The following is a 57,671-nucleotide window of genomic DNA, read 5'->3' on the forward strand; positions in this document are numbered from 1 at the left end:
GGCTCTCCTTTCTGTTAAATAATACGTTCTCGTTGCAATGAACTTTAATTTTTTACAACTCAAACTACCTTTGTTTACTTTCTCTCCAGATAATGTCCGTATATCAAAAAATCCGCTTTGCCGTCGTCCGAAAACGAAATAGCCTTTTCCCTGATATGAGACTTTATCGAATAACCGATAACCTTTTACCAGATATGTGGCTTGATTCTGTTTCCGTATTCCACCTTTCAGAATTGTCAATTTGTGAATCTGGCGGTTATGACAACGAACTTTTTTCTGATAGTAATACTCACCGCTTGGAAATGCATCCGGATTTCCGCTGATACACCTTGCGTCAACATAGTGCTCTTTTGGTAAGTTATGCTCAATTCGCGTATGTTTCGTGATATATCCGTATGTGTTATGCACTAAAGCAACAGGTTCGTACTGTTGCTTTAGTGCTTCGTAGAAAGCCCATCGCATAATTCCCATAAATGCAGCATCCTTAAATCGCATACCGCGTTTGACGGTCTTCGGTAGCTGTACGGCACCTTTATGATAACCAGTATGACAGATCTCACAAAAACACCTGCAGGTACCTATTTACGTAATCTAATGATTACACATTCTCTCCTAACGTAGTGCTCGAAACACTTAAGCTAGTCAATCAGGCTTTTACAAGCCCCCACTTCAAGCCGTTAGGTTAAGTGGTGGGTAATTGACCGTTCTCGTTTCCTCTCAACCATTTCATGCACCGGATTACGGATTTTTGCTTTCCTTATCCACCGTTTCATCCGGTTCTTCATTCACTTCGTCTTCGTTTGCCAGCAGGGCCGCGTCTTTTTTCCGTTTCCGGTGCTTCCGGAATACCGTGATGCCCACAACCGCCCCCACGATCACCACAGCCGCCAGAATGATTTTTCCGTACTTCTGCACCGGTCCCGGCTCTTCCTGGGGCATCTCATCCATGCCGCTCATGTCCATGTCATCCATGTCCGGAGCCGGTTCACTGACATAGAGGGTCAGCTCCTTCTCCACCTCCGACACCTCGCCGTTCTCATCCTCATAGGAAATGATGACCTTTACCTTGCCATCATCCGTGGTGGGAGCCGAACCGGTTACCATGCAGTCAACATTTCCGGTCTCTCCGGATTTGATATTTCCCACGTAGGTGTCCGTTGTCTGGATGGAATCTGCTTCAAACCGGGCCATAACGTTGTAAAGCGTTACCTTGCCGGTATTGTTGATGCCAAACATCACATTGGATTCCTCACCCACGCTAATAGAATCCGGCATCACCTCAAAGGTTCCGGTGTTCAGGCGAGGAATCTGCTTGACCGGAATGTCCACCGACATAGTGCCCTCCGCATTCTTAAACTCCGGGCTGTCATAATTTGCCTTTATGGTGAGTCCGTAGGAGCGCTGGTCTACTCCGGACCGGGAGATCATGCGGAAGCTTACCTGGGCAGACGCGCCCGCTCCCAGGGAATGGATCGCCACAGAGCTGGAACCGGATTCCGTGGTAAATACCGGACTGTCAGACACCTTTTCCGATTCCATGGTCAGCAGAATATCCGAAGCTGACACACTGCTGGACGCGTTCTTGACCGTCAGGAGCAGATTAAAGCTTTCTCCTGCCACGATCGTCTCCGGATCCGTGGTGTAGCCATCGACGATGAGACGGGCCTTGGTGCGGTCGTGCTCATTGAACTCTTCATAATCGTCCTTGGTCGGCTTGCTCACAATATGTACAAAGAAGGAAGTCTCATAGGTCTTTAACTCCTCGCCGGTCGAGCTGTCGGAGTAATAGATCTTCATCGTGATCGGATAATAGCCGGTATAGGATTCCTTGCGGATGGCAAAGCTGTAATCCAGCTGGACCGTCTCATCTACCGCGATTTTGTCAAACATCCTGTCGTAGTTGGCATCGTTGATCTCAAACGGGAACTTGGCGCTGTCCGCGTCGAGGACCATGCTGGCCTTCACGTTGTACACGGTAGCCGGACTGTTGTTACGCAGACCGATGGAAAAATTCATGACATTCGGGTAAACACCACGCGGTGCGTCCTGCCCCTCTCCCAGAACAAAATCGTAGGTCTTGTTGGTGTCATCGTCGTCGGTGGAGGTGGAGGTGGATTTGGTGATCCAGACGCGCAGGTCCTCATGGCCGATCCAGCCTCCGTCCTTATCCATAACTACTACAGGCACCTTATAATAACCCTCTGACAGATCCCGTCGTACCGTACCGGTCAGAGATACCTTCTTCTCTTTTCCGTCTGAAATGCTTCCGATTCCCTTTGGATGATCGGTATCGTTTAGCTTTCCGGTCACCTCAAACGGAAAGGAGTAACCATACTGGCGGTCCTCCTCGTCCTCATCCCAGATCTCGCCTCCGCTGGTATCGAATGCGATCTTTGCGTCTTTGATCTCGCTTCCGCTGGTATTCTTAATGGTAAAGCTTACCGTCAGGGATTTTCCTGTTTTTCCCCGCTGGATCTTGTCGGAGTATACGGATACCTCCGATGCGTAGGCCTGTACCGGCGCTGCGGCAGGTACCGCTCCCGCAAACAGCATGACTGCCAGCGCAAATGCCGCCAGCCGCTTCCATCTCATTTTTCTCATGACTCTTCTCCTCTATGCAAAGCATCCTGCATCTCCTGCACTGCTTCCTGTGTTTCTTTTTTCTTTTCCTCGATCTTTAAGATCTTTCCGTCCACGATGTGGAACTGCCGGTCCGCAAATCCGGCTATGTAATTATCATGGGTAACCATAACCAGAGTCTGCTGCTGTTCCCGGACAATACGCTGCATCAGCCTTAACACCTCCATGGTCGTCTTAGAATCCAGGTTTCCGGTCGGTTCATCCGCAAAGATGATCTTGGGATCCACGACCAGTGCTCTCGCAATGCCTACGCGCTGCTGCTGGCCACCGGACATGGCGTTTGCCATGTGCTTCATCTGCTTTTCCAGCCCCACCAGCTTCAGATATTCTTCCGCCCTCGCATTGCGGATTTTCTTCGGTATACCGCGAAACGACAACGGAAGCGCTACATTTTCCACTGCGTTTAACGTTTTCAGCAGGTTGTAGGACTGAAAAATAAACCCCACATTCTCCCGCCGAAACTGCACCAGCTGGTTCTCATCCATCCGCTCCATATGCTTTCCGGCTATGATGATCTCACCCTTTGTCGGCTTTTCCAGACCGGCCAGCATATTTAAGAGTGTGGACTTTCCTGAGCCGGACGGGCCGACTATGGCACAGAACTCACCCCTGTACATGGTAAAATCCACACCATTCAGCGCATAAACCTTGTTTGTGCCCACCTGATAGATTTTATATAGGTTCTTCACCCGGATGACGGGTGTTTTCTTTTCTTCCATAAAATATGCTTCTCCCTTTTGCAGATATTTCCTGGCTAAAACCGGCAAAGCAGCTTCCTGGCATTCCTGTCTGCTCATGCACATCATACCATGAACCTGTCATTTTTGATATCCGCTTTTTCTTAATCTTCCTTACGGATTCATTACATACTCAGGCAGGAAAAAACTATCCAAAAAACTGCAGGCGAAACCCGCCAATTTTTGGATAGTTTTTTCTAAAAAAGGGACTGGTAATCTAACATATTTTCCGCTATAATGTCCTAAGACCTGCGGTCGGGGATCCGTCCGCCAGAGAAAAAGCAAAGGAGATACGTTATGAGACATTTGTTGAATCCGTTGGATTTTTCCGTTGAAGAGACCAACGAGTTATTGACACTGGCATCCGATATCGAACACAACCTCAAAAAATATGCTCACGTTTGTGATGGCAAAAAACTGGCTACTCTTTTCTATGAACCAAGTACAAGAACCCGTCTTAGCTTTGAATCCGCTATGTTAAGCTTAGGTGGCAGCGTACTTGGTTTTTCTTCGGCCAATTCCAGCTCTGCAGCAAAAGGCGAGAGTGTTGCAGATACCATCCGCATGATTTCCTGCTACGCAGATATTGCTGCCATGCGTCATCCGAAAGAGGGTTCTGCACTGGTTGCTTCCATGCATTCCCAGATTCCGGTCATCAACGCAGGTGACGGCGGACATCAGCATCCGACCCAGACCCTGACCGATTTAATGACCATTCGTTCCTTAAAGGGCCGTCTGGACAACTTAACCATCGGTCTTTGCGGAGACTTAAAGTTCGGACGTACCGTTCATTCCCTGATCAACGCTATGGTCCGCTACCAGAATGTCCGTTTCGTACTCATTTCCCCGGACGAGTTAAAGGTTCCGGAATACATCCGTGATGATGTGCTCCGCGCAAAGGGCATTGAGTTTAAGGAAGTCAGCAACCTGGATGAAGCAATCCCGGAGCTTGATATTCTCTACATGACCCGTGTTCAGAAAGAGCGTTTCTTCAATGAGGAGGATTACATCCGCTTAAAAGACAGCTACATTCTGGACAAGGCAAAAATGGCACTGGCTAAGGACGATATGTACGTGCTGCATCCGCTCCCGCGTGTAAATGAGATCTCTACTGAGGTGGATGACGACCCGAGAGCAGCTTACTTCAAGCAGGCTCAGTACGGTGTATATGTTCGTATGGCTCTGATCATGACTTTACTGGAGGTGGAAAAACCATGTTAAATATCAGTGGATTACAGGAAGGCGTTGTTCTGGATCATATTCAGGCTGGCAAAAGCCTTGACATTTACTATCACCTTGGTCTTGACCGTCTCACCGACTGTCAGGTAGCCATCATCAAGAACGCGCGAAGCAACAAGATGGGCCGCAAGGACATCATCAAGGTTGAGGGCCCGATCGACAACATTGACCTGGATGTACTGGGCTACATTGACCACAACATCACCGTCAATGTCATCCGTGACAACAAGATCACCGAGAAGAAAGCCCTGAAGCTTCCGAAAAAGATCACCAACGTGATCCGCTGCAAGAATCCGCGCTGCATCACCTCCATTGAGCAGGAGCTGCCGCACATCTTCTATCTTGCAGATGAGAAGACTGAGACTTACCGCTGCATGTACTGCGAAGAGAAATACGGAAAGTCCAAATAACTTTATTTTCTGAATGTTAAAAGGAGTATGGCCTGAGAAATCCGGTCATACTCCTTTATTATTGTCTGATTTTACAGTTTTCTCAGAATGCTGCCCAATTCCTCCACAGTCTCAGCAATATGGCAGGCCCCGGCGTTTTCCAGTTCAGCGCGGCTTCCGTAGCCGTAGAGGACACCAACCGATTCCATGTGGTTCTGTGCTGCTCCGATCATGTCGTTTTCGCGGTCTCCGATCATGACGATCTCATCCGGATTGGTAAGTCCGCAGCTTTCCATGACATAGCGGATCACATCCCCCTTATGGATTCTGTTCTCTCCCATATCAGCTCCGCCGATCATCTCAAAATACTCTGCCAGCCCAAAATGCTCTATGATCTTCACAGAATACTGCTCCGGCTTTGATGTTGCCACATAAAGCTTATAGCCTTCTTTTTTCAGGCTTCCGAGAAGCTCCGGTATGCCCGGGTAAACGGCATTTTCAAACATCCCCTTAGTCTCAAAGTACTCACGGTAAATGCCCACGGATTTTCTGGCCTTTTCATGATCGAAGCCATAGTATTTCATAAAGCTGTCCACCAGGGGCGGACCTACAAACACATTCAGGCTGCTCTTATCCTGCACAGAAATACCATAGTGATTCAGCGCATATTCCACAGAATTGGTAATTCCTTCTGCCGAATCGGTGAGCGTTCCATCCAGATCAAAAAAGATATATTTTTTCATAGTTCCTCCTTTTCTTTTCCTGTCGTTCTAACAGTATAGCAGAAAAAAGGAAAAGCTGCCACAGGGACAGCTTTTCCAGATAAATTGCGATATGCAATTGTGTCGTGATTAGATCTGCGGACCAGCTGCAACCAGAGCCTTGCCTGCTGCGTTGCCTTCGTATTTTGCGAAGTTCTTGGTGAAACGCTGTGCCAGGTCTTTTGCCTTGGTCTCCCACTCAGCAGCATCTGCATAGGTATCTCTCGGATCGAGGATGCCGGTGTCTACGCCCGGAAGCTCAGTCGGGATCTCGAAGTTGAAGTACGGAAGCTGTTTGGTCGGTGCAGCGTTGATGGAACCGTTTAAGATCGCATCGATGATGCCGCGGGTATCCTTGATGGAGATACGCTTGCCGGTACCGTTCCAGCCAGTGTTAACAAGGTATGCTTTCGCGCCGCTCTTCTCCATCTTCTTAACGAGCTCTTCTGCGTACTTGGTCGGATGCAGCTCCAGGAATGCCTGGCCAAAGCAAGCGGAGAAGGTCGGTGTCGGCTCAGTAATACCGCGCTCGGTACCTGCTAACTTAGCAGTGAAACCGGACAGGAAGTAGTACTGGGTCTGCTCCGGAGTCAGAATGGATACTGGCGGAAGTACGCCGAATGCATCTGCGGACAGGAAGATCACGTTCTTAGCTGCCGGTGCTGCGGAGATCGGACGCACAATGTTCTTGATATGGTCGATCGGGTAAGATACACGGGTATTCTCGGTTACGCTCTTGTCTGCGAAATCAATCTTGCCTTCTGCGTCAAGGGTTACGTTCTCAAGCAGTGCGTTTCTCTTGATTGCGTTGTAGATATCCGGCTCGGAATCCTTGTCGAGGTTGATAACCTTTGCGTAGCAGCCGCCCTCGAAGTTGAATACGCCGTTGTCGTCCCAGCCATGCTCGTCATCACCGATGAGGAGACGCTTCGGGTCGGTAGAAAGAGTGGTCTTTCCGGTACCGGACAGACCGAAGAAGATAGCGGTATTCTCACCGTTTAAGTCAGTGTTGGCGGAGCAGTGCATGGAAGCGATGCCCTTTAACGGCAGGTAGTAGTTCATCATGGAGAACATACCCTTCTTCATCTCGCCGCCGTACCAGGTGTTAACGATAACCTGCTCACGGCTGGTGATGTTGAATACAACTGCGGTCTCAGAGTTTAAGCCCAGCTCTTTGTAGTTTTCCACTTTTGCCTTGGATGCGTTGTAAACAACGAAGTCCGGCTTGAAATCCTTCAGCTCTTCAGCGGTTGGCTTAATGAACATGTTGGTAACAAAGTGTGCCTGCCATGCTACCTCTACGATGAAACGGATAGCCATGCGGGTATCTTTGTTTGCGCCGCAGAATGCATCGACTACAAACAGTCTCTTGTTGGAGAGCTCTTTCTTGGCGATTTCCTTAACAGCTTCCCATGCCTCTTTGCTAGCCGGATGGTTGTCGTTTTTGTACTCGTCGGAGGTCCACCAAACGGTGTCCTTGGAGTTCTCGTCCATAACGATATATTTGTCTTTAGGTGAACGACCTGTATAGATACCAGTCATAACGTTGACAGCGCCAAGCTCGCTGACCTGTCCCTTCTCATATCCTTCCAGAGTCTCTTTAGTCTCTTCCTCAAATAACATCTCATAAGAAGGATTGTAAACCACCTCAGTGGTTCCGGTAATACCATACTGACTTAAATCGATATTTGCCATCTTCATTCAGCCTCTCTTTCACTTTACTCGATATCATTTTTACCGAAATTCGCGTTTATTATCTCATTGTGTGAAGAAAAAGTCAATATTTGGAATTAAAATTTCCATAACAAAATACGCATGCAGCCCATAAGTTTTGAATTATGTATACAGTGTTTTTTCAAATTTTCCCTTATGCACAAAAAGGAAATCCAGCCGGACTTCCTTTTCGTTTTTATGCTGTATAACGCTATTTACATGTTTATGTTTACTTATTTAAAGAACTCATGCTTTTCGTGCTGGAACAGGTAGGTCAGATGATGGTCGAACCAGCTTACATTGCCGGAACGGGACCGGATACGGTTCATAAAGAACAGCGCCCCCTGAGAATAATCCTCTCCGGAAAGGGCCCGGTTCACGGCTTCCACCGTCTTCTCCGATACGCTGCAGCTGTTTAAGCGCCCGTCGCTGACCGGGGAAAACTGAGAACGCTGATAAACCACATCCGTGATGGTAGACGGGAACTCTGCGTCCCGCACACGGTTTAAAATGACATTGGCTACCAGGATTCTTCCCTGCATGTCGCATCCGCCTGCCTCTGCTTCCACGATGCGTTTTAAAACCTCATAGTCCTGGTCGGAAAATGAGATGACTGAGAATGCGCGGACTGCTTCTGCGGCCGCATGACGGCGCTCCTCTTCCGCTTTTCTGGCAGCCTCTTCCTCTGCCTGTCTGCGGCGTTCTTCCTCGACACGCTCGATTTCCTGTGCGGTCTCTTCAATGACCGCCTTCTGTTCCTGACGTACAGCATTCTGTTCCTGTACTGTTCTTGCTATTGTATTGCCCACAAGGAGCTGGCCATTTTTCAAATTGTCAGGATCTGTAAGACGCAGTTGTACCTTTGCTTCCGTTAACAGTTGCGTTTCCCCAGATACTTCTTCCGCGGCCTCCTCCGGTGCTTCCGTTTCCGGAGTCTCTCCGTCTGAGGTCTCAGCGTATGCAGTCAGGGCATTGTGTCCGCCTGCCGCAAATCCGGCTGAGGAAAAAGTCATTACGGCTACCACGGCAGTTCCGGCCATGATCACAGCCGCACTGCGGTATAAGCGCTTGGTCATGTTCACCACCGGGGTGAATATGTTTTTTACCAGCTGGCACACCGCCTGGAGAAATGAGCAAAATGGATACATATTCTACTCCTTTCAATCAAGTGATTCCCTAAAAATGGTATATTTTTGACTCAAAGTGGGAGTTAAGTCCTGAAATCACTCGTTTCTTTGTGACAGGCGATATTATAGTGGGGGACAAGCAAAACTGTCAATAAGTTTTTCCCACTTTTGTCATATCTGCCATCCGGAATTTTCAGGAATTTTCCCTTTTCTATAGCTTTGCACAAAGATCCTGCTTATAAACCGGTGTTTTTTTGTTTCATATTTCTTTCAAAGTGTTAAGCAATTATTACATTTTTGTTAATTATACCGTCATAAAAAAAGAGTCGAACAACGTCGACTCTTTTTTATGTAAATCAATTTTAAATTATCCGGTGGTAAGGCTGGCATATTCTGCCTCCGTGTAGGCTTTTAAATCTTCCGGATTTAAGATCACCTGAGCGCCGCGAATGCCGGCACTGACGGCAATTTCATCAAATAAAACTGCTGTTTCTTCTATATAAGTAGGAAACTTTTTCTTCATACCAATAGGAGAACAGCCACCCCGGATATAGCCGGTGGTCGGAAGCAGCTCCTTCATGGGAAGCATCTCCACCTTCTTGTCTCCGACGGCTCTGGCAACCTTCTTTAAATCCAGTTCTTCCGCTACCGGAATGCAGCAGACCAGAAATCCCCGCTTTTCCCCTTTTAAGACCAGGGTTTTGAATACGCTGTCCGGATCTTCTCCGATCTGGTTTGCTACGTGGATACCGGATAGGTCGTTCTCATCCACTTCGTACTCCTGAACGCGGTATGCAATACCTGCCGCATCCAGAAGACGCATCACGTTTGTTTTGTCCTGTTTTTGCTGTTTCATAAGTTATTTCTCCGGAATTACGATTTTGCCGGCAACCGCGCAGGCTGCAGCAGTTTTTGGGGAGGCCAGATAAATTTCCACCTTTGAGGTTCCCATGCGGCCCAGGAAGTTGCGGTTGTTGGTAGCAACCACGCGCTCACCGTCGCTTAAGATGCCTCCGGTCCGTCCGCAGCAGAGTCCACAGCCCGGATGCGTTACGATTGCGCCTGCTTCCACGAGCGTCCTGATCGCGCCGCAGGCCGCTGCCTCCTGGTACACCTTACGGCTGGCCGGTGTGACAATGAGCTTCACATACGGAGCCACGCTCTTTCCCTTTAAAATTTCAGCGGCTGCCTGCAGATCCTCCAGACGGCCGTTGGTGCAGGAGCCGATGAAGACCTGGTCTATGACGGTGCCCTCCAGCTCGCTGACGCTGCGGATCTTGTCCACCTGGGACGGGCATGCCATAACCGGCACAAAGTCCTCTGCCTTATAATGAAGCTCCTTTAAGTAAACAGCGTCCGGATCACCTGCCAGGCTCTTCTGGAAATCATCCAGCTGAATCTCACAGTATTCCTCTGTTTTCTCATCCGGAGTAAACAGCGCGCACTTGGCTCCGGCCTCAATGGCCATGTTTGCCATCGTAGTACGGCTGGCAATACTCATGCTCTTTACGGCAGAGCCGGTAAACTCCAGGGCACGGTAGGTTGCGCCGTCTGCGCCAAGATCACCGATGAGGCGCAGGATCACATCTTTGGACATGACATTGGACGGAAGCTTGCCATCGATCACAACCTTGATCGTCTCCGGCACCTTGACCCAGAGAGTTCCGGTGCCCAGAATGGAAGCCATCTCGGTGTAGCCGATGCCGCTGGAGAATGCTCCCACACAGCCGTAGGTGGTAGTGTGGCTGTCCGTTCCGAACACTACATGCCCCGGCTTTACATAGCCTGCCTCCGTCATCAGCTGATGGCAGATGCCGTCACTTCTGTGAATATTTTTGATGCCATACTGCTCTACAAATGCGTCTCCCACGCGGAAATGGCGGGTGTCGTCCTGCTGGCTGGCCGGAACCAGATGGTCATAGATCAGAACAACCTTATCCGGATCCCAGACCTTGGCAAAGCCCATCTCGTGGAACTTGTCCACGATAAACGGAATCATGATGTCATCTAACATGACGCGGTCCACGTTCACTGTCACAATATCCCCCGGCTTTACCGCTTTACCGGTATTGTGTGATAAAATTTTTTCAATAATTGTCTGTCCCATACTATCCTCCTAATCCAGTCCGTTGCGCCTGCGCATGGCCTTGACCAGGCCGCCGGCCTCAATGATCTCCATCAGGTTCTCCGGCAGGGAAGCGATCGGGTATTTTTTACCGTTGTAGTCCACATCCTCATTCACGGTCACGGTGATCGTGTCACCCTCTTTTACTACATCGTGAAGCTCCGGCTGTTCCAGCAGAAGCAGACCGTTATTTAACGCGTTGCGGTAGAAAATGCGGGCAAAGGACTTGGCAATGATGCAGGGAATGCCCAGCGCCTTGATCACCTCCGGTGCCTGCTCTCTGGAAGATCCGCAGCCGAAGTTCTTTCCTGCTACAATGATGTCTCCCGGCTGGATCTGACCCGCAAGCTCCGGGCGAAGCGGGGAGAAGCCGTACTGTTTCATATCTTCAATCGTCTTTAAGGCCAGGTATTCTGTCGGGATGATGATGTCGGTGTCGATGTCATCGCCCAGGACCCAGACCTTTCCGGTATATTGTGCCATAGTGGTATCCTCTTATTTTCTCGATATAATATTATGTAGTGATTAATTCTTACAGCATATCAGCGGTACAGATCTCACCCTTTACGGCAGAAGCCGCTACGGTAGCCGCAGAACCAAGGTAAACCTTGGAGCTCGGATGTCCGGCACGTCCCTTGAAATTGCGGGTGCCGGTACTGATCAGAACCTCATTCTCGCCGATCACGCCCTGGCAGCTGCCCCAGCAGACACTGCAGTTCGGGTTCATGACAATGGCGCCGCTCTCCATAAAGATCTGGATCAGCCCCTCATCCAATGCCTGTAAATAAACCTCCCGGCTGGCCGGAACCACCAGGAAACGTACATGGTCGGAAATCTTCTTTCCTTTTACAATGGCTGCTCCGACACGCAGGTCGTCAATACGGCCATTGTTGCAGGAGCCCAGGAATGCCTCATCGATGCGGACACCGCAGACCTCTTTGGCCGGAACTACATCATCCACAAAATCCGGGCGTGCTGCTACCGGCCGGATTTTCGACAGGTCAAACGTATACTCTCTTGCGTAAACCGCATCCGCATCACTCCGGAATACAGCCTTCGGCTCACGTCCTCTTGCCTTTAAGTATTCCAGGGCAATCTCATCAGCCTCAAAGATGGCGGTCTTTGCACCGGCCTCTACAGCCAGGTTGCAGAGCACCATACGGTCATTGACACTTAAGGTCTTTGTGCCGTCTCCGGTGAACTCCATCACCTGGTAGTTCACGCCGTTGGCACCGATCTGACCGATGATGGTGAGCATTAAATCTCTCGGATATACACCCTCCGGCAGCTTGCCGGTCAGGTTGAATTTTACGGTCTCCGGAACTAACACCCAGGAGGTTCCGGTTACCATGCCGTAGAGCAGATCGGTACAGCCGACGCCGGTACCGAACGCGCCCAGCGCACCATAGGTGCAGGTGTGGCTGTCTGCTCCGAAGATCAGCTCACCCGGGCAGACATAATGCTCCATCATGATCTGATGGCATACACCCTTGCCCTCCCAGAAATCAATGTTGTTCTCTCTTGCGAAGTCGCGCATCTTCTTCTGGGATGCAGCAGTCTTCGGGCTGTCCGCCGGAACATTGTGATCCACGATAAAGACCATCTTCTTCGCATCTGCAATATGTGGATGTTTTAATTTGTTGTTGTACATATCGACGGTCAGGTGGGTGGTTCCGTCATTGCTCATCATGCGGTCTAAGGTTACGGTATGGATATCTCCTGCCTTTACCTCCGGCACACCGGCTGCAAGGGCTATGATTTTTTCAGCGATTGTCATTCCCATGATTATGCTTCCTCCTTGTTCAGTGATGCGATGAGTCCGCCCTGACTTAAGATCTGCTGCATATAAGCCGGAAGCTTTGTGCAGGAATAGGTGCTTCCGTTTGCCCTGGCAACACCCTCGGTGAGAGAAAGCTCCATCTCATCTCCAGTGTTCACCGCATCCGGGAGCTCCTTGCAGACGATAACCGGCAGACCAATGTTGATCGCATTGCGGTAAAAAATGCGGGCAAAGGATTTGGCAACAACAGCCTGAACCCCCAGTGCCTTTAATACACTTGGCGCCTGTTCTCTGGAAGATCCGCAGCCGAAGTTTTCTCCGCCTACTACATAATCACCCGGTTTTACTTTTTTCGGGAAATCCGGGTCCAAAGACTCAAATGTATGATCCTTCATCTCATCGATGGTAGGAAGTAACAGATACTGGGATGCGATGATCTGATCCGTATCCAGGTCATTGTGAAATTTGAATATTTTACCGACTGACATAATGTCCTCCTGATCGTTCGTATTGATTTTTGTCCGCGGCACCGGCCCTTCTGCCCTGCCGCATTCAGCCATTTTTTCTCACTTATTGCATTATAGCATCTGTATTGATATAATGACAATAGATAATACTCATATGTATCATAACACTTGGTTATAAAATTTTTCAATCTATTTGGGGGTTCACACACTGCATGGAACAGAATTTATCACAATACCGTATCTTCTACGCCGTAGCCAAGGCCGGGAATATTTCCCGTGCGGCAAAGGAGCTCTACATCAGCCAGCCGGCCATCAGCAAATCCATCAGCAAGCTTGAGGACAGCTTAAACACCGTACTTTTTACCCGAAACTCCCGCGGTGTGCAGCTTACCGATGAGGGACAGGTACTTTTCGAACATACACGGGATGCCTTCGAGGAGCTGGCCAAGGGCGAACAGGAATTAAAGCGCATCCGGGAATTCAATATGGGGCACATCCGCATTGGCGTCAGCAACACCCTGTGCCGGTTTATCATGGTCAAATATCTGAAGGGATTTATTGAGCAGTATCCTCACATCAAGATCACCATCGAAAGCCAGCCCACTACCCAGACGCTCTCTATGCTGGAGCAGCAGCGCATCGACATCGGACTGGTGGTAGAGCAGAAATCCTCAAGGAACATGAATTTTATCCCGGTCATGGATATCGAGGATATTTTTGTAGCAACACCGAGTTATCTGGAAAATTTAAGGCTTCGCGAGGGAGCTGGAACCGACGTATTCCAGAGCGGCAACCTGATGCTTCTGGATAAAAACAACATTACCCGCCACTACATCGATGACTACATGACATGTAACGAGATCATAGCCAACAATCTTCTGGAGGTCACCACCATGGACCTGCTCATCGAGTTTGCCCGCATTGGACTTGGCATTGGCTGTGTTATCAAAGAATTTGTAAAAGAAGATCTGGACTCCGGACGTCTGGTCCAGTTAAAGCTGGATACCCCCATCCACAAACGGAACGTCGGCTTTCTTTGGCAGAGCAGCCGCACCTCAAAAGCACTGGACACCTTTATCCGTTTCTGCAGAGAGCAGGACAGTAAGGTTCTGTAAAACAAAAAGGCAGAACTGCATGTAGTTCTGCCTTTTCACGCATAGAAAACGCGTATTGATTAGTTGTTGATGAGCTTGCCGCTCTCGTCGTTCCAGCTGTACAGCTTACGGATCTCTTCACCGACTTTCTCGGACGGATGCTCAGAAGCAAGCTTTCTCATAGCCTTGAAGTGAACCTGACGGCCTGCCGGGCTCATATCAAGCAGGAACTCTTTTGCGAAGGTACCATCCTGGATATCGGAAAGGATCTTCTTCATAGCCTTCTTGGTCTCAGCGGTAACGATCTTCGGACCGGTTACGTAATCGCCGTACTCAGCAGTGTTGGAGATAGAGTATCTCATTCCTGCGAAGCCAGACTGGTAGATCAGGTCAACGATCAGCTTCATCTCGTGGATACACTCGAAGTAAGCATTTCTCGGATCGTAGCCAGCCTCAACCAGGGTCTCAAAGCCAGCCTGCATCAGAGCGCATACGCCGCCGCAAAGAACAGCCTGCTCACCGAAGAGGTCAGTCTCAGTCTCGGTACGGAAGGTGGTCTCCAGAAGACCTGCTCTTGCGCCGCCGATAGCAAGGCCGTATGCCAGAGCTTTCTCCAGAGCCTTACCGGTATAATCCTGCTCTACAGCTACCAGACACGGAGTACCCTTGCCCTCCTGGTACTCGGAACGAACAGTGTGGCCCGGTGCCTTAGGAGCGATCATGGTAACATCTACGTTTGCCGGCGGTTTGATGCAGCCGAAATGAATGTTGAAGCCGTGAGCAAACATCAGCATGTTGCCCTCTTCCAGGTTCGGCTCGATATCTTTCTTGTACATATCAGCCTGCAGCTCATCGTTGATCAGGATCATGATGATATCTGCTTTTTTTGCAGCCTCTGCTGCGGTATATACTTTAAAGCCCTGTGCCTCAGCCTTTGCCCAGGACTTGCTGCCCTCGTACAGACCGATGATGACGTCACATCCGGACTCCTTTAAGTTTAATGCATGTGCATGTCCCTGGCTGCCGTAGCCAATGATAGCGATGGTCTTTCCATCCAGTAAGGACAGGTTACAGTCTTCCTGATAATAAATCTTTGCCATCTTCTTTTCCTCCTCAAGAATCTTTAGATTCATTTGTTTACGGAAGATACCGTACGTCATCGGAGCCGCGGGATAAGCCGGTCAGTCCGGTTCTTGCAAGTTCCAGGATTTCGTAGTCTTCCAGCAGATTGATCAGCGCGTCAAGCTTTGACTGGTCGCCGGTCAGCATGACAGTCAGGGAATCCTTGCCTACATCCACAATGGTTGCACGGAAAATGTCGGAAATGGCACTGACTGCCTGACGCTCATTCGCGTTGGCCCGTACCTTTACCATGATCAGCTCCCGGTAAACGGAGTGGCTCGGTTTTAATTCCTTGATGTCGCGGACATCCTCCAGTTTTCGAAGCTGCTTTTCGATCTGCTCTAAAATGTTCTGATCTCCAAAGGCAACTACGGTCATTCTGGAATACCGCTCATCTGCAGTGACACCAACGGTCAGACTCTCGATGTTGTAGCCACGGCGGCTGAATAAGCCGGCAACACGGCTTAGTACACCTGATGTGTTGTCTACTAACAATGATAACACGATTCTATCCATAAGTGTTCTCCCTTCTGTCACGTTCTCTTTATGATAACAATCCTGATACTATTTGTCAACTATATAAAAGGAATGTGTACTATTCCTTTCGGTTATAATTTATCGCTGTTCCATCCAGAGAACGGTCATATGTCCGTATTCTGCGGACAGTTTTAGAATTTCCGTACCATATCACGGGTGATCTCGGACAGGCTGTGTGCGCCGCACATAGCCATGGTATCCTTCAGCTGGCCGCCGATCCGGGTAATGAGCTCTGCCACGCCTTCCTCCGCGCCGCCGTAAACCGCAGTCACGAACGGACGGCAGATCAGTACACCGTCTGCGCCCAATGCCAGAGCCTTAAAGACATCGCTGCCGTTTCGGATACCGCCGTCCACCAGAATCTTCATGGAGCCGCCGCCTACAGCTTCTGCGATCTCAGGCAGCACCTCTGCGGTAGCCGGGCACTGATCCAGGACACGGCCGCCGTGGTTGGATACCACAATGGCTGCTGCCCCGGCCTTCTTCGCCTTTTGCGCACCCTTTACGGTCATCACGCCCTTTACAATAAACGGAACTCCTGCCGCACGGATGATTTCTGCCAGCTCCTCCACGTTTTTGCTGCCTGCAGGCGGGGTCAGGTTCTTTAAAAACGGAAGACCTGCCGCATCAATATCAATAGCCGCCGCAAAGGCTCCGGACTTTCTGACCAGCTTCATTTTCTCTGCTACCGTTTCCGCGTTCCACGGCTTTACCGTCGGTACCCCCAGACCCCGGGCCTTCTCAATGGCTGCCGTAGCAGCCAGCATCACCTGCGGGTTTGTACCGTCGCCGGTGAAGGCCGCAATTCCATTGTCCGCGCAGGCACGTACCAGAATGTCATTGTAGGCCGCGTCATCATACTTGTCCCCGTAATGCAGGTTCACAGCCCCCACCGGACCCGCAAAGAACGGATAGGCAAACTGTTTTCCGAAAAGCTCCAGACTGGTATCCACCGGGCGGTTCTCGCACAGCGTATCCATCTGCACCCGGATCTCGCGCCATTTTTCATAGTTGCGGATGGCAGTATCGCCCTCGCCCTTGGCGCCCGGACCCGGCATGGTATTTTTGCAGGCCCGGCCATTGCAGACCGGGCAGCCCTTACAGTACGGACCAAGACAGGTCCTTGCATTCTTTAAAATCTCTTCCTGCGTCATTCTATACCTCCTAAATATTATCCCAGTGTAACATCCAGGATCATCATAATGAGAAAACCAACCGCAAAGCCCATGGTTCCCATATCGGAATGCCCGCCCTGGGCCGATTCCGGGATCAGCTCCTCCACCACCACATAGATCATGGCCCCGGCCGCAAAGGCCAGCATATACGGCACAATGGGAACCAGGAACTTTGCGCACAGAATCGTGACCAGCGCTCCGACCGGCTCCACCACACCGGACAGCGTTCCCATAACAAAGGCTCTCCGTTTAGACTGTCCTTCACTATGCAGCGGCAGGGATATGATGGCTCCCTCCGGAAAATTCTGAATCGCAATACCGATGGTCAGGGCAAAGGCGCCGGCTGCGGTGATGGGCGCGCTTCCGGTCAGAAGACCCGCGAACACTACGCCCACTGCCATGCCCTCCGGCAGGTTGTGCAGCGTTACCGCAAATACCAGCATCGTCGTTTTCTTTAAATTGCTCTTTGGGCCCTCGGGCGTGTCGCTTCCCATATGAAGATGCGGGATCAGCTTATCTAACACCCAGAGAAACACTATGCCGATGGAAAAGCCGGCTGCGGCAGGCACAAACGCCAGCTTTCCGGCAGGCTCACACATCTCCATGGCCGGGATCAGAAGTGACCACACCGAAGCAGCCACCATAATGCCGGAGGCAAAACCCAGCAGCAGCTTCTGGATCACCGGTTTGATCTCATTTTTTACAAAAAACACACTTCCCGCTCCGATAGTAGTACCAAGAAACGGAATCAGAATCCCGAAAATAATATGAAACAGCTCCTCTCGCATGAGAGATCACCCTCTTTCCTTAGTAGTATCTTATTCCGCAACAGGCTACATGCGATACTCTGTGGAATCGGATTGCTGTTATTTATGTTATGCCGCAGATATCTGCTTCGGATCTCCCACAACCTTCTTAAATACCAGGAGGAACAGGATGATGGAAAATACCGGACCGGCAAAGTCAGAAACGGTTTCCGCAAAAAACACATTGGTCACGCCGGTCAGGAGCGGGATCAGCACCACCGACAAAAAATAAATAGATTTACGGAACAGCGATAGGGTAATGGCCACCTTCGCAATGCCCATTCCGGTAAATCCGTCCACTATCGTGTACTGTACTGCCAGCGGGATCACGCCCAGCGTGGACATCCGGATAGCCCAGGCGCTTAAGGCTACATATTCCTCGTTGCGGGTAAAGATCCGCACAAAAATCTCCGGAACACACTGGGCTGCCAGAAACATGACCGTATTGAACAAAAGTGCACATGTGACGATCCACCTCTCGGCCTTCCAGATGCGGTCCGGCCTTTTTGCTCCGTAATTGTAACCCAGGATCGTCTGGGTCCCCGAAGTAATGCCTCCGAGCGGCATCGTGATGATCAGCATAAAGCTCTGGACAATAGCCGCACAGGTCAGAATGGTATCGCCCTGCCCCGGGCCGCCAAGCCTCTGGATCACCATATTCTGGGAAATGATCAGCACATTATCCAGAGCAATGATGACAAAGGGAGAGAAGCCCACCCTGGCTACCTGCAGCATCAGCCTGGGATCATACCCATAAAAGGTAATGCGGATCGGCACCTTCTTTCCAAATAAGAAGCTCAGCACATAAAAGCAGGAACACATCTGCGACAGTACCGTGGCCAGAGCTGCGCCCCGCACATCAAGATGCAGGCCGAAAATAAAAATGGGATCCAGCACGATATTTGCCACTGCCCCGATCATAACGGCCTTCATGCCAACCTTTGCAAAGCCCTGGCAGATAATAAACTGGTTCATGCCCGTAGTCATCAGCGCAAAAAAGGTTCCGCACAGATAGATGGTCATATAGGACAGTGCATAGGGAAAGGTTGTCTCTCCGGCGCCAAACCACCAGAGCAGCTTTTCCCGCATGCCCAGTACGAAGACCGTGAGGACCAGGGCCATGACCGTCAGCATGAGAAAGCAGTTTGCAAGGATCTGCCTTGCTCCCTTTTCATTCTTCTGTCCCAGGCGAATACTCATAAGCGGCGCACCGCCTACCCCCACCAAAATAGCGAAGGACGAAACCAGCGTTACGATGGGACCGCAGATGCCGACACCGGCCAGAGCCACTTCTCCGATCTTTGGGATGTTTCCTATGTACATACGGTCTACAATACTGTAAAATACACTAACGAACTGAGCCAGCATGGATGGCAGTGCCAGACGAAGGACCAGCCCCCGTATGTCATCGGTGTCTAAGTCATTTTCCAGTTTCATAGTACAAACTCTGCATCCTTTCTGTCCGTGCAGACTTTCTTTAATTTCTGGCGGATTGCAAGGGTCATCAGAATTCCCAGCTTTCTCGCGTGCTTCGGACAGACTGCAATGCAGCGCATGCAGGTAATGCAGGCACTTTCATCGGTCACCTTCGCATCTGTACGGGAAATAGCCTGGACCGGACACTTGCGGATGCAGGTTCCACAGCCCTCGCAGGCTGAAGAGACACTGATTTTTAATGGCAATGTGCCATATGGGCGGTACGGACGGTTGCCCCGGATAGAAAGCTCCAAAAGCTTTGAGCTTCCGGCTGTGCTCTTCAGCTTTTCTCTGACTGCCTCCGCAAACGCAGTCATCTCTTTTTTATCCTTCTCATCCGGGCGTCCGGCTCCATATATATGGGCAATGTTATGCTCTGTGACTACGGCTGCCGCTGCCGCCGGGATGAATCCCTGTTCCTTTAAGATGTCCGAAAGCTCCAGCAATGCGTCCTCGTAGGCACGGTTTCCGTAGGTGACGATCAGCACCACCGGCGTGCGCTTGCCGTGAAGCTTTTGCAGGCGCTCTCTTGCCGTCTCCGGCACCCGGCCGCTGTATACCGGCACGCCGACTACCACCAGCTCATGCTCTGTAAATGTATAATCCGGCCTGGAAGACACGGCATCGGTGAGATCCAGCCATTCTGCCTCCCTGTTATCCGCGATCCGCTCCGTGATCCACTCCGTCACCCGCTTTGTACCTCCGGTAGGACTAAAGTAAACTCCGGTAATCTGTGAAATATTCATAATACAACTCCCCCAAAAAATAATTAGTAATGTCCCGCCTCGTGCTCCGCGTTCAGCCAGTCCACCGCCTCCCAGATCCCGTCTGTGGTAAATGGGAAATCTCTGTGGTGCTTCTTCTCATCCGGCGTCACCTCAAAGTTAAAGGGTTCCGGCCAGATGATGGCCCGGAGCACGTTTTCCGTCTTCGCCGGGGTCTCCTCTGTGGCGGGCTCCAGTTCTTTTTCATGTTTGATGAGCACATAGCGCATGCCTTTGAAGCTCCCGGTAAAACGGCTCTTTTTCAGAAACGGGATGGAAATATCCCCATGCAGTTCAATCTTACTGGTTTCTAGCATATCTGTCAAACCTCCTGTTGTTGCCTTTCCACTGTAGCAGTTTTCCTACGTTTTGTCGAGAAGAAGTTCCGAAAATTCCTACCCATCTGCAGTATGCCGTGCTATACTAGACAAAGAGCAGAATTTTTCATGACAATCTAATTCAGAAAGGACTCAGCTGTTTTGCATTTTCAGCTGAGAAAGGAAACATTTCATGAGCCGCAGACAAAAACCAGCCATTGATTCCTCTATCCCCCCGGCAGACCTTCCGCTCCGCCCGTCTGTACGTTTCCGCCTAGCCAAGAACGACACCTTTTTCGGTCCCGGTGTTGCAGAATTTCTTATCCTGGTAGACCAGAGTAATTCTATGCAGACCGCCTGTAAGGAAATGGAGATGTCCTACAGCAAGGGCTGGAAAATCATCAAAAAGGCCGAGAACTATCTTGGCTATTCCCTGATCGAATCCAAATCCGGCGGCGCCTCCGGCGGTTTCTCCCATCTGACACCGGAGGCGAAGGAGCTGCTCACCCGGTATCAGGGTATGGAAAAAGAGCTGAAAGCAGCAACTGCCCAGCTCTTTGAAAAATATTTCGGTGATTATTCGGTTAACCCTTAAGAAGCAGGATTGCTTCCGGGGCTACTCTCACGTATTCCGGAATCAGACCGTCTGCACTGTGGGTGTGGATGGTCTTTCCTATTTTCCACCACAGACCGTTCTGCAGGGTAACATACCACTCAAACGGCATCTCGGAAATTTTCGCATGTCCAACCGGAATGTGGTTGATCCCTTCCGGATCTTTTACCGGCTCAAAATCATGGGCACGGATTCCAATGGAAGTTACATCCTCTGTCACGGTTTTCTCCGTGCTCAGTTCCAGATTATCCCAGTCTAATGCGCATACCCGGTGATCGTCTATTTTTTCAATGCGGGAAATGTTTTTGCAGCCGGTCAGCCTTGCGGCCTCAACGCTGCCCGGATCTTGAAAGAGCTCCTTCGTCTTTCCGGCCGCGATCACCTGTCCCCTGCTTAAGAGCAGCAGCGTATCGCAAAGCTGGTAGGCCTCGTCCCGGTCATGGGTGACCATGACGGAAGCTCCCTGGTATTCCGAAAGCACGCTGGCCAATTCCAGACGCAGACGTTCTCTTAAGTGTGTGTCCATAGCGGAAAACGGCTCATCCAAAAGCAGTGCCTCCGGCTCATAAGCCAGGATCCTTGCCAGGGCCACTCTCTGCTGCTGTCCGCCGGAAAGCTGTGCGGGATAGCGTTTTTCCAGTCCGCTTAAACGAAACCGCTCTATCATCTCAGAAACCCGCTTTTTCTGCTGTGCTTCCCCATAGCGTTTTCCCGCCTTTAATCCGGTAAGGATGTTTTCCTCCACGGTCATATTCGGAAACAGCGCATAGTTCTGGAACAGATAACCGACGCGGCGTTTCTGCGGCTTCAGGTTTACCTTTCGGCTGCTGTTAAAGAGTTCCCGTCCATCCAGGATGATGGAGCCGCTGTCCGGCTCCACAATGCCGGCAATGGATTTTAAGGTCATGCTCTTGCCGCAGCCGGAAGGACCGAGAATGCCAAGACAGCCTGTCCCGGAGCCGGCGGACGCGTCACTGGCACGTCCTCGGCATGCCGAGCAGGTAAACTGAACCTGAAGCTCGAATTCACGCAGCTTTTTTCGGATATCTGCCGATAAAAAATCCGCACTCATGATAATCTCCTTTTCTTCTCGCGCAGTGCTGCCCGGTTCATCAGGATGACGGAAAGGAATGCAATGACAACGATGATGGCAACATAGCGGTATGCCGCGTCCATATTTCCTGCTGCCACCTCGGAATATACCGCCATCGGCAGGGTTCTGGTTTTTCCTGCGATATTGCCTGCGATCATGGCCGTTGCGCCAAATTCTCCCAGGCCTCTCGCAAAGGCCAGGACACCGCCGCTGACGATACCTGGCATGGCATTGGCGATCAGCACCTTATGAAAGATGCTCCATTCACTCATGCCAAGGGTGCGGGCCGCTGCCATGAGGTTCGGATCCACCTGCTCAAACGCTCCCCTTGCAGAGCGGTACATGAGCGGAAAGGACATCACCACCGCTGCCAGCACCGTGGCCGTCCAGGAAAAAGCGATCTTCACGCCGAAATATTGTAAAAAGAAGATGCCGATGGGCCGTTTCACCCCACACAGATATAAGAGAAAAAAGCCCGCCACCGTAGGCGGAAGCACCAGCGGCAGCGTCAGCACGCCGTCCAGGAGAATCTTCATCCGCTCGTTTTTCATGCTGACCACCCACCAGGCTGCCAGGATCCCGAGAAAGAAGGTAAGCACGATGGAGACACTGGCTGTCTTCATGGAAATCAGAATTGGGGACCAGTCCATCTTGTTGCTCCTTTCTTTTTACTCGGCTGCTACAAAGCCGTAAGACTCAAATACCGCGATTGCTTCCGGAGTCTGTAAGAAGTCAACGAATGCCTTTGCAGCATCCTCGTGAGCAGTCGCCTTTACCACGGCTACCGGATAGATGACTTTCTTTTCCAGGCTTCCCTCCGGTGCCTCTGCAACAACAGTAACCTGATCAGCCTTGCTTGCTGCATCGGTTGCGTAAACGATACCTGCGTCAGCACTTGCTGCTGCAACCTGGTTTAATACCTCCGTTACGTTGGTACCAAAGCTTACCTTATCCTGAATGCTGTCCCATACGTTTAAATTAGTCAAAGCTTCTTTTGCGTACTGGCCGGCCGGAACACTCTCCGGATCACCCAGTGCGATCGATGCTGCATCACCGATTTTCTCGAAGGAATCAATTTTGCTGTCGCTGCCGGTCGGAACGATCAGAACGATCTTGTTCTCTAACAGGTTTACAATGGTATCGGAAGCAATCATGCCTTCCTCATCCAGAGCCTTCATCTGCTTGGTCGCTGCAGACATAAATACGTCTGCCTCCAGGCCTTCCTCGATCTGGGTCTGCAGCTTTCCTGAGCTGTCGTAGGTTCCCTCAACGGTTACGCCCGGATACTGCTCCTCGAACATCGGGATCAGTTCATCCTCATATGCGTTCTTTAAGCTTGCTGCCGCCGCAACCAGAATACTCTGCTCGCCAAGGTCTGCCTTTGCCTCTGCTTTGCTCTCTGCCTCTGTCTCTGCTGCAGTGGTTTCCGCTGCGATTGTCTCAGTCTCGGTTGCTGCTGCGGTGGTCTCCTGCGGTTTGGAGGAGCATCCTGCCATCATACCTGCAACCATCATAGCTGCCATTACAACTGCGAACGGTTTCTTCATCTTTTCTCTCCCTTTTGTTTTCTATTTTCTCGCGCACTCAGACGCGGTGCCGCGCAAAATCTTTAACCCATGATCCAGCGCTCCCAGAATAAAGCCAAGGCTCTCCTTCACGGCCTTCGGACTTCCCGGCAGATTCACGATCAGGGTCTTTTTGCGGATCACAGACGCGCCGCGGCTTAACATGGCCCGGTCTGTGATCTGCATGGACTTCATGCGGATATACTCAGCAATACCAGGCGCATTCCGGTCTGCCACTGCCAGCGTTGCCTCCGGTGTCTGATCCCGCATGGAAAATCCGGTACCGCCACTGGTGACAACCAGATCTACCTGCCGGCTGTCGGCCAGACGGATCAGGTGATGCTTTAACACTGCCGGCTCATCCGGGATTACAAAGCATTCCAGCACATCATATCCTGCTTCTTTTAACAGCTCCTCGGCTGCTGGACCGCTTGCGTCCTCCCGCTCCCCTCTGGAGCCTTTATCGCTTAAAACAATGACTGCCGCCGTAAACGGACGGTTCTCATCCGGTGCTTCCACACGCATCACATCTCCCGGACGGATGATGCCTTCCTTTATGACCTCGGCAAACACGCCTTCCCGCGGCATGATACACTCCCCAACACGATGATAAATCGCGCAGTGACTGTGGCATTCCTTGCCGATCTGGGTCATGCGAAGCTCCACGGTCCCGGCATACAGTCTGGTTCCCACCGGCAACGCCCGGAAATCGATTCCGTCTACGACCAGATTTTCACCAAAGGCACCGTCGCCCACGTTTGCTCCGCGCTTATTAAACTCCTCAACCTTATTATAGGAAAGAAGACTCACCTGCCGGTGCCACGTTCCCGCGTGAGCATCACCCTCAATTCCGAAGTCCGGAATAAAATGTCCTTCCGGGATGGTATGTTTTTCCGTTCCCCGGGCCGGACTGATGCAGATAGCCTTCACTACGCCTGTTTCATTAAAATCCATGTTTCTCACCCTCCAATTGCACTCATGCCATGCGCTTCTGTAATCTGATCCGGCTGCTCAAAGCAGTGCTCTGCCGGTTTGCCGTATATGGTGCGGGCCATGGCATCGAGAAGATTCTGATTTTTGCTGACCGCTTCCTGCCGCACGCATTCACCACGCAGAATTTCTCTCAAGTCTGTTCCATCCTCATAGCACAAACAGGTCTTCAAAAATCCTGTTGAAGTCAGTCGTACCCGGTTGCAGGAGCTGCAGAACTTTCCGTGCATGGCACTGATGAGTCCGATGCTTCCCTGATATCCCGGAATCCTGTAATACACCGCCGGACCGGCCCCGTGTACGCTGCCATCGGCCTGAAGCTGAGGAAATTCACTGCGTATCTCTTCCAAAAGCTCCTCGTTGCTGCGTCCCTCCGAGTGCCGCCCTTCTCCAATGGGCATCAGCTCAATAAACCGGACATCCACAGGCTTATCCTTTGCCAGCATGATCAGACGTTTCCAGTCGGTATCCGGCATGGAAACTGCGTTAACCTTTACTTTCAAGCCTGCCGCAAGAGCCGCGTCAATGGCCAGCAGGACCTCCGGCAGAAGATCCTGACCGGTGATGGCCGCAAACCTTCCGGGATCCAGCGTATCCAGGCTGATATTGATCTCATCCAGTCCTGCCTCTACCAGTTCCGGGAGAATGGCTCTCACCAGCGTTCCGTTGGTCGTCATGGCGATTTTTTCAATGCCCGGAATCTCTTTTAACATGTGGATCAGCTCCGGACAGCCTTTTCTGGCAAGCGGTTCTCCGCCGGTCAGCCGGATCTTGGTGATACCGAGCCTGGCCCCGCACGCCGCGATCTGCCGGATCTCCTCAAAGCTCAATATATCCTTATGCTCCACGCACTCAATGCCGTTTGGCATACAGTATTTGCAGCGCAGGTTGCAGCGGTCCGTCACGGACACACGCAGATACTTAATTTCTCTTCCCTGGGCATCCTTCACACCTGCTCACCGCCCTGCTCACGCGGATTCACAAAATGTCCGCTCTTTCCTCCGGTTTTCTCTGCCAGATGAATGTCGCCGATTTCCATCGCCTTATCTACCGCCTTACACATATCGTAGATGGTCAGAAGCGTCACAGACACGCCGGTCAGCGCTTCCATCTCCACTCCGGTCTTTCCGGTGGTCTTGGCCGTGCAGACTGCCTCGATCTCACAGTTTTCCGGATGCAGGTTAAAATCCACGTTCAGCTTGGTCAGATTTAAGATGTGGCAAAGAGGAATAAGCTCTGAAGTACGCTTTGCTCCCATGATCCCAGCGATCCGGGCCACACCAAGCACATCCCCCTTGGCCATAGTACCTTCTTTGATCTTTCCAAAGCATTCCTCGCTCACGCGGATACGGCCCTTTGCTACCGCCTCACGTACCGTTTCGCCCTTGGCAGTCACATCGACCATGCGGGCATTGCCCTGTTCGTCAAAATGGGTAAATTCCATATCAATACCCCTTTCCAAAACCGCAGTTCGGGAAGGTGCAGACCGGGCAGTTTAAGCACAGGCCGCCCATGCCAAGGGCTGCCAGCTCATCCGGTGTCACCTCATCGTCTGCCATGACACGTGGAAGTACCAGATCAAAAATGGTGCGTTTTGCATACATCACGCAACCCGGAAGCCCCATGATGACGGTTCTCCGGTTCCTTCCATGTTCTATGCGGTCGTAATAAGCCAGCAGAAACATGGCGCCCGGAAGCACCGGGGCACCGTAGGAAACAATGCGTGCTCCGGTATTTTTGATGGCCAGCGGAGTCTTGTCATCCGGATCTACACTCATGCCTCCGGTGCAGATGACAACATCCGCTCCCTTTCCGATCATATCCAGAATGCTGGCCGTTACCTTTTTGTCATCATCATCCCAGGTGACATGGTCAATGACCTCTGTGTCAAACTCAGACAGCTTGTCCACAATGACCGGGGTGAAGGTATCTTTGATACGTCCGTGGAACACTTCATTTCCGGTTGTCACAACACCGACCTGCTTACGCTGAAACGGCTTTAATTCCAGAATTGGCTTTCCGCCGGTCAGCTCCATGGTCCGCTCCCTCACCGCTTTCATCTTCTCTTCCTCAATGACCAGAGGGATAATGCGGGTGCCTGCCAGCTTGTCTCCCTTTTTTACGGCAAAATTGCCGTGGCGGGTGGCGATCATCATCTGGCCGAAGGAATTGACCTCCTTTAGTGCCTTTGCGTCAATCTTTAACAGGCCATCGCAGGCCGCGGTCAGCTCGATCTTACCTTCCTTCGGCAAAGAACGGTCCATGTGCTCACCCCTGCAGATCTCGCAGAGCACTTCGGCTGCCTCATCCTCATGCATCATGCCCTCTTCCTTCTCCCAGACATAGAGGGTATCCTTTCCAACGCTTAAAAGCACCGGAATATCTTTCTTTGTAACAATGTGACCCTTGCGGAACACTGCGTCTTTGGTGACTCCGCGAATGATCTGTGTAATGTCGTGACAGAGGACTGCGCCCTCCGCATCGACGGTTTTGATCAGTTTCATGTGTGCTGCCTCCCAATCTTCGTGTGAATCTTCGTTATCATTCCGTTTTTTGTTCCATTCATCCGTTTTGTTCGTTATTTTTTTGTGAAAATAACGGTGGACTTTTAAAACCGGCCTGCCTTCCGGCAAACCGGCTTTCCAGATTATTCTATTGTAATCTGTTTTTCCGGGAAATGCAATCCCCTAATCTGTTTTATTGACAGTTTCCCTAACTTTTTTTCATGCGTTTCGTTACTTATCAGAATTTCACACTCAGCCCCGTTCGATCAGCACCTGCATCACGCCGCCGCAGACCATGCCCTCTTCCTCTGCCACTCTTCCGGTCATATCCACATGACGGATCTGATATCCGCCATCACGGATCACTTCCCGGGCATGCTGCATGAGGTTTGCCTCTGCGCACCCCCCTCCGATGGTTCCCTGGATCAGCCCGGTCTCGTAAACGATCATCTTGGCTCCGGCCTTTCTCGGTGTGGAACCTTTTGTGCTCAGAATGGTAATAACCGCCTTTTTCTGATCCGCAAATTTTTCTTCCGGCTCTGCCAGATTGTGAATGACTTCCATGTCGATGTCGGACTGGGAAACTCTTCTGGCCTCATCTTCCGGTTTGCGTTTCACTTGAATTGCTTCTGCAAGGATTGCGACCGCAATCTCCTCCGGGGTTATTGCTCCGATATCAAGTCCCACCGGGGTGTGGATCCAGTCAAGCCACTTACGGCTGATGCCTTCCTCCTCCAGTGTATCCTTCAGTTCTCGGACGCGCTTTCTGGAACCGATCATGCCGAGATATGCCGTCTCCCCCTGCTTTGCCAGGGCCCGCAGACAGACACCATCGTGACGATGGCCTCTGGTTAAGAGCACCACGAAATCAGAGGAATTGACATGCAGCTTTTCAATCGCCGTCTCAAAATCCATGCAAAGGACCTGCTTTGCCGTCGGGAAGCGAAGCTCATTGGCAAAGGAAGGCCGGTCATCGGTCACCGTTACCGCAAAACCGGTGCGGGCCGCAAACTCTGCCAGTGCCAGTGAAACATGACCACCGCCGAAGATCAGCATGCGGTTTTCCTTACAGAACGGCTCCGCGATCCACTTTTCTGTTTTCTGCTTATCGTCAAACCCCGTAATGCATACCTTCTTCTCAAAAGCAGCCTGCTGTGCCAGAGCTTCCACTGACTCGGTTTCCGTTCCCGGCTCATAAATATGCTTTTCTAAGGTTCCGTCTTTCTTTAGCTTTGTCAGCAGCAGCTTCTGATTTTCTGACTGAAGACCGTTAAGAAGTGCCCCATATACATTCTCAATCCCCATCATTCACGCTCTCCTTTTTCAAAAATTTCCTGTTAATAAATTATATTAACAATATTTCACTCTTTTGTAAACGTCATGTAGCTGAAATCATATTACATTTCACAGGACGCAATTTCCCCATCAAAACGTAATGAAGAAAAGTCTGAGATATGATATGATAATGTCATATTTCAGTCAATCGTACTCTCAGGAGGACTTTTTATAATGAACAGACAAGATTTTGAACAGCAATTTACATCCATCAGCGACCAGATCTGGGAATTTGCAGAGCCCCGTTACCAGGAGTTTCATTCCAGCGCCCTGCAGGCTGATTTTCTGGAACAAGAAGGTTTTACCGTAACACGGAATCTCGGCGGCATTGCCACCGCCTTTTCTGCAAGCTTTGGCTCCGGTCACCCGGTCATCGGACTTTTAGGGGAATATGACGCGCTGCCCTGCATGAACCAGATCGCAGATTCTCCCGAAAAACAGACAGACCTTCCCGGTGCGGCAGGACATGGCTGCGGACACAACCTTCTTGGAACCGGCGCCATGGAAGCGGCCTGCCTCATTCGCGACTGGCTCTTGCAGACCCATTCGGAGGGAACCGTGATCTACTTTGGCTGTCCGGCTGAGGAGGGCGGCGCCGGAAAAGCTTTCCTGACCCGCTCCGGCTGCTTTGACAATCTGGACTTTGCTCTGGCCTGGCATCCGGGGTCCAAAACCGGCCTGATCAAAAAGGCGCTCGCCAATATCCGCGTGATCTTTGACTTTACCGGAAAAAGCGCCCATGCTGCCGCCCATCCGGAGCTTGGACGTTCTGCATTAGATGCCTGTGAACTTATGAATGTGGGCGTCAACTACCTGCGGGAGCATGTCAAAAGTGATGCCCGCATGCACTACGCTTATCTGAATGATGGCGGCGATGCGCCGAACATTGTTCCGGCTGCCGCCACCCTGCTCTACGCCCTGCGCGCACCGGAAAGCACTTATGTAGCCGAACTTTACGACCGGGTCTCTGATGTGGCAAAGGGCGCTGCACTCATGACGGGAACCAGGGTTTCCTGCCGGACCGTCAGCGCCTATGCAGAGCTGTTGTCGGTTCCGGCTATGGAGGCGCTTATGATGGAGGCCATGCAAGAGGCAGAGAAGCCGGAATATGCAGATGATGATTACGAGTATGCGGCAAGGTTTGCTGCGGATCAGGCTTCCCCTTCCATTGACACCACCATTCTTCCTGCTGACCAAAGCATCAACCTCGGCAGTACGGATGTAGGCGATGTAAGCTGGCAGGTTCCGACCGGACTCATCGGCGTAACAACCGAAGCGGCCGGCTGTGCCCTTCATACCTGGCAGATCGTAGCCCAGGGAAAAAGCCCGCTGGCCCACAAGGGCATGCACTACGCGGCGCGGATCCTGTTTGCGGCTGCGAAGAAGCTGTATGAAAGCCCGGAACGCTGTGCGCTGATCCAGGACGATTATCAGCATGTAATCGGACATCGAACATATCAGTCCATGCTGCCCGACTCTGTAAAGCCCGGAGATTTTTAGTTGCGCAACCGCACCGGACTTTGTTATAATATAAACGAATTTTTGATTTATGATACTTCAGGAAGGGAGTTTTACTATTATGGATCTGACGAAAGCTGTGAAAGAAAAATATAAAAAGCCACTGGCTTCCTGCACCAACGAGGAAATCTATATCTGCCTGTTAGAGCAGGTGAAAAAGCTGGCAAAGGAGAAGGAAGCTGCTTCCAAAATAACTGCTGCCACCAGCAAGCGCAAGCTCTACTACATCTCCGCTGAGTTTCTGATCGGCAAGCTGCTCTCCAACAATCTCATCAACTTAGGTCTTTATGATGAAGTTAAAAAAGAGCTGGCCGCTGCCGGCAAGAGCCTTGCCGAAATCGAGGAGCTGGAGCCGGAGCCATCCCTCGGCAACGGCGGTCTGGGACGTCTGGCTGCCTGCTTTGTGGATTCCATTGCTACTCTTGGATTAAACGGAGACGGTGTTGGCTTAAACTACCACTATGGCCTGTTCAGACAGGTCTTTGACAAGAAGCATCTGCAGCAGGAGACCCCGAACCCGTGGATGGAAAACGAGAGCTGGCTTACCAAAACCGAAACCAGCTATCAGGTTCCGTTCGGCGGCTTCACGGTTACTTCCCGTCTCTATGACCTGGATGTGACCGGTTATAACAACCACTCTACCCGCCTGCGCCTCTTCGATCTGGAAACTGTGGATGAGAGCATCGTAAAGGATGGTATTGATTTCGACAAAACCGAAATCGAGAAAAACCTGACGCTCTTCCTCTATCCGGATGATTCCGATGACAAGGGCCGCCTGCTGCGCGTGTACCAGCAGTATTTCATGGTCAGCAATGCCGCACAGCTCATTCTTGACGAGTGCATCGCCCGCGGTTCCAATCTCCATGACCTGGCTGACTATGCTGCCGTTCAGATCAACGACACCCATCCGTCCATGGTCATTCCAGAGCTAATCCGCCTGTTAGGCCAGCACGGCATTATCATGGATGAAGCCATCTCCATTGTTTCAAAAGTATGCGCCTACACCAACCACACCATTCTGGCTGAGGCACTGGAAAAATGGCCGATTGCCTTCCTGGAAAAAGCGGTTCCGCAGTTAATGCCGATCATCCGCGAGCTGGACAACCGCATCCGCGCCACTGTAAAAGACGAGACCACCTACATCATCCAGAACGGTCTGGTTCATATGGCCCATATGGACATCCACTACGGCTACAGCGTCAACGGCGTGGCTTACCTGCACACCGAGATTTTAAAGAACACCGAGCTCAACAACTTCTACAAACTGTACCCGGAGCGCTTCAACAACAAGACCAACGGCATCACATTCCGCCGCTGGCTCATGGAATGCAACCCAGAGCTTTCCGCCCTCATCACCTCCCTCATCGGAAATGGGTGGAAGAAAGATGCCATGGAACTGGAAAAACTGGGACAGTTCGTGTCTGACCCGTCCGTACTTACAAAGCTTCTGGATGTGAAAGCAGAAAAGAAGGCTCAGCTTGTTTCCTATCTGAAGAACACCCAAGGACTGGAACTGAACCCGGATTCCATTTTTGACATTCAGGTAAAACGTCTGCATGAATACAAACGCCAGCAGATGAATGCCCTCTATGTCATCCATAAGTATCTGGAGATCAAGGCAGGCAAGCTTCCGAAAAAGCCGGTTACCGTGCTGTTCGGCGCAAAAGCTGCCCCGGCTTACGTAATTGCGAAAGATATTATCCACTTAATTTTATGTTTGCAGGAACTTATCAACAAAGACCCGAAGGTAAGTCCACACCTGAAAGTTTTCATGGTGGAAAACTACAATGTGACCCTGGCTGAAAAGCTGATTCCGGCCTGCGATATCTCCGAGCAGATCTCCCTGGCTTCCAAGGAAGCATCCGGAACCGGCAACATGAAGTTCATGTTAAACGGCGCCCTGACCCTGGGAACCATGGACGGCGCCAATGTGGAGATTGCCGAGCTGGTGGGCAAGGACAACATCTTCACCTTCGGCGAATCCTCCGAGACCGTCATTGCCCGCTATGAGCGCGGTGACTACAAGTCCAAAGACTGGTACGCTAAGGATAAAGACTTAAAGGCTGCTGTAGATTTCATTATCGGAAAAGAAATGATGAAGATCGGCCAGAAAGAAAATCTGGACCGTCTCTACAAAGAACTGTTAAACAAAGACTGGTTCATGACCTTCCCGGACTTTGAAGATTACGTCAAGACCCGCGAAAAGGCTTATGAAGCCTACACTGACCGCACCGAGTGGGCTAAGAAAATGCTCATCAACATCAGCAAAGCCGGATTCTTCTCCTCCGACCGCACCATTGCGCAGTATAATGAGGAAATCTGGAAGCTGTCATAAAAATATACTTTTAAAAGCCAAAATGAGGAGCCGCTGCTGTGGCTCCTCATTTCTGTTTACATATCCATTCTACTTAAGTCGTTCCAGAACGTTTTTCACCTCTCCTACATCTAATCCCATCTGCTCCGCGATTTGCTGCTCCGTATATTTTTCTTTATGCAGCCTGTAAATGGTAAAAATCTGCTCCGCACCTTCTCTTTTCCCTTCCGCATATTCTACTTTCCGAATTAATTCCTTCTCACTTATTGTTTTACGATCCATTTTCCTTTTCGGTTGGTTCCTTCTCGCTCAATCATTCCTTTCTTTTGCATCCTGCGGATATAATACTTCACCGTATTCAAGTTAAGCCCATTTCTTGCCGCTATCTCTTTTTGAGAAATCTCTGGAATATTTATCATCAACTGCATAATTGCATATTCTATTTCACCTTGCATATTATGAACCACTTCATCAATAGTCGATTGGGTGGACTGGGTGGTCGATTGGGTGGTCGATTGGGTGGACTGGGTGGTTCCTTCATTCATCAACGCTTCATCCAACGGCACAATAATCCGAAATACGTCTCCCTCTACAAACTCTGGCTCTTTCCCTGAATAAACTTCACTATATTTGAACAAATTTCTCACACCAGATCCAAGCTGATCCGCATACCCGATATTCCGAAAGAATGCAGCGATGATCGGATTCTTTGGATTTGGTTCGATATCATCCGGTGTAAGAACTGCCTGTTGTGAAGCACGATTTGCATTTTCTACATACATCCGGTCTTTTTCTATTACAAATTTTGCCTGATAGGAACTGGTATATTCCCGGTGTATCAGTGTATTGGCTATCATTTCTCGCGTAATGATATTTCTAAGGCTCTTCCGCTGGTCTTCTTCCAAAAAGAAACGATCCGGCAGATGTTTCCGGCCAAATTCCATGAGCTGTTCATAACTTTCGATCAAGTTGGTTTTGATAATTTCCCGGTCATCATACCGATCTATATTTACCTTGCGAAGCAGTGCATCCGTCACATAGGCCGGTACCACATCTGCAATTACATCATCTTTTCCCAAAAGCATGACCGCAGCCAGATTGTATCCTTTTGCTCCGGTGACACGGTCTATACTATACAATCTTGTACTTTTTAATACTTCCTCGTCTGACATACTGCTCCACGGATGTGTCTGACCACTGTTATTCGCCGCCATGATCCGGAGTTTTGGCAACAGGTCCAGACGTAAATCTTCCAGTCCCACATATGGGAAAATCTTCTTTTCTGTGTAAATCTCTTGCTTGCGGATATACATCTGGGCAATCTGAGCTGTGGCCGTAACTTTCACGTCAGCATCATTTACACGATCATAGATTACTTTTTTGTAGCTGTGCACTTCTGCACTTGGAAGAATGTGTATATGAATGAGTTTCTTCCCTTCATAATCCAAAATCTCAGGATTGAGATAAATAGTCGGTGAAAACAATGCAGGATTACTAATACAGCTAATAAAATTTTTTACCATATCTGGAGCCTGCTTTTCCGGCACACCAGAAACGGTTCCGTCATCCAGAACCCCCAGAAATATATCTCCTCCAAAACGGTTTAAAAACGAGCATACTGTTTCGTATACATCACTTTCAATTCCATTTCCACATCTTTTGAATTCGACCGCAATAGTCTCGCCTATTTCCAGTATGGTTTTCATAGTTCTTGTGTCCATTTCAGCCGCCTCCTTATCAAAACCCAATTTTCAATTGTTTCTTGTTTTTTAGTATAACACAGACCATTTTTTTTAGAAACAACAAAAGCCGGAAAGCAGCTTATTAACCCACTTTCCGGCTTTTATAATTCTTATTTCATTTCCTCTACGGTATATCCCGCATCTTCAATGGTCTTCTTCAACACCGCCTCATCCAGCTCCCGGTCGAAGCTGACAACAGCTTTTTTGCCGTGCAGGCTGACTTTTGCGGATGCGCCGTCGATCTTGTTGATGGCTTCGGTGACTGCATTTACACAGTGCTCGCAGTGCATGCCGGAGATTTTGACGATTTTCTTTCCGATAACCGGATTCTCCAGCTTTTTTTCTTCCGGCGGAAGGCTTCCACCGCCGCCACCGCAGCAGGCTCCCTCACCTTTAAAATGCTTGATGGTGGATTTTACACCAAGAAGAACGAATACTGCAATGACCAAAATTACAATGATATCTGTCATGACTGATTGCTCCCTTCTTTTTTCTGTCTTTCCTTCAGTCTCTATTTTTCATCCGGCTTTTCTTTGGCTGCTTCTGCCATCGGATTTACCTGATGTTCTCTCTGGAATCTGCGGTCTCTCGCCTCATCCAGTTTTTTTCTTACAAATTTCACTAAGAGATAGATGGATACGCCTACTATGTACAGGATAATGCAAAGAGCTACCATATAGCCCATGGAATTCTGAGAATGTGACATTTATTTCTCCTTCATACGTTCGCGGCACACCTGTCGGTGCGCCGCTCGTGTTTACTGTACTGATACGACCTTGTAATCCTGTGCCTCAACAGCCTCTTTCAGAACGCTGTCTGCAACTTCCTTCTCCAGGGTTACGACTGCGGTTCCCTTCTCATGGCTTACCACTGCCTCGGTTACGCCTTCGATGCCCTCCAGGGTCTTTTTCACTCTGGCCTCACAGTGTCCGCACATCATTCCTTCGATTTTCATAGTCTTTGTCATAGCACTCTTCTCCTTTTTCTCTTTATGATCAGCATGACTTTCATCATGTGGTCTGCTTTGTTTTTTCTTCCTATCTTTGGACGCGTCATACATCTGAAACAGATTCAGGCGCAGGGCATTGGTTACGACACAGAAGCTGGAAAGGCTCATGGCTGCCGCGCCGAACATTGGGTTTAACTTCAGTCCGAACAGCGGATACCAGATTCCGGCTGCCAGCGGAATGCCGATAACGTTGTAGAAAAATGCCCAGAACAGGTTCTCGTGGATGTTACGCAGAGTTGCGCGGCTTAACCGGATGGCTGCCGGGACATCGCTTAAGCGGCTCTTCATCAGAACCACATCGGCTGCATCGATGGCAATATCGGTTCCTGCTCCGATGGCAATGCCGATATCCGCACGGGTCAGCGCCGGAGCATCGTTGATTCCGTCACCGACCATGGCTACCTTTCCCTGCTCCTTCAGAGAACGGATCACGCTCTCTTTTCCTTCCGGAAGCACGCCTGCGATGACCTCGTCCACACCGGCCTGGGCACCGATGGCTTTCGCAGTGCGCTCGTTATCACCGGTCAGCATCACAACGCGGATGCCCATGTTCTGCAGCTCTTTAACCGCCCGCGGGCTGTCTTCCTTGATGACATCCGCCACCGCAACAATACCAAGAAGCTGTCCGTCACGGCTGAAATACAGCGGGGTCTTGCCTGCTTCCGCAAGCTTTTCTGCTTTCGCTCGGATCTCATCGGATACCGCTGCAACACTGCTGATAAAGTTCGCGTTTCCTCCGCAGAGCTCACTGCCCTCGTAAATACCGGAGAGTCCGTTGCCCGGAAGCGCCGTGAAATCATCCACCTCACCGGCGGTAATGCCGTCTGCCCGGGCGCGCTCGTTGATAGCGCGGGCCAGCGGATGCTCACTCTTCTTCTCCAGGCTGCAGGCCAGCGCCAGAAGCTCCTGCTCACTCTTTGCTTCTGCCAGGATGATATCGGTCACCTTCGGCTCGCCGCTGGTGATGGTGCCGGTCTTATCCAGTGCCACAATATCCATCTTGCCCGCTTCCTCCAGGGAAACCGCAGTCTTAAACATAATGCCATGCTTTGCGCCCATGCCGTTGCCCACCATAATGGCAACCGGAGTCGCAAGCCCCAGTGCACACGGACAGCTGATGACCAGAACGGAAATGCCCCGGGCCAGCGCAAAGCCCACGCTCTGGCCAGCCAGCAGCCATACAATGGTTGTAATGACTGCAATAGTAATAACAGTCGGTACAAACACACCGGATACCCTGTCGGCAACCTTTGCGATCGGCGCCTTGGTGGCAGCCGCATCACTGACCATCTGGATGATCTGGGACAGAGTCGTATCTTCTCCGACTCTGACTGCCTCGCAGCGGATAAAGCCGGACTGGTTTACCGTTGCCGCGGAAACACTGTCACCTACGGTCTTATCCACCGGGATGCTCTCACCGGTGAGGGCTGCCTCGTTCACGGCACTGCTTCCTTCTAATACAATGCCATCCACCGGAATGTTCTCGCCCGGACGGACAACGAAGACATCGCCCTTCTGGACTTCCTCAATGCCGACTGTTACTTCTTCGCCATTTCTTACCACCACCGCAGTCTTCGGAGCCAGCTTCATCAGGCTCTTTAACGCATCGGTGGTTTTTCCTTTGGAGCGCGCCTCCAGCATCTTGCCCACGGTGATGAGGGTCAGGATCATGGCTGCGGATTCAAAGTAAAACTCGTGCATGTAGCTCATGACAGCGTCCGCATTGCCCTTTACCTGGGCATCGGTCATGGCAAACAGTGCGTAGGTACTGTAAGTAAATGCCGCCATGGAACCGAGGGCCACCAGGGTATCCATGTTCGGAGCTTTGTGCCACAGGCTCTTAAAACCGCTGATGAAGAATTTCTGGTTGATAACCATAACGATGGCGGTTAAGATCAGCTGGATCAGCCCCATCGCCACATGGTTTCCGTCAAAAAATGCCGGAAGCGGCCAGCCCCACATCATATGTCCCATGGAAAAATACATGAGAACGATCAGAAATCCAACGGAATACCAGAGCCTGCGCTTTAAGACCGGAGTTTCATGGTCTTTTAACGCTTCCTCCGCGTCTAAGGACTGTGCCTGCACACTGCCCTCTTTTCCCGCGCCCTTTACAGATGCGCCATATCCTGCATCCTGCACCGCCTTGATGATATCAGCGGACGATGCCGTGCCTTCCACACCCATGGAATTGGTCAGCAGGCTGACCGAACAGGCTGTAACACCAGGCACCCCGGAAACCGCTTTTTCCACGCGGCTGCTGCAGGCCGCGCAGCTCATGCCGGTTACTGTATACTGTTCCATCTTGTTGTCGTTTCCTCCTTTTTCGATTCCCCCTGCAACTGCTTCTTCCCAATTGCATTCTTCTTTACCATGCCCGGAATACTGTTTTTTTATCCGCCTCGCATAGCTTCGAAATCTCTCCTCACTGCCACTTGCTCTCTGTGTCATGGCCAGCAAAGATTCTCACCTTTACTTCATCAGTCTCTGCAATACCTTCAATAACTCATCGATGGTCTCATCATGGCCTTCGCGTATATCATTGGCCACGCAGGTCCGCAGATGATTTCCAAGAAGGACCTTGTTGAAACTGTTGAGCGCCGCGTTGGCCGCAGCCACCTGAATGAGGATATCCGGACAGTAGGCGTCCTGCTCTACCATGTTGCGGATTCCCCGGATCTGTCCTTCAATGCGGTTTAAGCGATGGATCAGGTCCTTGTATTCCTTCTCCGAACGTTCTTTCTTTTTATGACAACAGCACGGCTTTCCTTCTTTGTGCCCTGCTTTTTTCTCTGCGGCATCTGGCTTCGCTGCTTCTGCATGCTCTGCTATTCCACTGCAGCATTTCCTTTTATCGGTATGCTCCATGCAATTCCACCTTTCTGTAAAAAAGAATGTGCCTTGGCACATTCTCGCGCCGAGGCGCGGTTGCTTCAGCAACCATCTACCTTTGCGCCGAGTGCGCATCCCTGCGGAGCGCTTTTTTGTTTCATAGGACGCAATTTCCTATGAAATAAAAAAGCATTCTCCCGGGAGTTCTGCTTCCGGCATGATTTTTTTCTCTTGCCTTTTTTGCATACCCCCATAGGGTATATTGAGTATAGAAAAAATATCCGAATCTGTCAAGGGGCAGACCGGATATTTTTTCTCAATAACATTTTTCTGGCATGCCCAGCCGCACCTTCATTCCAGGCTGGAAGCGGCTCCCTGCCTGTCCAAACATGCTGACCTGCCAGTTTCTTTCTCCATCTGTTACCAGATACTCTGTATGAGATCCCATAAACTGCCGCTCCAGAATCGTACAGGAAGCGGCAGGATCTTCTGTCAAAAACAGCTCCTCCGGGCGTAAAAAGTCCGGATTTGTTTTTCCAATAAAGGCGGCAATTTCTTCATTTGCCGGTTCATAATAAATTTCTTCCGGAGTTCCGTTCTGAACAATGCATCCCTGCTTCATCACCGCAATCCTGTCAGAAAGGCTCAGTGCCTCCTCCTGATCATGAGTGACAAAGATCATGGTCATCCCGGTTTTCCGCTGAAGCCGCTTCAGCTCTCCCCGCATCCGAAGCCGGAGTGAAGCATCCAGATTGGACAGCGGTTCATCTAACAACAGCACTTTCGGCTCCGTAGCCATTGCCCTGGCAAGCGCCACCCGCTGCTGCTGACCGCCGGAAAGTGCCGTGACCGATGTCTTTGCATATTCCGAAAGACCAACAATATCAAGATATTTCTCTGCCACCGGTACTGCGTCCCGTTTCTTCATCCGATGAAAAAAGCGCAGGCCATAGCACACATTTTCCAGTACATTCATGTGCGGAAACAGAGCATAACTCTGAAAGACTGTAGACACCGGACGTTCCTCCGGCACACAGGAAGTGATCTCCTGACCATCCAGAAAAATACTTCCGGCATCCGGCTTTAAAAAGCCGCCCAGCAGATTTAAGAGGGTCGTTTTTCCGCATCCGGAAGGCCCGAGAAGTGTCAGGAGCATTCCCTTTTCCACCGCCAGATCTATCTGTTTTACTCCGTTATCTTCATCATACATCTTTCGTACAGCGGTCAGTTCCAGATACATTTCGCTTTTTCTCCTTTCCCGAAAACAAATACATGGAAGCAATATTCACTGCCGCCGTAACCAGAAGGATCATGACTGCCTGCACGGAGGCGACACCGTATCTTCCGTTTTCCACAGACTGGAACAGCTCTACGCTGGCAACATTTTTTCCGGGTGATATCAGGAAGACGATTGCGCCGGTTGCTGTCATTGCCGAAGTAAAAACGGTGACAAAACAGATCTTAAATACCTGCTTCAGCTGCGGAAATACGATCCCAAACAAAATTTCCAAAGCCGTAGCGCCCATATCTCTTGCGGCCATTTCTGTCTTTTCATCTATTGCCGCAAAGGCTCCGTTAGCCGCCTTGCATCCCACAGAAATCTGACGAAACGCGCAGTTTAACAGAATGATCCACAGGGTTCCCCGCAGCAGAAACGGCGGATGGCTGAATGCTGCCACATAGCCAAGGCCGAAAAAGGTTCCCGGTATGATATAAGGCAGGGAAGCCGCAAATTCCGCTGCTGCCATCCCCTTGATTTTTCTCCTCCTGGTATAATAAGCCAGCAAAATTCCCACAAAGCTGGAGAGAAGTCCTGCTGCCAGCGCACACACAAGGCTATGGCAGAAGGAACTCATCTGGGACCTTGGAAGGTCCCGGAAGTACTTTAACGTAAACTGAATATGCCCTGTAGAGGTATTGGAAACTGTGTTCAAAAACGTATTTCCATATTTCAGTGCCATCACGACAAAGAACGCTGCACTGCAGCCTGCCGCCAGATACGCAAGCACCGGAGGCAGACGGTAATCTCCGTTCCATTCTGTCTGCATCTTCCCTGCCCCGCTGAAGGTACCGGCTGAGGAAAGTGCCCTTCCATACAGCCAGAAAGCCGCTACTGCCGGGAGAAGAAGCAGCACGCTGATTGCCGATGCTTTACCAAGATCAGCAGAGGAAATAGCCTGAAGATAAGCCTCTGTTGCCAGCACCTTATATTTTCCGCCGATCACCACCGGTGTTCCAAAATCTGCCAGATTCATGGTGAAAAGCGTAAACAGTACCGACAGCATTCCCGGCCGGACAGCCGGAAGGATCACCAGTCGCAGGGTATGGAGCGAATCCGCCCCCAGATCCCGCGATGCCATGATCAGCCGCCCGTCTATCCCGTCAAAAAAGGTCAGAAGAAACAGCGCCGTAAAGGACAGATTTCCGATCACCTGAAGGATCACGATACCCTGCCAGCCGTACGGATTTGCGCTGATATGAAGCAGGCCATAGGTAATCAGTCCCCGTCTTCCAAACAGCATGATAAACGCCAGCGCTGACACAAAGGGTGGCGAGATCATGGTAAGAAGCAGGCAGTTTTCCATCCTTTTCCGTCTTTTCGTACTGGATGTATACAGATGCAGCGCAATGAAAAAAGCTCCTGTCATGGTAAGCACCGAGGAGACTGACGCCACCCAGAGGCTGTTTTTCAAAAGCTTCAAACTGGCGCGGGTGAAAAGCAGCCGGTAGTATTCCAGGGTAAACCTGCCGTTTTTAAACACGCTCCTTCCAATCAGGGAAATGAGCGGATACAGGATAAAAACGGCAATCCCCGCAAGCAATAAAAACAGAAGGAGCCGGTCCAGCATCTTAGCTGTCCGGCATCTTCTGCGGATGATTTTCATATCCTGTTTCATATTTTTTATGAGTCCTTTTCGCCTGCAAGCTCAGCCCATTTTTCCAGAAGAGCTTCTCTCTCAGAACCAAATAAGAGTACATCCTGCTTGATCAGCTTCGTGGTATCTACGGTTCCGATCTCTGACGGAACATCTACGTCACCGCGTGCCATAACTCTTGCATCTGCTTCTCTTAAAGCCTCCTGACCCTCTTTGGAAAGATAGTAATCCACGAATACTTTTGCCGCATCCTTGTTCTCAGAGTTTTTGAAAATTGCGATTGGCGCCGGAGTCCACGGAATCATATCTTCCGGATAAACTGCGGTAACCGGGTACTCTTTCTCCAGTGCAAAGGTGCCGCCTGTCATGGCAAGAATTCCGATTCCGTACTCGCCTGCGCATACCTTCGGACCCGGCTCACCGCCGCCCTTTGCATAGAAATCCACGTTGTCATTGATGGCAGTCCAAATCTCCCAGCCCTTCTCTTCTCCCCAGGCCTGGAGGGTTCCGTTCAGGATTGCGTACTGGGTACCGGAGATAGCCGGAGATGCCATAATGATCTCGTCTTTATACTTCGGATCTGCCAGATCTTCCCAGGTTTTCGGTGCTTCCAGTCCCTTTTCCTCCAGGACATCGTTATTTACCAGAAAGCCTGCCGGAACCAGCGCAAGTCCGGTCCAGTAACCGTCTTTATCACGATAACCTGCATCAATCGCCTCTGCTTCCGGAGATTCATACTGCTCCAGATAGCCAAGCTCAGCTGCGGAAATATAGCTGTCTACACCGCCGCCAAACCATACATCTGCCGTGGTATTTCCATTTTCGGCCTGCATCTGTGCCAGCGCTTTTCCGGTGGAAATCTCCACATATTCTACCTTGATGCCGGTCTTCTCGGTAAACGCATCGAAGGACTTCTCCGCACCGCCATAAGCCAGCATAACATTCAGGGTTGTTCCCTCGTAGGCTCTGTCATCTGCAGAGGCTTCAGTCTCCGTTTTTTCCTCCTGTACCTCGGTTTCTGCCGCTTCGGTCTGTACCTCAGTCTGGGCTGCGGTTGTCTGCGCATCTTTGGAACTGCCGCATGCAGTCAGGCTGGCTGCTGCCAGGAATGCCGCAAATGATGCTACTGCGAGTTTCTTTCTCATAATACTTCCTTCTCCTTTAAAATCGTTAAAAATCATCTACGATACGGTAGCCGTTTTCCTCCCAGACAGCCGGCTTGCAGCGTCCGCTTTTTAGCTGGGATACCAGGTCTTCCATGGTATAAACCGGATCCGGGAACCAGGTCACAAACTTACCCACCTGGGATGTCCAGTGGGCGTCACTGGCACCGATTGGCTGGAGTCCAAGCTCTCTGCAATATTTCAGAGCCATGCGGTTCGCTTCCAGATCCGTGCTTCCGTTCAGCACCTCCACACCACCAAGACCGTGAACATCTTTTAAGTGCTCCGCCAGGCCACGGTTATTGTTGCGGAACGGATGACAGGAAACGCAGAATCCGTTTCTTTCATTGACGTAATCAATAAACTCCTGGGCGCTGATCCGGTGGTCCGGGATCGCGTCAATGCCAAACGCCGTGATATCTCCCCAGAGTGAGAAAAACTCCGCCCCGACCAGCACCGGATACTGATGCTCTCTGGAATACTCTTTCACATACTCCGCCAGTCCCATACTGTCATGATCGGTGATACACACAGCGCCAAGGCCCTTTTCCCGTGCTGCCTGCACAAGCTCGTCCAGCGTCATCTGACTATCCGGCGAATAAGCGGATTCATGTAAATGAAGGTCAATGAACATTTTTTCTGTCTCCCGTAAATGATTTTGTCCTTTCATTTTATCGGTTCTCGCAGTTTTTGTCTAATTGTATTCATTAATTCATTATTGCTATTTATTTGAATTTTCAATAAATATTTTGATCATTTCCAGAGAATATCCGGTACATGAGCCTTGCCGCACTGCGCCTCCACCTGTGCTTTCAGTACATCAGCATTCTGCCCCATAGTGCCCTTCACTTCTGCTGTCAGTACCAGCTTGTTGCCATCAGCATAACGCACATAGGCGGCGGCTTCCTCCACACCCGGCACCTGTTTTAAAGCCGTTTCGATCTGATACAGATCGTGGAACTGACGACCAGTCAGACCTTCCTGCATGATGGTCCTGCCACCCTGCTCCAGAAAATCCAGGGAACCGTCCGGCAGGATTCTCGCGGTCCGCCCGCTATCGTAAAGTTTTCCAGGCCCATATGGATTGGTGATCTCATCCAGCACCTGCTCCGGTTTACAGTCCATCACATACAGCTCTCCCCAGGCACCAAACGGCTTCTTCCTGCAGTTTTCATCAAACACATAAACTTTAACCGGTTCTTTTCCATCCACGCCGGTCACCAGCTGGCCTTTCGCTGCCTGATTCAGTTTTCCCACAGTAATGGTGTAATGCAGCGGAAACAGACGGTCCGGCAGGCGGCGGCTTAAACGGCGCACCAGTGTCTCCTCCTGCATAGCATCCATCAGAGACTCCATCACCGTCAGGAAATCATGAAGCTGGCGGGTGTCAAACCGGTTCTCCCAGTAGCGCAGCTCATAGTAATAGCCCTTCGCATCAGTAAATACCTGCAGATGGAACGGCAAAGAATCCAGCTGCATGCGCTGGCGTTCTGCCGGATACCCTCCCACGGTATCGATATTTAAGATATCCCCCTGGTACTGGAAGAACATCTCATCTGCGTGCAGGTTCGATATGTAGCAGCGCATGGTATCCATGATCTGCGTTGCATTCGTCTTCAAAAGCTCCGGCACAGTCTGATCCACACCTTCCTTGTTCCGGAAGAAATAGGTAAGGAACAAAGGTCCTGCCAGACGGTTCCAGCGGCTGTCGGTTCTTCCGCTGTGAATGGAGGAGGAAACGGTATCCTTTTCGTTGCTGAACAGGCCAATGCTTAAGTTATAGGCCGTCAGGAAAAATACATTTTCCGAAACACCAAGCTTTTTACAAAATGCGCTCACATTACGGCGGTTCAGGCTCGTAAAACGTCCCTTTAAATCAGCGTCCACGCCATGCTCCAGGCTGTAGCAGTCCTTGCGGGTGAGGATGCTCTTACGAATCTTAAAGTCCTTCATCAGGCCCCGGAAATACGCCTCATTCTTTGTCCGGAGTCCTCTCGCATCCCGATCCTTTTCATCCAGGATATATTCGTAGAAGGTGTAGGTTTCCGGCTCCACAGCCCTACCGAGATAAAGCTGGTTTAAGTCCTCAAACAGCACGTTCATGGTCATACCGTCCCCCATAATATGGGCAATATCAAAGAAGAAATAATTGGCGGAATCCGTCTCATAAATACCGATATGGAACAGGTTCTCACCCTCTCCGTAAAGGTACGGATACAGCAATCCTTTTCTCGTTTCCTCCCACTGGACATTGCTTAATCTCACGATCGGAATGTCAATCTTTCTCTTATCATCACGGATGATCTGGTAACGGCCCTTTGCCATCTGGATGATGGCCTTTAGCTCCGGGTGCACCTCAAAAAGCTGCTCCACCGCAAACTTTAAGCGGCGCAGATCCGTCCGTTCGTCCAGTTTATAGAGAAACGGCAGATTTGCCGTAGTATTTCCACGCATGACATAGGCAAAATAAAGCTGCAGATTGGTTAACGGATAGACCTGCCGCACTGTGTGATCCACCTGCTCTGCGCCGGCTCCCTCCCGGGCAAATTCTTCCAGCTTCAGCACCGAAGCATGCTGTAAGAGGTCATCCAGGGTCATGGAAACCTTTAAGATCTGGTACAGATCCGTGAGTAACAGCACGCTTCCAAGGGAATCCAGTCCTGCCTCGTAGAGCTCTGTATCAATGCCAAAACGACGGTGCCCCAGTACAGCGGCAATGCAGTCATAAATCTGATTCTGAAGCTCATTTTCCGGCATACGGAAACGCTTCTCCTCCTGCTCTTCTTTCTGTTTTCCCTCCAGATACTGGCTGCGGATAATCTTTTTGGAAGAGGTTTTTGCAAAAGGAACTTCTCTTATCCTGCTGCGCAGAATGCGCTTGAACGTCGGCAGTTCCTCATTGTGTTTTTTGATAATCTGAGCCACCGTGCTCTCAATATCGGCAATATTTGCAGCTTCCGCATATTTAAAATTCGGGTATACCTCCGCACAGATCGTATCGTCCTCGCCGTACACCAGAATATCCTCGATCAGACGCTCATCCTCAAAGAGATTTTCCAGCTCCTCAGGTGCCACATTCTCACCGTTGCTTAAGATAATGAGGTTCTTTTTCCGACCGGTCAGGTACAGAAAGCCCTCCTCGTCCACATGGCCGATATCTCCCGTACAAAGCCAGCCATCCGGTGTGATGGCCTCCGCAGTCTTGTCCGGTTCCTTGTAATATCCCATCATGACAGACGGACTCTTGACCTGGATCTCGCCGTCCACGATACGCACCTCACAGCGGTCTACAATACGCCCCACGGACGCAATCTTATCCGGTCTTGTCCAGTCCGGGGAAGAAATTTTCGGGGAACACTCCGACATGCCGTAGCCCTGGGCAATAGCAATACCGAGGCGCTGGTAATTGGCTGCCAGATCCGGTGCCAGGTATCCGCCGCCGCTGATGATCTTGTGAAGCCTGGTACCAAGCACCTGCTCTTTTACCTTGCGGATGGGCATCTCCGGGCGCTGCCGGTTTAAGATAGCAATGCGGTTGTAAAGTGCCTTTGCCATCATCGGAACCATGCGGATGACCGTCGGTTCAAACAGTAATATATGCTCTGCCAGCTTCTTCATATCACGATTCAAGCAGAGGATTCCTCCATAACGCATAACGGTAAACACATCTCCATTTAAGCAGAACACATGATGAATCGGCAGGACATTTAAGTAAATTTCCCGCTCCGGATGGTTGTTGTCTGTGGTGCAGAAATTGTTGTCCATGAGGTTTCCATTGGACAGCATCACGCCCTTTCCGCGTCCTGTGGTCCCGGAGGTAAACAGGATCATGGCACACTCATCGGCCTTTGCGTCAGACTCCACATGCTGCCCCTCATAGGCTTTTAAGATCTTATCGGAGCAGTTCACATGCTTTCCATGCTGCAGGGAAATATACTCCACCACTTCCGGACATTCCTCCTGCACTTCCTCCGTCAGCAGGTGGAAATCCCAGTCATAAAACAGTACGTCCACATCGGAACGGTTTAAGCAGTCTGCCAGCTTTTGTGCGTTGAGCTGGACATCCAGCGGAATTCCGGTATCGCCTCCGCTCATCACGCCAAGCAGTACTGCCAGATAATGATGACTGCTGACTCCCAGAATACCAACCTTTAACTTGTGGCCCACCTGCGCACGCTTTTCCCTGGCCCAGGCTGCAATGGCATCACACTCTTCTGCGAATTCTTTGTAGGTTACACGGAAAATAATTCCATTTTCTTCATATTGCAAAAAAACACGGTCTCCGTGCTCTGCCGCCGCGTTGTGCACCAGATCGTAAACAGTTCTTGTGTTTTCGTAAAGCATCATATGATTCCTCCAAATAAAAAATGAGACAGATTTTATGTATCTGTCTCAAATATAACACCAGGCCCGTTATGTGTAAACCATTTGACCAGTTCGAATTTTTGAACCAAAGAAGACCTGCTGCCTTGCTTTCCACAACAGGCAAGACATTCCGTCGCGAATTTGTAGTTTCAGTCCGGGATCATGATACTCCGTACTTGTACACACTCCGGTAGAGCACATTTTTTATTGCTTCAAATGTCTCCCGCGTAATGGCCTCTCCATATGTCATAATCCGCAGCGGCACCGGGGATTTTCCTTTGGAAATGGGTGGCTGGATATAAGGATATTCGTTAAATACAAACCCATTGCGTTCATAAAAGCCAATGCGTCTGCGGGTTAATTCATCTTCCGGAAGTTCCACCTCCAGGCAGATTGGTTTCTGGTACTGTTTTACCAGTTCCTGCAGCATGGCGGAGCCGGTCCCGCTGTTGCGAAGGGCTGGATCTACTGCGAAATGCTCGATGTAGATGAAAGATTCAAATTCCCAGACGGCAAGAAAGCCTGCTGGCATATAATAAATCCGGTATTCCGGTTCTTCAAAAAGCGCAAGCTGCTCGTCATAAGGGCGATATTCGTCATCCGAGAAGCTAGCCTGCATAATGCGGTAGATTTCTGGGAAATCAGTTTCATTGATTCGTTGCAACATAAAACAACTCCTTTATACATACTCATCTTTGTCTATGAAAAAAAGAGACCTGAGTTTCGTCTGATCCGCGGTCTCTTCTCTCTCACAAAACTATTTCTACTATAGCTTTCTTCCATCTTTTCGTCAAGCAGGCATATCTGTCCGCGGTTCCGGTTCAGCCCTTTTCCTTCACCCACCCCGGCAGATAATAAATCTGCATCTTCCCGGTGGCTGCATTTCTTGTCACCTGGGCTTCGATGCCAAAGTACTTTCGGATATTTTCTTTCGTCAGCACCTCTTCCGGTGTGCCGCGGTCTACAATCTTTCCCTGGTACAGAAAAATGATCCTGTCACAGTAAAGCGCAGCCAGATTCAGGTCATGGATAGAGGAGAATACCGTGACATCCTGATTCCTTAAAATGTCCATGATCTGATACTGATAGCTGACATCCAGGTGGTTGGTCGGCTCGTCCAGGACAATGTAGCGGCTTTCCTGCATCAGTACCCGGGCCAGGAGGACACGCTGTTTTTCTCCGCCGGAAAGACTTAAATAGGAGCGTGTTTCATAGCCGCTCAGTCCTACTTCCCGAAGGCATTTTTCACAAAGCTCCCGGTCCTTTGCCGTATCTCCCTCCAGAAATTTCTTGTGGGCGTAACGTCCGAACATAACCATATCTCGAACGGTAAAATCAAATTCCAGCTGATTTTCCTGCGCCATGACCGCCAGTTCTCCCGCCAGTTTTTTAGCTGAAAGGTCCATGATATCTTTCCCATCCAGAAAGACGGTCTGCCCCTTAGGCTTATAGGTCCGGTAGATATGCTTCAGCAGTGTGGACTTGCCGCAGCCATTCGGTCCAACCAGTCCAACAAATTCCCCCTCTTTGATTTCGAGGGAAATCTGATCCAGGATCCGCTCATTTCCGATTTCATAATCCAGATTTTTTACAGCTAAGCTCATCGGCCCACACTTCCTTTCCGAATCAGATACAGGAAAAACGGAGCTCCAAAAAATGCCGCAATGACACCGATCGGAAGCTCTTCCGGCGCAATGATGATGCGGGAGATCAGATCCGCGATCATGGCAAAGAGACCACCGCCCAGAATAGACATTGGGATCAGATGCTTATGGCCGGAACCCACAAAGCCACGCATCACATGAGGCACCACAAGTCCTGCAAAGCCGATGACACCGCTGACAGAAACAACCACGCCGGTCAGCACGGTAGAGGCCAGAATGATCAGCAGCTTGATGCGTCTGGTATCTGCTCCCAGCGTCTCTGCCACATCATCTCCCAGAAGAAGAATGTCCAGCTCCCGCGCAAATAACAGAATCACTGCCATCATAACAACAGACACGATGAACACATATTTTACCCGGCTCCAGGTAGCTCCGCTTAAGGAGCCTACCATCCAGTAAAGCGCCATCTTGGTCTTATCGGAACCATTGTTAAACCCGTAAACGATCAGATTCGTCAGTGCGGAGAACAAGGCGGAAGTGGCAATTCCGGCCAGCACCAGCTGGGTAGAGGTAATCCTCCCTTTTACAGACGCAATACTCAGAGAAAGACTGATGGCCACAGCCGCACCCAGCGTCGCACCAAAAATCACGGAATAACCGCCCATAAAGCTGAACAGGCCGAGAATGATGACGCTGACTGCTCCGGCAGAGGCACCGGAAGAAATTCCCAGCACATAGGGATCTGCCAGTGGATTTTTTGTGAGTGCCTGCATCAGCACACCGCAAAGAGACAGGCCTGCTCCCACAATAAATGCCATGATAACCCTCGGAAAACGGATGTTCCAGATGATATTTTCTGTTTTCTGCTCCCAGGACACCGCAAAAATATCCTTTCCAGATGTCTTATTTGCCAGAATCTTTACGATCTCATCCGGTGACACATGGATGGCGCCCAGGGTCACGGAGATGGTCGTTACTGCCGCGATCAGAAGCAGAACCATCAGAAGTGTACCTATAAAACGTCCAGTTTCCCGGTCACTTTTTTTACTGATTTCTGATTTCATGTTTTCTCCAAAAACAGGGACTTCCCATGCAGGAAATTCCTCATATTCCAACAGTTTCTGATTAGAACTTATCCGGATACAGCTGCTTTGCGATCTCTCTGACTGCCTCTGCGGAACCTGCAGAACCCTGCATATCACTGCAGCATGCAGAATAGATTTTTCCCTCTTTGACTGCTCTTAAATCTTTGGTAAACTCGTTGGTCTCCAGGAAATTTTTCTTCTCAGAAATGTCACCGGTATAGTCCAGGATCAGAATTACATCCGGGTCACGCTCTACCACTTCCTCCCAGGACGGAGTAGCCCATCCAGCCTCAATGTCATCGAAAATGGAGATACCGCCAGCCCGCTTGATGATATCACCCGGCATACCCTGACATGCGGTAAACGGTGCATCCTCACCGGAATCGTATGCAAAAACAGTCACCGGATTCTGGTAAACATCATCCCCCAGCGTGTCTTTTACTTCCTGAAGCGTATCCTTCATAGCCTGGATCTTCTCAGATGCCACATCCTCTACTTTAAAGATTTTCCCAAGTGTCTCATAATCTTTGTACAGCTCCTCAAAGGTTGCCTTATCCGAGCATACATAAGGGAAATACATTGCGATTCCGTTGGCATCACAGAACTCTTTTCCAAAGTTTTTATCGGAAAATACAGAATCCCAGCCCATCAGGAAATCACATCCGGTTGCCACCAGCTCCTCTTTGGAAAGATTGGATATGCCCTTTCCTGCCTCTAACAGCTGCGGCACCTTATCTCTTGCCGGATACTGGGAAACAGTGCTCCAGCAGCTTCCCTTGGTGTAACCGGCCATCTGGTCTTCCAGACCGAGATCAAAGAAGAAATCTGCCATCTGATCGCCGGAAGCAACCACTGCGGACGGCTTCTCGGTGAAGGTATATTCTACGTTCTCACCCAGACCGGAACGCTCCAGGTTTAAGGTAATGGTAACCGGCTCATATGCCTCATCTGCGGTGGAATCGCCAGCTGCTTCCGTCACCTCCGTGCTGCTCTCCGCAGGCTCTGCTGCGGTGCTCTCTGCTGCCGCTGCAGCTGTTGTTGCGATATCTGCGCTCTTTGCGCCGCATCCGGCTGTCAGACCTGCAGTTATGCAGGCAGCCATAGTTAAGATTACCAGTTTCTTGTTTCTCATAATTGTTTTCCTCCTGATGTTGAAATTTTTTTTCGTATCACCCATGCAGGAACGCGATGCAAAAATGTGGCCTGCGACACATATTGACAAAATAAAAGCACCATCCGGCTTATTAAAAGTAAACCGGATGATGCACCGTATTTTTGCATCCAGGGCAGACTCCGCCCTTGTTTCCCTTGCCTTGTCATGGACCGTGACAGCAAAAGCGGAAAAAGCAGGTCTTCTGGCTTGCGCGGCAATATTGTCTGGTTTCTTCCCATTTTTCATATAAAACAGTGAAATCCAGACTGCCCTTCATGCGCTTACAGCGGCGGCACCGCACGGGACTCACACCCGTTTCCCTTTTCACCGGCCCCGAACGGCCGACACTTATTCCGTAGGATAGTTTACGGCATGAGGGAAAAACTGTCAACTGGATTTCGTTTTACCGTTCTGATATTATAATGGACTTAATCCTTTTTTTCCAGTATAATCAAATCAGAATCGAACGATAAGGAGCTATACAAATGGAACGCAATTTGACTACCGGCAGTATCCCAAAAACCATTTTCTCTTTCTCACTGCCATACTTTCTTTCCTATTTTTTACAGACCCTGTACGGCACCGCAGATCTGCTCATCATCGGACAGTTTAACTCTGTAGACAGCACCACCGCTGTCTCTATCGGCAGTCAGGTCATGCACATGCTTACCGTCATGATCGTAGGGCTGGCTATGGGCACCACGGTTATGACCGGACGTGCAGTGGGCGCGCAGGACCGCAGGCAGGTGAACCTGGCCGTCGGCAACACGGCATCTTTGTTCATGCTGCTGTCCGTTGCTCTGACCGCAATCCTGCTCTGTTTTGTAAAACCCATTGTGGCTGTCATGTCCACCCCGGAGGAAGCTGTCAGCAGTACCATCAGCTACCTGACCATCTGTTTTCTCGGTATCCCGTTTATCACAGCCTACAACATCATCAGCTCCATTTTCCGCGGCATAGGAGACTCGAAGAGTCCTATGTTTTTCATTGCGATTGCCTGTGCTTTTAATATTGCCCTGGATTATCTGTTCATCGGCGTGCTGAAGCTTGGTCCCACAGGCGCGGCGCTTGGCACCACCCTGTCCCAGACCATCAGCGTGCTGATTTCCCTGACCATGATCTGTCGCAAACGCATGATCCCGGAATTTCATTTTGCAGATTTAAAACCGGTCCGAAGCATGATGGGCAGTCTCTTAAAAATCGGATTTCCGATCGCCATGCAGGACGGATTTATCCAGATTGCCTTCATTGTCATCACCATTATTGCCAACCGGCGCGGCTTAAATGACGCTGCTGCAGTTGGCATTGTGGAAAAAATGATCAGCCTGTTTTTTCTGGTTCCGTCCTCTATGCTGTCTACCGTTTCAGCCCTGTGCGCACAGAATATTGGTGCCGGAAAGCACGATCGGGCAAGCCAGACACTGGCCTGTGCCACCACCATTGCGGTGTCCTATGGTATTGTGATTTCCATTCTCATGCAGTTTACCGGACACCATATTGTCAGCCTTTTTTCAGGCAATGCCGATGTCATCCGTCTGGGCAGCCAGTACCTGCACAGTTATATCTGGGACTGCGTTTTTGCCGGAATCCACTTCTGTTTCAGCGGATATTTCTGTGCTTACGGAGTTTCCGGAATCTCCTTTTTACACAACATTCTTTCCGTTGTCTGTGCCCGCATTCCGCTGGCCTATCTGGCATCAAAATACTATCCGGACAACCTGTTTCCCATGGGCTGTGCTGCTCCGGCAGGATCCCTGCTTTCTGTATTGATCTGCGCCATTGCCTTTGTGTGGATGAAAAAACAGCCCGGACAGAAGGCATCCTGAGCATGCAAACGGACAGAACGGCGCTGATATCAGACTTTAGAATATGATGTTATATTTCTCTGTCAGCCACCTCAGGATATCCTCAAATACCTCTTCACGGTTCACCTCATTGAGCACTTCATGGCGCGCACCGAGATACAGCTTCATTGTGATATCCTGTATGCCTACCTTTCGATACAGGGCGGCAAGCTTTTTCACGCCTTTCCCATTCTCTCCCACCGGATCCTTGTCTCCGGACAGGATCAGATACGGAATGACTGTTGGCATATAGCCCACCATTTCTGCCTTCTCGGCCGCATGGATCTCATGGAAGAAATCGCGGTAAGCACCAACAGTAAAAATAAAATCACAGCGCGGATTATTCAAAAAGCGGTCCACATACCGCTCATCTCTGGTAAGCCAGTCATAGTCCGTGCGCACCGGCTGGAATTTCCGGTTATAGTTTCCGATAGAAAGCTCATAGAGCAGACGGCTCCGGTAATGCTTTCCCTTCCGTTTTCCAAATAAAGAGGCCAGCATTTCGCCGGTAAACACCAGCGGTAAAGCCGGAAAACCGGTTCCCAGAAGGATAACTCCGTCTGGTTCTTTTCCCGGATATGCCGAAAGATAACGCCGGGTCAAAAACGAACCCATGCTGTGGCCAAGCATGATGTGTTTTGCATTCGGATAGCGTTTTGCACCATAACTGGCCACCCGGCGCATATCGCGCAGCAGAAAAGCTCCGCCGTTTTCCGCTGCAAAAAAGCCTCGGTCTTCTTTTGAAAGTTCCGTTGCTCCATAAGCAGCAGTCGATCCATGGCCAAGGCAGTCATGTCCGATCACGGCAATGCCGTGTTCAGCCAGAAAAGCGGCAAATTCCCCATAGCGGCCCATATGCTCATTCATTCCATGAACAAGCTGGACCCAGAGTTTCATTTCCGCCCTGGATTTCTGCACTGCCGGATCCGGCTTTCCTTCTGGCAAATCCGCGCGCTCCGGAGAATTCGCAACACGCCCTACAGGTTCCGGCATCCACTCCACACAGTGCAGCCTGGACTTTCCATCACTGGATGGCAGGTAAAAATCCCGTTTCTTCATATCTTATCATCACGCTCCATTTTCACATTTCATCATGAACTCACGCAAAATCTTATTTACAATCCACGCGTTTCCAATCATCGGTTCAGAATCTCCGCGATTTCCAGATTCCCATCACTATCATCATGCCACGCAACGCCCGCATCCATACCAAAACACGTTTCCGGTATTTTTTCTTTACAGTTTCCTATTTCATCCCTGCAGCATCCAGGCGCCCAGTTCCCGGTGCACCCGTGCCGGATTTTTCTCGAAAATATTCACAAAATTCATCGCCGCTCCCCGCTCCTTAAAGGCCGGATACAGAAAACCAAACTCCGGCTCTCCCGGTTCGTACTCTCCGGTCAGCGGACTAACGGTCAGGATCAGATACTCGTAAATCTCTTCAGAACCTTCTTGCCATTCCTTGTCAGTCCCCTTCACCGGCACATCGTACCGGCCATGAAACAGAAAGACCGCATACGGATATCCCGGCTGAAAATGCTCACTGAATACCTCATAAAACAGATCCAGGGACGCGTCATTTTTCATGCCATCCCGCTTGATGGCATTCAGAAGCTGCCACAGACCGCCCGGCTTTCTGGCACTGTCCGGGATGCGGTATTCCCGCAGCTGCTCGTTGGTAGTGGAAAATAGCACCGTCTTTGCAAGGTTTAAATTCTTTGTGCGCTCCGGTGTGGACAGCTTTAAAAAATTCGTATTGAAGGTTCCATCCACATAACCCTCTTCATCAAAATAAGCACCGGCAATCCGCCCCACAGAGGAGCGGGCCGGTGTCATGCGCCGGGTCAGTTCCAGCATGTCTTCGCGATTTATCATAAGGACGCTCCATAGACTTTCAAAATCTTCTCCCGCAGCATCTTTTTTGTCTCTTCACTGGCAAAGGCAGCGTCCGCCGCGTTCAGCACCACCTGCTTCTGCTGTTCTTCAGTCAGTCCAAACTCCCGTTTCAGATAATCAAACTCTTTTGACAGACAGGTGCGCTCAATGCCCATATCATCCGTATTCACCGTCACGCGGATGCCGCTCTCTAAAAAGCGCACCAGCGGATACTGCTTCATATCCGGGATGGCATGGGTCTGACGGTTACTGGTAGGACACATTTCCAGGGTGATGCCCTTTTCCCGAATCAGCTCCATCACAGATTCATCCTCCATGCTGCGGACGCCATGGCCAATACGTTTTGTTCCAGTCTGAATCGCTGCGCGTACGCTCTCCGGCCCATCTGCCTCCCCGGCATGCACGGTATACGGAATTCCTGCCGCTTTCGCTTCTTCGAACAAGTCAAGATAATTCACCGTCGGAAACAGCGCCTCCGCTCCGGCCAGATCCATGGCTGTTACACCGTGGTCCCTAACCAGGTATTTTTTCGCCAGTGCCAGGGTCTCCTCATTTGCCTTTTCATTACCCTCGCCGCGCATGCAGCACAGAATCAGGTTGCCCGGAATCGGAGCATTTTTCAGTCCTGCAACTGCCGCCTGCACCGCCTGCTCCTGGGTCATGCCGCCAAGGGTATGAAACTGCGGCGCAAAGCGCAGCTCCGCATAGATCACGCCGTCCAGTGCCATATTTTCCAGCACCAGGGTCACTGCATTCTGCAGCCCCTCCGGTGTCTGCATCAGGCGTCCCGGCAAATCAAAACACTGTAAAAAATCATTCAGACTCTCACAGGAATCCGGCACCGAAAGCAAAGTCAGAAGCTCCTTATCATTGTCCGCCGGCAGCGCAATGTTCTGCAGCGCCGCCAGTTTCTTCGCGATATCTACGGTAACACTTCCGTCCAGATGGGCGTGAAGGTCAATGTAACATCCATTCTTATTCATAAGGGTTTCACCTCTAATATATTTTTATAATCTTTCACAGATCGCCCGGCATCTTTTTTTGCAGAAAGCAATGCCATAAAGTTGAATATCCTTCCGGTCATCGTTTAAAAGATACTCCTGATAACGGCGATCTTTAATCTGTTGAAGCGCCTTCTGGCATGCTGCTTCCATCTCCCCAAAATCTTTCGTGTACTTTAATTCCGCGACAATACCGGAAACCGGATCATCCGTTTCAACGATGATATCCGCAAATCCTTCACCTGCTTCTACGTTCGACTTCACGAGCCAGTCCGCATTTCCCGTGAGAATACCGACCAGCAGGTTGTGATAGGAGCTTTCCTTTTCTTCTTTCCTTGCTTTCGTGTCGAAAATGCTGATGGAATTACTGAGCACACGATTCAGGTACTGCTCGATGCCTTCTGTATCTCCTTCTTCAAATGCCTTCCAGAACGTAGCTTTTTCACTTCCGTATCCGTAAACCCAAACTGCCCACATGCTGCTCGCAAATGGCCTGATTCCCGGAAATGTAGAGTCCTTCAAAAAGTGACGGATCTGTTCCGATCTCAAAAAAGCTCTTCAGCATGCTCATATTGAGTGTTTTACCGAAACGCCGCGGACGCGTAAACAGATTCACTTCTCCCAATTTAGAAATAATTGTTCAATTAATTTTGTTTTATCAATATAATAAAAGCCATTTCGACGGATTTTTTCAAACCCGTCCATTCCTACCGGAAGTTTTTGTTTACTCATACATGTTCCTCCCGTTGCTTTATGGATTTGAAAATTACAGGAACTTTTGTTTGCTTTTTATTATCTCATATATTTTTATAAAAATAAAGATAAAAAGCAGAAACAGCCAGGAGGCCCAAGCCCCCTGGCTGTTTAAAAAATACAGGTTCATTGTTTTGTATTTTTATATCTCCCCAAACTTCATCCTCGCTGCCTGCGTGATCAGCTCAGCTGCTTCCTCGATACTGTAGTATGCGCTGTTGATACACAGGTCGCTGTTTAACGTATCGCTCTGATATCCGGGGATATATTTTTTGTGATAATGCTCCCGCGCCTTATCGGACTCATTCACGGCCCGCACGGCTTCTTTTCCGGTCATGCCGAAGTACTCCACGCAGTTCTTTAAGCGGACTTCATAAGGTGCATAAATATAAACCCGCAGAAGTCTCGGCTCATTCCTGAGACAGTAGGCGCCGCAGCGTCCCACGATAATACAGGAGCCCTTTCTGGCAAAATCCTCAATGATGCTCTGCTGTACCAGAAAGATCTCATCGCTCACATCCGGTGTACCCAGCCCAAAGGGATAGCTGAGATACGAAAATTTAGAGTGGGTGATTTCTTCTTCCCGGCTGATCTGCTTGACCGAGGTATTCATCCGCTTCGCGGTCTCCTCGACAATATCACGATCCAGAAAATCAATATGGAGCTGCTCTGAAAGCTTTTTTGCCACCAGGCGTCCGAATGAACCGTATTGTCTGGAGATGGTGATCACATATTTTTCCATGGCTGCACCTCCGTCTAAAGTACCTTATTCAGGAAACTGATGGTACGTGCCTCTTTTGGATTTAAGATAACCTCCTGCGGAGTTCCTTCCTCCACAATGTAACCGCCGTCCATAAAGATAACACGGTCTGCCACTTCTCTGGCAAAACCGATCTCATGGGTCACGATGACCATGGTCATGCCGTCTGCGGCAAGCTGCTTCATAACCGCCAGTACCTCACCGACCATCTCCGGGTCCAGTGCAGAGGTCGGCTCATCAAACAGCATGATGTCCGGTTTCATGCACAGTGCGCGCGCAATGGCAACTCGCTGCTTCTGTCCGCCGGAAAGCTGGGATGGATACGCATCTGCCTTTTCGGCAAGACCGACCCGCTTCAGCATAGCCATCGCCCGCTCTTTCGCTTCTTTTTTGTCTGCTTTTTTCAGCTCCGTAGGAGCCAGCATCAGATTATGGAGCACATCCATATTGTTGAACAGATTGAAATGCTGGAACACCATACCGATGTTCTCACGCACCTTATTCATGTTTACCTTTTTCTCTGAAATATTAACGCCATCGATCACAATGCTTCCGGCAGTCGTAGTCTCCAGCTTGTTTAAGCAGCGCAGGAAGGTAGATTTACCGGAACCGGACGGTCCCAGAATAACAACCACTTCGCCCTCATGGATTTCTGTAGAAATATCCCGCAGAACCTCCAGGTCACCGAAGCATTTGCGAAGCTTCTCGACTTTGATCTTTACAGTTTTATCGTTTAACTCCACGGTTCACCCTCCTCTCTACCATTTTTGCAAGATAAGACAGGATCGTAATGACGATCAGATACATGATTCCGACAATGGTCCAGGTCTCAAAGGACTTAAAGGTACCTGCCTGCACATTCTTTGCAGCCAGAACCAGCTCCGGAAAACCGATAACGGACAGAATGGAGGTATCCTTTACGGTGATGATGAACTGGTTGATGATGCTCGGGATCATGGTGCGGATTGCCTGGGGAAGAATGATCTTTCTCATGGTTTTCCAATATGGAAGACCCAGAGATCTTCCGGCCTCCATCTGACCGATATCCACAGACTGGATGCCGGCACGAATGATCTCAGCCATATAAGCGCCGCAGTTTAAGGCAAGGCAGATAACGCCGGCCTGAAGTGCTGACAGCGTAAAGCCGTTTCCGATACCCAGAATTGTGTTGAGCAGATACGGAATACCAAAGAATACATAGAAGGCCAGCACGATCATCGGCACACCACGTATTACGAATACGAAGATCTGTGCAATGATGTTGCATGCCTTATTCTTAACTACACTGAGAAGTCCGAAGATCATTCCCAGAATACACGCGAAAATCAAACCTAAGAATGCAAGCAGCAGGGTCCGTCCCATTGCAAGCAGAAGAAGCTGTCCGTAG

General features: G+C 50.3%; 55 protein-coding genes, 1 pseudogene and 1 riboswitch (1 of these 57 running past the window's edge). Of the genes and pseudogenes, 7 read left to right on the plus strand and 49 right to left on the minus strand.

All coding sequences use genetic code 11. From position 1 onward, the window contains the following. From ACMP1L_RS07890 to ACMP1L_RS07900, 3 genes are all read right to left on the minus strand, one after another. Positions 1-471, minus strand: a 471-nt coding sequence (locus tag ACMP1L_RS07890; protein ID WP_475544529.1) for a hypothetical protein, incomplete at its 3' end; no start/stop codon positions are given. Between the two features lie 267 nt (positions 472-738). Next, the gene (locus tag ACMP1L_RS07895) at positions 739-2,601 is read right to left on the minus strand and encodes a CARDB domain-containing protein (protein ID WP_418452577.1); all 1,863 of its coding nucleotides are present in this window, start codon (positions 2,599-2,601) and stop codon (positions 739-741) included. Beyond that, positions 2,598-3,359, minus strand: coding sequence for an ABC transporter ATP-binding protein (locus tag ACMP1L_RS07900; RefSeq protein ID WP_418452578.1), 762 nt, complete (start codon positions 3,357-3,359; stop codon positions 2,598-2,600). The genes ACMP1L_RS07895 and ACMP1L_RS07900 overlap by 4 nt, the downstream gene beginning before the upstream one ends. A 315-nt stretch (positions 3,360-3,674) precedes the next feature. On the opposite strand from ACMP1L_RS07900, the gene pyrB reads away from it, so the two are divergent. Both pyrB and ACMP1L_RS07910 read left to right on the plus strand, forming a co-directional pair. Beyond that, a complete protein-coding gene (gene pyrB, locus ACMP1L_RS07905) occupies positions 3,675-4,598 on the plus strand; it encodes an aspartate carbamoyltransferase (RefSeq protein WP_118733167.1) in 924 nt (307 codons plus the stop codon). Then, the gene (locus tag ACMP1L_RS07910; protein ID WP_118733166.1) at positions 4,592-5,026 is read left to right on the plus strand and encodes an aspartate carbamoyltransferase regulatory subunit; all 435 of its coding nucleotides are present in this window, start codon (positions 4,592-4,594) and stop codon (positions 5,024-5,026) included. Before pyrB ends, ACMP1L_RS07910 begins: the two co-directional genes overlap by 7 nt. 71 nt (positions 5,027-5,097) lie before the next feature. Here ACMP1L_RS07910 and ACMP1L_RS07915 read toward each other — a convergent pair whose 3' ends face one another. The 8 genes from ACMP1L_RS07915 to ACMP1L_RS07950 form a co-directional block, all read right to left on the minus strand. Continuing rightward, on the minus strand, positions 5,098-5,748 hold the full coding sequence (locus ACMP1L_RS07915; protein ID WP_418452581.1) for an HAD family hydrolase: 651 nt from the start codon (positions 5,746-5,748) through the stop codon (positions 5,098-5,100). A gap of 108 nt (positions 5,749-5,856) precedes the next feature. Beyond that, the gene (gene pckA, locus ACMP1L_RS07920) at positions 5,857-7,461 is read right to left on the minus strand and encodes a phosphoenolpyruvate carboxykinase (ATP) (protein ID WP_118733195.1); all 1,605 of its coding nucleotides are present in this window, start codon (positions 7,459-7,461) and stop codon (positions 5,857-5,859) included. A gap of 251 nt (positions 7,462-7,712) precedes the next feature. Further along, entirely contained in the window at positions 7,713-8,555 is an 843-nt protein-coding gene (locus tag ACMP1L_RS07925) for a cell wall hydrolase (protein WP_418452582.1), read from the minus strand. Between the two features lie 418 nt (positions 8,556-8,973). Beyond that, positions 8,974-9,462, minus strand: coding sequence for a Cys-tRNA(Pro) deacylase (gene ybaK, locus ACMP1L_RS07930; RefSeq protein ID WP_418452584.1), 489 nt, complete (start codon positions 9,460-9,462; stop codon positions 8,974-8,976). A gap of 3 nt (positions 9,463-9,465) precedes the next feature. Continuing rightward, positions 9,466-10,713: a 3-isopropylmalate dehydratase large subunit gene (locus tag ACMP1L_RS07935; RefSeq protein WP_418452585.1), complete on the minus strand. Its 1,248-nt coding sequence runs from the start codon at positions 10,711-10,713 to the stop codon at positions 9,466-9,468. 9 nt (positions 10,714-10,722) lie between these two features. Continuing rightward, entirely contained in the window at positions 10,723-11,214 is a 492-nt protein-coding gene (locus tag ACMP1L_RS07940) for a LeuD/DmdB family oxidoreductase small subunit (protein WP_118733161.1), read from the minus strand. A 49-nt stretch (positions 11,215-11,263) separates the two neighbouring features. Then, the gene (locus ACMP1L_RS07945) at positions 11,264-12,514 is read right to left on the minus strand and encodes a 3-isopropylmalate dehydratase large subunit (protein WP_418452587.1); all 1,251 of its coding nucleotides are present in this window, start codon (positions 12,512-12,514) and stop codon (positions 11,264-11,266) included. Positions 12,515-12,516: 2 nt separating this feature from the next. Continuing rightward, complete coding sequence (locus ACMP1L_RS07950) at positions 12,517-12,999, minus strand: LeuD/DmdB family oxidoreductase small subunit (protein ID WP_373245315.1); 483 nt, start codon at positions 12,997-12,999, stop codon at positions 12,517-12,519. A gap of 191 nt (positions 13,000-13,190) precedes the next feature. Here ACMP1L_RS07950 and ACMP1L_RS07955 point away from each other — a divergent pair, with 191 nt between their 5' ends. Next, positions 13,191-14,093, plus strand: coding sequence for a LysR family transcriptional regulator (locus tag ACMP1L_RS07955; protein WP_418452588.1), 903 nt, complete (start codon positions 13,191-13,193; stop codon positions 14,091-14,093). 59 nt (positions 14,094-14,152) lie between these two features. Here the strand turns inward: ACMP1L_RS07955 and ilvC are convergent, their stop codons facing one another. The 7 genes from ilvC to ACMP1L_RS07990 form a co-directional block, all read right to left on the minus strand. Then, entirely contained in the window at positions 14,153-15,172 is a 1,020-nt protein-coding gene (gene ilvC, locus ACMP1L_RS07960) for a ketol-acid reductoisomerase (protein ID WP_118733157.1), read from the minus strand. 37 nt (positions 15,173-15,209) lie between these two features. Next, positions 15,210-15,710, minus strand: a complete 501-nt coding sequence (ilvN, locus tag ACMP1L_RS07965; protein ID WP_118733156.1) for an acetolactate synthase small subunit — start codon at positions 15,708-15,710, stop codon at positions 15,210-15,212. 152 nt (positions 15,711-15,862) lie between these two features. Then, entirely contained in the window at positions 15,863-16,885 is a 1,023-nt protein-coding gene (locus ACMP1L_RS07970; RefSeq protein ID WP_418452589.1) for an alpha-hydroxy-acid oxidizing protein, read from the minus strand. A 17-nt stretch (positions 16,886-16,902) separates the two neighbouring features. Further along, a complete protein-coding gene (locus tag ACMP1L_RS07975) occupies positions 16,903-17,694 on the minus strand; it encodes a ZIP family metal transporter (RefSeq protein WP_418452590.1) in 792 nt (263 codons plus the stop codon). A gap of 87 nt (positions 17,695-17,781) precedes the next feature. Further along, the gene (locus ACMP1L_RS07980) at positions 17,782-19,149 is read right to left on the minus strand and encodes an MATE family efflux transporter (RefSeq protein ID WP_177304709.1); all 1,368 of its coding nucleotides are present in this window, start codon (positions 19,147-19,149) and stop codon (positions 17,782-17,784) included. Beyond that, positions 19,146-19,934, minus strand: coding sequence for an EFR1 family ferrodoxin (locus ACMP1L_RS07985; RefSeq protein ID WP_418452591.1), 789 nt, complete (start codon positions 19,932-19,934; stop codon positions 19,146-19,148). The genes ACMP1L_RS07980 and ACMP1L_RS07985 overlap by 4 nt, the downstream gene beginning before the upstream one ends. Before the next feature lie 23 nt (positions 19,935-19,957). Further along, positions 19,958-20,269, minus strand: coding sequence for a GNAT family acetyltransferase (locus ACMP1L_RS07990; protein WP_118733151.1), 312 nt, complete (start codon positions 20,267-20,269; stop codon positions 19,958-19,960). Positions 20,270-20,462: 193 nt separating this feature from the next. Here ACMP1L_RS07990 and ACMP1L_RS07995 point away from each other — a divergent pair, with 193 nt between their 5' ends. Further along, positions 20,463-20,864, plus strand: a complete 402-nt coding sequence (locus tag ACMP1L_RS07995; protein WP_177304707.1) for a winged helix-turn-helix domain-containing protein — start codon at positions 20,463-20,465, stop codon at positions 20,862-20,864. Here the strand turns inward: ACMP1L_RS07995 and ACMP1L_RS08000 are convergent. The 8 genes from ACMP1L_RS08000 to ACMP1L_RS08035 all read right to left on the minus strand — a co-directional run bounded on the left by ACMP1L_RS08000 (position 20,854) and on the right by ACMP1L_RS08035 (position 28,342). Continuing rightward, positions 20,854-21,954 carry a sulfate/molybdate ABC transporter ATP-binding protein gene (locus ACMP1L_RS08000; protein WP_418452593.1) on the minus strand — a complete coding sequence of 367 codons (1,101 nt, stop codon included), beginning with the start codon at positions 21,952-21,954 and terminating at the stop codon, positions 20,854-20,856. The two genes, ACMP1L_RS07995 and ACMP1L_RS08000, sit on opposite strands and share 11 nt — an antisense overlap. Next, positions 21,951-22,625, minus strand: a complete 675-nt coding sequence (modB, locus tag ACMP1L_RS08005; protein ID WP_418452594.1) for a molybdate ABC transporter permease subunit — start codon at positions 22,623-22,625, stop codon at positions 21,951-21,953. Before modB ends, ACMP1L_RS08000 begins: the two co-directional genes overlap by 4 nt. 18 nt (positions 22,626-22,643) lie before the next feature. Then, positions 22,644-23,522: a molybdate ABC transporter substrate-binding protein gene (modA, locus tag ACMP1L_RS08010; RefSeq protein WP_418452595.1), complete on the minus strand. Its 879-nt coding sequence runs from the start codon at positions 23,520-23,522 to the stop codon at positions 22,644-22,646. Between the two features lie 21 nt (positions 23,523-23,543). Continuing rightward, the gene (locus ACMP1L_RS08015; RefSeq protein ID WP_418452596.1) at positions 23,544-24,494 is read right to left on the minus strand and encodes a molybdopterin-binding protein; all 951 of its coding nucleotides are present in this window, start codon (positions 24,492-24,494) and stop codon (positions 23,544-23,546) included. Between the two features lie 5 nt (positions 24,495-24,499). After that, positions 24,500-25,480, minus strand: a complete 981-nt coding sequence (moaA, locus tag ACMP1L_RS08020) for a GTP 3',8-cyclase MoaA (protein ID WP_118733145.1) — start codon at positions 25,478-25,480, stop codon at positions 24,500-24,502. Next, a complete protein-coding gene (moaC, locus tag ACMP1L_RS08025; RefSeq protein WP_118733144.1) occupies positions 25,477-25,974 on the minus strand; it encodes a cyclic pyranopterin monophosphate synthase MoaC in 498 nt (165 codons plus the stop codon). The genes moaA and moaC overlap by 4 nt, the downstream gene beginning before the upstream one ends. 1 nt (position 25,975) lies before the next feature. Continuing rightward, the gene (locus ACMP1L_RS08030; RefSeq protein WP_418452598.1) at positions 25,976-27,034 is read right to left on the minus strand and encodes a molybdopterin-binding protein; all 1,059 of its coding nucleotides are present in this window, start codon (positions 27,032-27,034) and stop codon (positions 25,976-25,978) included. Between the two features lie 252 nt (positions 27,035-27,286). Further along, a complete protein-coding gene (locus tag ACMP1L_RS08035) occupies positions 27,287-28,342 on the minus strand; it encodes an XdhC family protein (protein WP_418452600.1) in 1,056 nt (351 codons plus the stop codon). Between the two features lie 201 nt (positions 28,343-28,543). On the opposite strand from ACMP1L_RS08035, the gene ACMP1L_RS08040 reads away from it, so the two are divergent. Both ACMP1L_RS08040 and ACMP1L_RS08045 read left to right on the plus strand, forming a co-directional pair. After that, positions 28,544-29,869 (plus strand): amidohydrolase, encoded by a 1,326-nt coding sequence (locus ACMP1L_RS08040; RefSeq protein WP_177304699.1) that lies wholly within the window; start codon positions 28,544-28,546, stop codon positions 29,867-29,869. A 79-nt stretch (positions 29,870-29,948) separates the two neighbouring features. Beyond that, a complete protein-coding gene (locus ACMP1L_RS08045) occupies positions 29,949-32,222 on the plus strand; it encodes a glycogen/starch/alpha-glucan phosphorylase (protein ID WP_118733140.1) in 2,274 nt (757 codons plus the stop codon). 69 nt (positions 32,223-32,291) lie between these two features. Here the strand turns inward: ACMP1L_RS08045 and ACMP1L_RS08050 are convergent, their stop codons facing one another. From ACMP1L_RS08050 to ACMP1L_RS08120, 15 genes are all read right to left on the minus strand, one after another. Then, on the minus strand, positions 32,292-32,483 hold the full coding sequence (locus ACMP1L_RS08050; protein ID WP_118733777.1) for a hypothetical protein: 192 nt from the start codon (positions 32,481-32,483) through the stop codon (positions 32,292-32,294). Next, positions 32,465-33,922: an RNA-binding domain-containing protein gene (locus ACMP1L_RS08055; protein WP_418452601.1), complete on the minus strand. Its 1,458-nt coding sequence runs from the start codon at positions 33,920-33,922 to the stop codon at positions 32,465-32,467. Before ACMP1L_RS08055 ends, ACMP1L_RS08050 begins: the two co-directional genes overlap by 19 nt. Positions 33,923-34,053: 131 nt before the next feature. Next, positions 34,054-34,413, minus strand: a complete 360-nt coding sequence (locus ACMP1L_RS08060) for a heavy-metal-associated domain-containing protein (protein WP_118733775.1) — start codon at positions 34,411-34,413, stop codon at positions 34,054-34,056. Between the two features lie 41 nt (positions 34,414-34,454). Further along, the gene (locus ACMP1L_RS08065) at positions 34,455-34,649 is read right to left on the minus strand and encodes a hypothetical protein (RefSeq protein ID WP_177304695.1); all 195 of its coding nucleotides are present in this window, start codon (positions 34,647-34,649) and stop codon (positions 34,455-34,457) included. Between the two features lie 51 nt (positions 34,650-34,700). After that, positions 34,701-37,256, minus strand: a complete 2,556-nt coding sequence (locus ACMP1L_RS08070) for a heavy metal translocating P-type ATPase (RefSeq protein WP_418452602.1) — start codon at positions 37,254-37,256, stop codon at positions 34,701-34,703. Between the two features lie 168 nt (positions 37,257-37,424). Further along, positions 37,425-37,784: a metal-sensing transcriptional repressor gene (locus ACMP1L_RS08075; RefSeq protein WP_475544530.1), complete on the minus strand. Its 360-nt coding sequence runs from the start codon at positions 37,782-37,784 to the stop codon at positions 37,425-37,427. Positions 37,785-38,100: 316 nt separating this feature from the next. After that, positions 38,101-39,024: an ABC transporter ATP-binding protein gene (locus tag ACMP1L_RS08080; protein WP_418452604.1), complete on the minus strand. Its 924-nt coding sequence runs from the start codon at positions 39,022-39,024 to the stop codon at positions 38,101-38,103. Continuing rightward, positions 38,987-40,681 (minus strand): ABC transporter permease, encoded by a 1,695-nt coding sequence (locus tag ACMP1L_RS08085; protein WP_418452605.1) that lies wholly within the window; start codon positions 40,679-40,681, stop codon positions 38,987-38,989. Before ACMP1L_RS08085 ends, ACMP1L_RS08080 begins: the two co-directional genes overlap by 38 nt. Positions 40,682-40,686: 5 nt before the next feature. Further along, complete coding sequence (locus ACMP1L_RS08090; protein ID WP_177304539.1) at positions 40,687-41,805, minus strand: ABC transporter substrate-binding protein; 1,119 nt, start codon at positions 41,803-41,805, stop codon at positions 40,687-40,689. 25 nt (positions 41,806-41,830) lie between these two features. After that, on the minus strand, positions 41,831-42,457 hold the full coding sequence (locus ACMP1L_RS08095; RefSeq protein WP_118532856.1) for a PHP-associated domain-containing protein: 627 nt from the start codon (positions 42,455-42,457) through the stop codon (positions 41,831-41,833). A gap of 119 nt (positions 42,458-42,576) precedes the next feature. Next, positions 42,577-46,170, minus strand: coding sequence for an AMP-binding protein (locus tag ACMP1L_RS08100; RefSeq protein ID WP_418452608.1), 3,594 nt, complete (start codon positions 46,168-46,170; stop codon positions 42,577-42,579). A 178-nt stretch (positions 46,171-46,348) separates the two neighbouring features. After that, the gene (locus ACMP1L_RS08105; protein WP_418452609.1) at positions 46,349-46,855 is read right to left on the minus strand and encodes a GNAT family N-acetyltransferase; all 507 of its coding nucleotides are present in this window, start codon (positions 46,853-46,855) and stop codon (positions 46,349-46,351) included. A gap of 154 nt (positions 46,856-47,009) precedes the next feature. Then, a complete protein-coding gene (locus ACMP1L_RS08110) occupies positions 47,010-47,792 on the minus strand; it encodes an ABC transporter ATP-binding protein (protein ID WP_418452611.1) in 783 nt (260 codons plus the stop codon). Then, positions 47,789-48,856, minus strand: coding sequence for a FecCD family ABC transporter permease (locus ACMP1L_RS08115; RefSeq protein ID WP_177304544.1), 1,068 nt, complete (start codon positions 48,854-48,856; stop codon positions 47,789-47,791). Before ACMP1L_RS08115 ends, ACMP1L_RS08110 begins: the two co-directional genes overlap by 4 nt. Before the next feature lie 61 nt (positions 48,857-48,917). Continuing rightward, positions 48,918-50,009: an ABC transporter substrate-binding protein gene (locus tag ACMP1L_RS08120; RefSeq protein WP_418452612.1), complete on the minus strand. Its 1,092-nt coding sequence runs from the start codon at positions 50,007-50,009 to the stop codon at positions 48,918-48,920. A 196-nt stretch (positions 50,010-50,205) separates the two neighbouring features. Continuing rightward, positions 50,206-50,397, minus strand: a riboswitch (cobalamin riboswitch). 118 nt (positions 50,398-50,515) lie between these two features. On the opposite strand from ACMP1L_RS08120, the gene ACMP1L_RS08125 reads away from it, so the two are divergent. Next, positions 50,516-51,856: an MATE family efflux transporter gene (locus tag ACMP1L_RS08125; RefSeq protein WP_418452614.1), complete on the plus strand. Its 1,341-nt coding sequence runs from the start codon at positions 50,516-50,518 to the stop codon at positions 51,854-51,856. A gap of 36 nt (positions 51,857-51,892) precedes the next feature. Here the strand turns inward: ACMP1L_RS08125 and ACMP1L_RS08130 are convergent, their stop codons facing one another. From ACMP1L_RS08130 to ACMP1L_RS08170, 8 genes and pseudogenes are all read right to left on the minus strand, one after another. Continuing rightward, positions 51,893-52,933, minus strand: a complete 1,041-nt coding sequence (locus ACMP1L_RS08130) for an alpha/beta fold hydrolase (RefSeq protein WP_418452616.1) — start codon at positions 52,931-52,933, stop codon at positions 51,893-51,895. A 192-nt stretch (positions 52,934-53,125) separates the two neighbouring features. Then, complete coding sequence (locus tag ACMP1L_RS08135; RefSeq protein WP_118733765.1) at positions 53,126-53,749, minus strand: DUF4317 family protein; 624 nt, start codon at positions 53,747-53,749, stop codon at positions 53,126-53,128. Then, positions 53,746-54,753 (minus strand): adenosine deaminase, encoded by a 1,008-nt coding sequence (gene add, locus ACMP1L_RS08140; RefSeq protein ID WP_418452618.1) that lies wholly within the window; start codon positions 54,751-54,753, stop codon positions 53,746-53,748. The genes ACMP1L_RS08135 and add overlap by 4 nt, the downstream gene beginning before the upstream one ends. Positions 54,754-54,777: 24 nt before the next feature. Then, positions 54,778-55,248: a PD-(D/E)XK nuclease domain-containing protein gene (locus tag ACMP1L_RS08145; RefSeq protein ID WP_418452619.1), complete on the minus strand. Its 471-nt coding sequence runs from the start codon at positions 55,246-55,248 to the stop codon at positions 54,778-54,780. Next, positions 55,241-55,503: pseudogene (locus ACMP1L_RS14065) on the minus strand (AAA family ATPase); the annotation flags it as partial. The pseudogene ACMP1L_RS14065 and the gene ACMP1L_RS08145, both read right to left, overlap by 8 nt. Positions 55,504-55,666: 163 nt before the next feature. Next, the gene (locus tag ACMP1L_RS08160) at positions 55,667-56,266 is read right to left on the minus strand and encodes a cytidylate kinase-like family protein (protein WP_177304549.1); all 600 of its coding nucleotides are present in this window, start codon (positions 56,264-56,266) and stop codon (positions 55,667-55,669) included. A 14-nt stretch (positions 56,267-56,280) separates the two neighbouring features. Then, positions 56,281-57,027, minus strand: a complete 747-nt coding sequence (locus tag ACMP1L_RS08165; protein WP_118532820.1) for an amino acid ABC transporter ATP-binding protein — start codon at positions 57,025-57,027, stop codon at positions 56,281-56,283. Then, positions 57,011-57,671, minus strand: partial view of an amino acid ABC transporter permease gene (locus ACMP1L_RS08170; protein ID WP_118532818.1) — the 3' portion only. It continues 20 nt past the right edge of the window; only the last 661 of its 681 coding nucleotides appear in the window; its start codon lies off the right edge, out of view; it ends in the stop codon at positions 57,011-57,013. The genes ACMP1L_RS08165 and ACMP1L_RS08170 overlap by 17 nt, the downstream gene beginning before the upstream one ends.

This window comes from Ventrimonas sp., from assembly GCF_048380235.1.
Lineage (GTDB): Bacteria > Bacillota > Clostridia > Lachnospirales > Lachnospiraceae > Brotaphodocola.

What these genes read in the sequence shown, in the direction of transcription:
- moaC (WP_118733144.1), bottom strand. Translation starts at nt 25,974, where the DNA reads ATGGAATTTACCCATTTTGACGAACAGGGCAATGCCCGCATGGTCGAT.
- ACMP1L_RS08090 (WP_177304539.1), bottom strand. Translation starts at nt 41,805, where the DNA reads ATGAGAAAGAAACTCGCAGTAGCATCATTTGCGGCATTCCTGGCAGCA.
- ACMP1L_RS08105 (WP_418452609.1), bottom strand. Translation starts at nt 46,855, where the DNA reads ATGTTGCAACGAATCAATGAAACTGATTTCCCAGAAATCTACCGCATT.
- ACMP1L_RS07925 (WP_418452582.1), bottom strand. Translation starts at nt 8,555, where the DNA reads ATGACCAAGCGCTTATACCGCAGTGCGGCTGTGATCATGGCCGGAACT.
- ACMP1L_RS08000 (WP_418452593.1), bottom strand. Translation starts at nt 21,954, where the DNA reads ATGAGTGCGGATTTTTTATCGGCAGATATCCGAAAAAAGCTGCGTGAA.
- ACMP1L_RS08050 (WP_118733777.1), bottom strand. Translation starts at nt 32,483, where the DNA reads ATGGATCGTAAAACAATAAGTGAGAAGGAATTAATTCGGAAAGTAGAA.
- pckA (WP_118733195.1), bottom strand. Translation starts at nt 7,461, where the DNA reads ATGGCAAATATCGATTTAAGTCAGTATGGTATTACCGGAACCACTGAG.
- ACMP1L_RS08085 (WP_418452605.1), bottom strand. Translation starts at nt 40,681, where the DNA reads ATGAAACAGGATATGAAAATCATCCGCAGAAGATGCCGGACAGCTAAG.
- modB (WP_418452594.1), bottom strand. Translation starts at nt 22,625, where the DNA reads ATGGACTGGTCCCCAATTCTGATTTCCATGAAGACAGCCAGTGTCTCC.
- ilvC (WP_118733157.1), bottom strand. Translation starts at nt 15,172, where the DNA reads ATGGCAAAGATTTATTATCAGGAAGACTGTAACCTGTCCTTACTGGAT.
- ACMP1L_RS07950 (WP_373245315.1), bottom strand. Translation starts at nt 12,999, where the DNA reads ATGTCAGTCGGTAAAATATTCAAATTTCACAATGACCTGGATACGGAT.
- ACMP1L_RS08080 (WP_418452604.1), bottom strand. Translation starts at nt 39,024, where the DNA reads ATGTATCTGGAACTGACCGCTGTACGAAAGATGTATGATGAAGATAAC.
- ACMP1L_RS08095 (WP_118532856.1), bottom strand. Translation starts at nt 42,457, where the DNA reads ATGTTCATTGACCTTCATTTACATGAATCCGCTTATTCGCCGGATAGT.
- ACMP1L_RS08070 (WP_418452602.1), bottom strand. Translation starts at nt 37,256, where the DNA reads ATGGAACAGTATACAGTAACCGGCATGAGCTGCGCGGCCTGCAGCAGC.
- ACMP1L_RS08100 (WP_418452608.1), bottom strand. Translation starts at nt 46,170, where the DNA reads ATGATGCTTTACGAAAACACAAGAACTGTTTACGATCTGGTGCACAAC.
- ACMP1L_RS07985 (WP_418452591.1), bottom strand. Translation starts at nt 19,934, where the DNA reads ATGAATATTTCACAGATTACCGGAGTTTACTTTAGTCCTACCGGAGGT.
- modA (WP_418452595.1), bottom strand. Translation starts at nt 23,522, where the DNA reads ATGAAGAAACCGTTCGCAGTTGTAATGGCAGCTATGATGGTTGCAGGT.
- ACMP1L_RS08160 (WP_177304549.1), bottom strand. Translation starts at nt 56,266, where the DNA reads ATGGAAAAATATGTGATCACCATCTCCAGACAATACGGTTCATTCGGA.
- ACMP1L_RS08015 (WP_418452596.1), bottom strand. Translation starts at nt 24,494, where the DNA reads ATGGATTTTAATGAAACAGGCGTAGTGAAGGCTATCTGCATCAGTCCG.
- ACMP1L_RS08065 (WP_177304695.1), bottom strand. Translation starts at nt 34,649, where the DNA reads ATGTCACATTCTCAGAATTCCATGGGCTATATGGTAGCTCTTTGCATT.
- ACMP1L_RS08060 (WP_118733775.1), bottom strand. Translation starts at nt 34,413, where the DNA reads ATGACAGATATCATTGTAATTTTGGTCATTGCAGTATTCGTTCTTCTT.
- ACMP1L_RS08035 (WP_418452600.1), bottom strand. Translation starts at nt 28,342, where the DNA reads ATGATGGGGATTGAGAATGTATATGGGGCACTTCTTAACGGTCTTCAG.
- ACMP1L_RS07975 (WP_418452590.1), bottom strand. Translation starts at nt 17,694, where the DNA reads ATGCGAGAGGAGCTGTTTCATATTATTTTCGGGATTCTGATTCCGTTT.
- ACMP1L_RS07945 (WP_418452587.1), bottom strand. Translation starts at nt 12,514, where the DNA reads ATGGGAATGACAATCGCTGAAAAAATCATAGCCCTTGCAGCCGGTGTG.
- pyrB (WP_118733167.1), top strand. Translation starts at nt 3,675, where the DNA reads ATGAGACATTTGTTGAATCCGTTGGATTTTTCCGTTGAAGAGACCAAC.
- ACMP1L_RS07915 (WP_418452581.1), bottom strand. Translation starts at nt 5,748, where the DNA reads ATGAAAAAATATATCTTTTTTGATCTGGATGGAACGCTCACCGATTCG.
- ACMP1L_RS07990 (WP_118733151.1), bottom strand. Translation starts at nt 20,269, where the DNA reads ATGCTAGAAACCAGTAAGATTGAACTGCATGGGGATATTTCCATCCCG.
- ACMP1L_RS07995 (WP_177304707.1), top strand. Translation starts at nt 20,463, where the DNA reads ATGAGCCGCAGACAAAAACCAGCCATTGATTCCTCTATCCCCCCGGCA.
- ACMP1L_RS08130 (WP_418452616.1), bottom strand. Translation starts at nt 52,933, where the DNA reads ATGAAGAAACGGGATTTTTACCTGCCATCCAGTGATGGAAAGTCCAGG.
- ACMP1L_RS08045 (WP_118733140.1), top strand. Translation starts at nt 29,949, where the DNA reads ATGGATCTGACGAAAGCTGTGAAAGAAAAATATAAAAAGCCACTGGCT.
- ACMP1L_RS07935 (WP_418452585.1), bottom strand. Translation starts at nt 10,713, where the DNA reads ATGGGACAGACAATTATTGAAAAAATTTTATCACACAATACCGGTAAA.
- ACMP1L_RS08145 (WP_418452619.1), bottom strand. Translation starts at nt 55,248, where the DNA reads ATGTGGGCAGTTTGGGTTTACGGATACGGAAGTGAAAAAGCTACGTTC.
- ACMP1L_RS07970 (WP_418452589.1), bottom strand. Translation starts at nt 16,885, where the DNA reads ATGACGCAGGAAGAGATTTTAAAGAATGCAAGGACCTGTCTTGGTCCG.
- ACMP1L_RS07955 (WP_418452588.1), top strand. Translation starts at nt 13,191, where the DNA reads ATGGAACAGAATTTATCACAATACCGTATCTTCTACGCCGTAGCCAAG.
- ACMP1L_RS08055 (WP_418452601.1), bottom strand. Translation starts at nt 33,922, where the DNA reads ATGGACACAAGAACTATGAAAACCATACTGGAAATAGGCGAGACTATT.
- ACMP1L_RS07910 (WP_118733166.1), top strand. Translation starts at nt 4,592, where the DNA reads ATGTTAAATATCAGTGGATTACAGGAAGGCGTTGTTCTGGATCATATT.
- ACMP1L_RS08135 (WP_118733765.1), bottom strand. Translation starts at nt 53,749, where the DNA reads ATGATAAATCGCGAAGACATGCTGGAACTGACCCGGCGCATGACACCG.
- add (WP_418452618.1), bottom strand. Translation starts at nt 54,753, where the DNA reads ATGAATAAGAATGGATGTTACATTGACCTTCACGCCCATCTGGACGGA.
- ACMP1L_RS08125 (WP_418452614.1), top strand. Translation starts at nt 50,516, where the DNA reads ATGGAACGCAATTTGACTACCGGCAGTATCCCAAAAACCATTTTCTCT.
- ACMP1L_RS07980 (WP_177304709.1), bottom strand. Translation starts at nt 19,149, where the DNA reads ATGAAACTGGAAAATGACTTAGACACCGATGACATACGGGGGCTGGTC.
- ybaK (WP_418452584.1), bottom strand. Translation starts at nt 9,462, where the DNA reads ATGAAACAGCAAAAACAGGACAAAACAAACGTGATGCGTCTTCTGGAT.
- ACMP1L_RS07895 (WP_418452577.1), bottom strand. Translation starts at nt 2,601, where the DNA reads ATGAGAAAAATGAGATGGAAGCGGCTGGCGGCATTTGCGCTGGCAGTC.
- ACMP1L_RS08120 (WP_418452612.1), bottom strand. Translation starts at nt 50,009, where the DNA reads ATGAGAAACAAGAAACTGGTAATCTTAACTATGGCTGCCTGCATAACT.
- ilvN (WP_118733156.1), bottom strand. Translation starts at nt 15,710, where the DNA reads ATGGATAGAATCGTGTTATCATTGTTAGTAGACAACACATCAGGTGTA.
- ACMP1L_RS07940 (WP_118733161.1), bottom strand. Translation starts at nt 11,214, where the DNA reads ATGGCACAATATACCGGAAAGGTCTGGGTCCTGGGCGATGACATCGAC.
- ACMP1L_RS08040 (WP_177304699.1), top strand. Translation starts at nt 28,544, where the DNA reads ATGAACAGACAAGATTTTGAACAGCAATTTACATCCATCAGCGACCAG.
- ACMP1L_RS08115 (WP_177304544.1), bottom strand. Translation starts at nt 48,856, where the DNA reads ATGAAATCAGAAATCAGTAAAAAAAGTGACCGGGAAACTGGACGTTTT.
- ACMP1L_RS08110 (WP_418452611.1), bottom strand. Translation starts at nt 47,792, where the DNA reads ATGAGCTTAGCTGTAAAAAATCTGGATTATGAAATCGGAAATGAGCGG.
- ACMP1L_RS08030 (WP_418452598.1), bottom strand. Translation starts at nt 27,034, where the DNA reads ATGAAACTGATCAAAACCGTCGATGCGGAGGGCGCAGTCCTCTGTCAC.
- ACMP1L_RS07900 (WP_418452578.1), bottom strand. Translation starts at nt 3,359, where the DNA reads ATGGAAGAAAAGAAAACACCCGTCATCCGGGTGAAGAACCTATATAAA.